General features: G+C 61.7%; 53 protein-coding genes, 2 tRNA genes and 1 pseudogene (2 of these 56 running past the window's edge). 27 read left to right on the top strand and 29 right to left on the bottom strand.

The genetic code is table 11. The features are described 5' to 3' along the window. From thsB to NBT81_RS04750, 3 genes are all read left to right on the top strand, one after another. A protein-coding gene (thsB, locus tag NBT81_RS04740) for a thermosome subunit beta (RefSeq protein ID WP_425498769.1) crosses the window boundary here: on the top strand, positions 1-50 show its 3' end. 1,597 nt of this gene lie to the left of the window's left edge; only the last 50 of its 1,647 coding nucleotides appear in the window; the start codon falls outside the window, past its left edge; its stop codon occupies positions 48-50. Between the two features lie 91 nt (positions 51-141). Continuing rightward, positions 142-1,107, top strand: a complete 966-nt coding sequence (locus NBT81_RS04745) for a hypothetical protein (protein ID WP_338741408.1) — start codon at positions 142-144, stop codon at positions 1,105-1,107. 25 nt (positions 1,108-1,132) lie between these two features. Beyond that, the gene (locus NBT81_RS04750) at positions 1,133-2,119 is read left to right on the top strand and encodes an ornithine cyclodeaminase family protein (RefSeq protein WP_338741409.1); all 987 of its coding nucleotides are present in this window, start codon (positions 1,133-1,135) and stop codon (positions 2,117-2,119) included. Here NBT81_RS04750 and NBT81_RS04755 read toward each other — a convergent pair. The 4 genes from NBT81_RS04755 to NBT81_RS04770 are packed head-to-tail and all read right to left on the bottom strand — an operon-like array spanning position 2,116 to position 7,167. Beyond that, positions 2,116-3,279 (bottom strand): alpha/beta hydrolase family protein, encoded by a 1,164-nt coding sequence (locus NBT81_RS04755; protein WP_338741410.1) that lies wholly within the window; start codon positions 3,277-3,279, stop codon positions 2,116-2,118. The two genes, NBT81_RS04750 and NBT81_RS04755, sit on opposite strands and share 4 nt — an antisense overlap. Then, the gene (locus tag NBT81_RS04760; RefSeq protein ID WP_338741411.1) at positions 3,276-4,493 is read right to left on the bottom strand and encodes a M24 family metallopeptidase; all 1,218 of its coding nucleotides are present in this window, start codon (positions 4,491-4,493) and stop codon (positions 3,276-3,278) included. Before NBT81_RS04760 ends, NBT81_RS04755 begins: the two co-directional genes overlap by 4 nt. A gap of 1 nt (position 4,494) precedes the next feature. Continuing rightward, positions 4,495-6,072 carry an ABC transporter permease gene (locus tag NBT81_RS04765; protein WP_338741413.1) on the bottom strand — a complete coding sequence of 526 codons (1,578 nt, stop codon included), beginning with the start codon at positions 6,070-6,072 and terminating at the stop codon, positions 4,495-4,497. Beyond that, a complete protein-coding gene (locus tag NBT81_RS04770; RefSeq protein ID WP_338741414.1) occupies positions 6,073-7,167 on the bottom strand; it encodes an ABC transporter substrate-binding protein in 1,095 nt (364 codons plus the stop codon). It abuts the gene before it with no gap. Positions 7,168-7,595: 428 nt separating this feature from the next. On the opposite strand from NBT81_RS04770, the gene NBT81_RS04775 reads away from it, so the two are divergent. Then, on the top strand, positions 7,596-9,065 hold the full coding sequence (locus NBT81_RS04775; protein WP_338741415.1) for a PAS domain-containing sensor histidine kinase: 1,470 nt from the start codon (positions 7,596-7,598) through the stop codon (positions 9,063-9,065). A gap of 17 nt (positions 9,066-9,082) precedes the next feature. On the opposite strand, the gene pheA is transcribed toward NBT81_RS04775, so the two are convergent. From pheA to NBT81_RS04795, 4 genes and pseudogenes are all read right to left on the bottom strand, one after another. Then, positions 9,083-9,886, bottom strand: a complete 804-nt coding sequence (gene pheA / locus NBT81_RS04780; protein ID WP_338741416.1) for a prephenate dehydratase — start codon at positions 9,884-9,886, stop codon at positions 9,083-9,085. Positions 9,887-9,926: 40 nt separating this feature from the next. After that, positions 9,927-11,327: a sensor histidine kinase gene (locus tag NBT81_RS04785; RefSeq protein WP_338741418.1), complete on the bottom strand. Its 1,401-nt coding sequence runs from the start codon at positions 11,325-11,327 to the stop codon at positions 9,927-9,929. Between the two features lie 45 nt (positions 11,328-11,372). Further along, positions 11,373-12,056, bottom strand: coding sequence for an imidazole glycerol phosphate synthase subunit HisH (gene hisH / locus NBT81_RS04790; protein ID WP_338741419.1), 684 nt, complete (start codon positions 12,054-12,056; stop codon positions 11,373-11,375). A gap of 345 nt (positions 12,057-12,401) precedes the next feature. Then, positions 12,402-13,882 (bottom strand): annotated as a pseudogene (locus NBT81_RS04795) (methyl-accepting chemotaxis protein). A 1,447-nt stretch (positions 13,883-15,329) separates the two neighbouring features. Here NBT81_RS04795 and NBT81_RS04800 point away from each other — a divergent pair. Beyond that, positions 15,330-18,227 (top strand): DUF6517 family protein, encoded by a 2,898-nt coding sequence (locus NBT81_RS04800; RefSeq protein WP_338741423.1) that lies wholly within the window; start codon positions 15,330-15,332, stop codon positions 18,225-18,227. Positions 18,228-19,267: 1,040 nt separating this feature from the next. Here the strand turns inward: NBT81_RS04800 and NBT81_RS04805 are convergent. Genes NBT81_RS04805 through NBT81_RS04815 form a run of 3 tightly spaced genes read right to left on the bottom strand, consistent with a single transcriptional unit; the run spans position 19,268 to position 20,646 of the window. Next, positions 19,268-19,873, bottom strand: a complete 606-nt coding sequence (locus NBT81_RS04805) for a uracil-DNA glycosylase (protein ID WP_338741424.1) — start codon at positions 19,871-19,873, stop codon at positions 19,268-19,270. Between the two features lie 24 nt (positions 19,874-19,897). Continuing rightward, a complete protein-coding gene (locus NBT81_RS04810) occupies positions 19,898-20,473 on the bottom strand; it encodes a DUF99 family protein (protein ID WP_338741426.1) in 576 nt (191 codons plus the stop codon). Next, on the bottom strand, positions 20,470-20,646 hold the full coding sequence (locus tag NBT81_RS04815; RefSeq protein ID WP_338741428.1) for a DUF5786 family protein: 177 nt from the start codon (positions 20,644-20,646) through the stop codon (positions 20,470-20,472). The genes NBT81_RS04810 and NBT81_RS04815 overlap by 4 nt, the downstream gene beginning before the upstream one ends. 88 nt (positions 20,647-20,734) lie before the next feature. Between NBT81_RS04815 and NBT81_RS04820 the strand changes: the two genes are divergently transcribed. Beyond that, on the top strand, positions 20,735-21,346 hold the full coding sequence (locus NBT81_RS04820) for an MBL fold metallo-hydrolase (RefSeq protein WP_338741430.1): 612 nt from the start codon (positions 20,735-20,737) through the stop codon (positions 21,344-21,346). Here the strand turns inward: NBT81_RS04820 and NBT81_RS04825 are convergent. After that, positions 21,343-21,492, bottom strand: a complete 150-nt coding sequence (locus tag NBT81_RS04825; RefSeq protein ID WP_338741431.1) for a 50S ribosomal protein L40e — start codon at positions 21,490-21,492, stop codon at positions 21,343-21,345. The two genes, NBT81_RS04820 and NBT81_RS04825, sit on opposite strands and share 4 nt — an antisense overlap. 100 nt (positions 21,493-21,592) lie before the next feature. Here NBT81_RS04825 and NBT81_RS04830 point away from each other — a divergent pair, with 100 nt between their 5' ends. Then, entirely contained in the window at positions 21,593-22,048 is a 456-nt protein-coding gene (locus tag NBT81_RS04830) for a TRAM domain-containing protein (protein ID WP_338741432.1), read from the top strand. Positions 22,049-22,124: 76 nt separating this feature from the next. Next, positions 22,125-22,592 (top strand): Tfx family DNA-binding protein, encoded by a 468-nt coding sequence (locus NBT81_RS04835; protein WP_338741433.1) that lies wholly within the window; start codon positions 22,125-22,127, stop codon positions 22,590-22,592. On the opposite strand, the gene NBT81_RS04840 is transcribed toward NBT81_RS04835, so the two are convergent. Together NBT81_RS04840 and NBT81_RS04845 are read right to left on the bottom strand one after the other, a co-directional pair. Further along, the gene (locus NBT81_RS04840) at positions 22,589-23,602 is read right to left on the bottom strand and encodes a mannose-1-phosphate guanylyltransferase (protein ID WP_338741434.1); all 1,014 of its coding nucleotides are present in this window, start codon (positions 23,600-23,602) and stop codon (positions 22,589-22,591) included. The genes NBT81_RS04835 and NBT81_RS04840 overlap by 4 nt on opposite strands. Before the next feature lie 42 nt (positions 23,603-23,644). Further along, entirely contained in the window at positions 23,645-23,917 is a 273-nt protein-coding gene (locus tag NBT81_RS04845; protein ID WP_338741436.1) for a DUF7091 family protein, read from the bottom strand. A 168-nt stretch (positions 23,918-24,085) separates the two neighbouring features. Between NBT81_RS04845 and NBT81_RS04850 the strand changes: the two genes are divergently transcribed. From NBT81_RS04850 to NBT81_RS04860, 3 genes are all read left to right on the top strand, one after another. Further along, positions 24,086-25,015 carry a replication factor A gene (locus tag NBT81_RS04850; protein WP_338741438.1) on the top strand — a complete coding sequence of 310 codons (930 nt, stop codon included), beginning with the start codon at positions 24,086-24,088 and terminating at the stop codon, positions 25,013-25,015. 1 nt (position 25,016) lies between these two features. Beyond that, a complete protein-coding gene (locus NBT81_RS04855) occupies positions 25,017-25,622 on the top strand; it encodes an RPA family protein (protein ID WP_338741440.1) in 606 nt (201 codons plus the stop codon). 102 nt (positions 25,623-25,724) lie between these two features. Then, positions 25,725-26,132, top strand: coding sequence for a ribbon-helix-helix protein, CopG family (locus tag NBT81_RS04860; protein WP_338741442.1), 408 nt, complete (start codon positions 25,725-25,727; stop codon positions 26,130-26,132). Here the strand turns inward: NBT81_RS04860 and NBT81_RS04865 are convergent. Further along, positions 26,124-26,579, bottom strand: coding sequence for a DUF5814 domain-containing protein (locus tag NBT81_RS04865; protein ID WP_338741444.1), 456 nt, complete (start codon positions 26,577-26,579; stop codon positions 26,124-26,126). The two genes, NBT81_RS04860 and NBT81_RS04865, sit on opposite strands and share 9 nt — an antisense overlap. A gap of 116 nt (positions 26,580-26,695) precedes the next feature. Between NBT81_RS04865 and NBT81_RS04870 the strand changes: the two genes are divergently transcribed. The 3 genes from NBT81_RS04870 to NBT81_RS04880 all read left to right on the top strand — a co-directional run bounded on the left by NBT81_RS04870 (position 26,696) and on the right by NBT81_RS04880 (position 29,072). Further along, positions 26,696-26,767 (top strand) — tRNA-His (locus tag NBT81_RS04870). A 163-nt stretch (positions 26,768-26,930) separates the two neighbouring features. Continuing rightward, positions 26,931-28,037 (top strand): site-specific integrase, encoded by a 1,107-nt coding sequence (locus NBT81_RS04875; protein ID WP_338741446.1) that lies wholly within the window; start codon positions 26,931-26,933, stop codon positions 28,035-28,037. 45 nt (positions 28,038-28,082) lie between these two features. Further along, positions 28,083-29,072: a hypothetical protein gene (locus tag NBT81_RS04880; RefSeq protein ID WP_338741448.1), complete on the top strand. Its 990-nt coding sequence runs from the start codon at positions 28,083-28,085 to the stop codon at positions 29,070-29,072. Positions 29,073-29,078: 6 nt separating this feature from the next. Here NBT81_RS04880 and NBT81_RS04885 read toward each other — a convergent pair whose 3' ends face one another. Beyond that, a complete protein-coding gene (locus NBT81_RS04885; protein WP_338741450.1) occupies positions 29,079-29,657 on the bottom strand; it encodes a hypothetical protein in 579 nt (192 codons plus the stop codon). A gap of 238 nt (positions 29,658-29,895) precedes the next feature. Then, positions 29,896-30,105 (bottom strand): DUF2892 domain-containing protein, encoded by a 210-nt coding sequence (locus NBT81_RS04890; RefSeq protein ID WP_338741451.1) that lies wholly within the window; start codon positions 30,103-30,105, stop codon positions 29,896-29,898. A 106-nt stretch (positions 30,106-30,211) separates the two neighbouring features. Here NBT81_RS04890 and NBT81_RS04895 point away from each other — a divergent pair, with 106 nt between their 5' ends. Beyond that, positions 30,212-30,529 (top strand): hypothetical protein, encoded by a 318-nt coding sequence (locus tag NBT81_RS04895; RefSeq protein ID WP_338741452.1) that lies wholly within the window; start codon positions 30,212-30,214, stop codon positions 30,527-30,529. 221 nt (positions 30,530-30,750) lie between these two features. Here NBT81_RS04895 and NBT81_RS04900 read toward each other — a convergent pair whose 3' ends face one another. After that, positions 30,751-31,245: a type IV pilin gene (locus NBT81_RS04900; protein ID WP_425498735.1), complete on the bottom strand. Its 495-nt coding sequence runs from the start codon at positions 31,243-31,245 to the stop codon at positions 30,751-30,753. A 498-nt stretch (positions 31,246-31,743) separates the two neighbouring features. Between NBT81_RS04900 and NBT81_RS04905 the strand changes: the two genes are divergently transcribed. From NBT81_RS04905 to NBT81_RS04915, 3 genes are all read left to right on the top strand, one after another. Beyond that, a complete protein-coding gene (locus tag NBT81_RS04905) occupies positions 31,744-32,220 on the top strand; it encodes an SWIM zinc finger family protein (protein WP_338741454.1) in 477 nt (158 codons plus the stop codon). Positions 32,221-32,672: 452 nt separating this feature from the next. Next, positions 32,673-33,221, top strand: coding sequence for a transcription factor (locus tag NBT81_RS04910; RefSeq protein ID WP_338741456.1), 549 nt, complete (start codon positions 32,673-32,675; stop codon positions 33,219-33,221). Positions 33,222-33,369: 148 nt separating this feature from the next. Next, the gene (locus tag NBT81_RS04915; protein ID WP_338741457.1) at positions 33,370-33,609 is read left to right on the top strand and encodes a hypothetical protein; all 240 of its coding nucleotides are present in this window, start codon (positions 33,370-33,372) and stop codon (positions 33,607-33,609) included. A gap of 35 nt (positions 33,610-33,644) precedes the next feature. Here the strand turns inward: NBT81_RS04915 and NBT81_RS04920 are convergent, their stop codons facing one another. After that, complete coding sequence (locus NBT81_RS04920) at positions 33,645-34,289, bottom strand: TaqI-like C-terminal specificity domain-containing protein (protein ID WP_338741458.1); 645 nt, start codon at positions 34,287-34,289, stop codon at positions 33,645-33,647. 159 nt (positions 34,290-34,448) lie between these two features. Here NBT81_RS04920 and NBT81_RS04925 point away from each other — a divergent pair, with 159 nt between their 5' ends. After that, positions 34,449-35,639 (top strand): ISH3 family transposase, encoded by a 1,191-nt coding sequence (locus NBT81_RS04925; protein WP_425498664.1) that lies wholly within the window; start codon positions 34,449-34,451, stop codon positions 35,637-35,639. Between the two features lie 206 nt (positions 35,640-35,845). Here the strand turns inward: NBT81_RS04925 and NBT81_RS04930 are convergent, their stop codons facing one another. Beyond that, positions 35,846-38,194: an Eco57I restriction-modification methylase domain-containing protein gene (locus tag NBT81_RS04930; protein ID WP_338741460.1), complete on the bottom strand. Its 2,349-nt coding sequence runs from the start codon at positions 38,192-38,194 to the stop codon at positions 35,846-35,848. 424 nt (positions 38,195-38,618) lie between these two features. Between NBT81_RS04930 and NBT81_RS04935 the strand changes: the two genes are divergently transcribed. Together NBT81_RS04935 and NBT81_RS04940 are read left to right on the top strand one after the other, a co-directional pair. Next, positions 38,619-40,211: a bifunctional DNA primase/polymerase gene (locus NBT81_RS04935; protein ID WP_338741461.1), complete on the top strand. Its 1,593-nt coding sequence runs from the start codon at positions 38,619-38,621 to the stop codon at positions 40,209-40,211. Between the two features lie 952 nt (positions 40,212-41,163). Beyond that, positions 41,164-41,433, top strand: coding sequence for a hypothetical protein (locus NBT81_RS04940; RefSeq protein ID WP_338741462.1), 270 nt, complete (start codon positions 41,164-41,166; stop codon positions 41,431-41,433). A 12-nt stretch (positions 41,434-41,445) separates the two neighbouring features. Here the strand turns inward: NBT81_RS04940 and NBT81_RS04945 are convergent, their stop codons facing one another. Continuing rightward, on the bottom strand, positions 41,446-41,808 hold the full coding sequence (locus NBT81_RS04945) for a hypothetical protein (RefSeq protein WP_338741463.1): 363 nt from the start codon (positions 41,806-41,808) through the stop codon (positions 41,446-41,448). A 435-nt stretch (positions 41,809-42,243) separates the two neighbouring features. Between NBT81_RS04945 and NBT81_RS04950 the strand changes: the two genes are divergently transcribed. Further along, positions 42,244-42,468 (top strand): hypothetical protein, encoded by a 225-nt coding sequence (locus NBT81_RS04950; protein WP_338741464.1) that lies wholly within the window; start codon positions 42,244-42,246, stop codon positions 42,466-42,468. A gap of 506 nt (positions 42,469-42,974) precedes the next feature. On the opposite strand, the gene NBT81_RS04955 is transcribed toward NBT81_RS04950, so the two are convergent. Then, positions 42,975-43,127, bottom strand: a complete 153-nt coding sequence (locus NBT81_RS04955; RefSeq protein ID WP_338741467.1) for a hypothetical protein — start codon at positions 43,125-43,127, stop codon at positions 42,975-42,977. A 313-nt stretch (positions 43,128-43,440) separates the two neighbouring features. On the opposite strand from NBT81_RS04955, the gene NBT81_RS04960 reads away from it, so the two are divergent. Continuing rightward, positions 43,441-43,512: transfer RNA gene (locus NBT81_RS04960), tRNA-His, on the top strand. A 20-nt stretch (positions 43,513-43,532) separates the two neighbouring features. Next, complete coding sequence (locus tag NBT81_RS04965) at positions 43,533-43,766, top strand: hypothetical protein (RefSeq protein WP_338741468.1); 234 nt, start codon at positions 43,533-43,535, stop codon at positions 43,764-43,766. Between the two features lie 289 nt (positions 43,767-44,055). On the opposite strand, the gene NBT81_RS04970 is transcribed toward NBT81_RS04965, so the two are convergent. The 3 genes from NBT81_RS04970 to NBT81_RS04980 all read right to left on the bottom strand — a co-directional run bounded on the left by NBT81_RS04970 (position 44,056) and on the right by NBT81_RS04980 (position 47,192). Continuing rightward, entirely contained in the window at positions 44,056-44,919 is an 864-nt protein-coding gene (locus NBT81_RS04970; protein WP_338741469.1) for a carbohydrate ABC transporter permease, read from the bottom strand. Beyond that, entirely contained in the window at positions 44,916-45,788 is an 873-nt protein-coding gene (locus NBT81_RS04975; RefSeq protein WP_338741471.1) for a sugar ABC transporter permease, read from the bottom strand. Before NBT81_RS04975 ends, NBT81_RS04970 begins: the two co-directional genes overlap by 4 nt. Before the next feature lie 285 nt (positions 45,789-46,073). After that, positions 46,074-47,192 carry an ABC transporter ATP-binding protein gene (locus tag NBT81_RS04980; RefSeq protein ID WP_338741472.1) on the bottom strand — a complete coding sequence of 373 codons (1,119 nt, stop codon included), beginning with the start codon at positions 47,190-47,192 and terminating at the stop codon, positions 46,074-46,076. A gap of 149 nt (positions 47,193-47,341) precedes the next feature. On the opposite strand from NBT81_RS04980, the gene NBT81_RS04985 reads away from it, so the two are divergent. Beyond that, positions 47,342-47,623 carry a hypothetical protein gene (locus tag NBT81_RS04985; protein WP_338741473.1) on the top strand — a complete coding sequence of 94 codons (282 nt, stop codon included), beginning with the start codon at positions 47,342-47,344 and terminating at the stop codon, positions 47,621-47,623. A 136-nt stretch (positions 47,624-47,759) separates the two neighbouring features. Continuing rightward, the gene (locus NBT81_RS04990) at positions 47,760-49,298 is read left to right on the top strand and encodes an ABC transporter substrate-binding protein (protein WP_338741475.1); all 1,539 of its coding nucleotides are present in this window, start codon (positions 47,760-47,762) and stop codon (positions 49,296-49,298) included. A gap of 246 nt (positions 49,299-49,544) precedes the next feature. Here the strand turns inward: NBT81_RS04990 and NBT81_RS04995 are convergent, their stop codons facing one another. The 3 genes from NBT81_RS04995 to NBT81_RS05005 all read right to left on the bottom strand — a co-directional run bounded on the left by NBT81_RS04995 (position 49,545) and on the right by NBT81_RS05005 (position 54,410). After that, positions 49,545-50,657, bottom strand: a complete 1,113-nt coding sequence (locus NBT81_RS04995) for a mandelate racemase/muconate lactonizing enzyme family protein (RefSeq protein ID WP_338741477.1) — start codon at positions 50,655-50,657, stop codon at positions 49,545-49,547. 838 nt (positions 50,658-51,495) lie between these two features. Then, the gene (locus NBT81_RS05000; protein ID WP_338741478.1) at positions 51,496-52,248 is read right to left on the bottom strand and encodes a response regulator receiver protein; all 753 of its coding nucleotides are present in this window, start codon (positions 52,246-52,248) and stop codon (positions 51,496-51,498) included. A gap of 56 nt (positions 52,249-52,304) precedes the next feature. Then, entirely contained in the window at positions 52,305-54,410 is a 2,106-nt protein-coding gene (locus tag NBT81_RS05005) for a PAS domain S-box protein (protein ID WP_338741479.1), read from the bottom strand. Between the two features lie 164 nt (positions 54,411-54,574). Here NBT81_RS05005 and NBT81_RS05010 point away from each other — a divergent pair, with 164 nt between their 5' ends. After that, a complete protein-coding gene (locus NBT81_RS05010) occupies positions 54,575-55,651 on the top strand; it encodes an AI-2E family transporter (protein WP_338741481.1) in 1,077 nt (358 codons plus the stop codon). A 92-nt stretch (positions 55,652-55,743) separates the two neighbouring features. Here NBT81_RS05010 and NBT81_RS05015 read toward each other — a convergent pair whose 3' ends face one another. Continuing rightward, positions 55,744-56,552: the 3' portion of a CBS domain-containing protein gene (locus NBT81_RS05015; RefSeq protein ID WP_338741483.1), read on the bottom strand. The gene runs 379 nt beyond the window's last position; only the last 809 of its 1,188 coding nucleotides appear in the window; its start codon lies off the right edge, out of view; the stop codon is at positions 55,744-55,746.

A 56,552-nucleotide genomic window follows, 5' to 3' on the forward strand; every position in this document is an offset into this window, starting at 1 on the left:
CCGGTGCCGGCGGCATGGGCGGCATGGGTGGCATGGGCGGCGCGATGTGACGTAGGCACACGCCAACTCTCCCGACCGACACACGCTTCTTCCCCCGTTTCGACACAAAGCCCTTCACCTGCTCCGCCGGTAGCCCGAGGTATGCCTTCCGGTAGACGCGCGTTCCTGACGAGCATCGGCGCCGCGGCGGCCGGGCTGGCCGGGTGTCTCGACGGCGGGTCGTCCGGATCACCGACGCGAACGCCGACCGTCACCCCGACGGACACGCCCGTTGACGACGCCGTCACGCTCGGTGACCCCGTATCTCTCGACGGCGTGACCGTCACCGTCTCCGACCTCGTGGCCGCCCACTCGGTCCGCTATCTGAGCGCGCCCGACGCCGTGGACGTCCTCCCGACGACCGACGACCAGTTCGTCTTCGTCGACGTATCCGTCGACTCGGGGGCGTCGTCGCCGCCACGCCGGTTCGGGCTCGTCGTCGACGACACCAGCTACGACCCGGGCATCGAGTACCTCGGGCCCGCCCGCGTCGACGCGCCCGTCACCGGACGCCGGTACAGCGAGTCGAACCTCCAGGGCTTCCTCGGCTTCCGCGTGCCCGCGCCGCTGGACGCCGAGTCGGTCGCGGTGATTCTGACCAGCCACGGTCCGGAGCGGACTGACATGCGACCCGAACCCGACGACATCGTCGCCAGGTGGATCGTCCCCTCGTCGTCGGCCGCCCCCCTGCGTTCGCCCCCGCCCGTCTTCTCGGCAACCGTCGACGTGCCCGACGCCGTCCCGGCGGCCGAACCGATCCCAGTCACGCTCGACGTGACGAACACGGGCGACGGCCCCGGCGTCTTCCGCGCGGCGATCAACCATCAGGGCCCGCGCTACGGGGTCACAGGGATCGACCGCTCGCTCGCGGCCGGGGAGTCGACCACCCACGAGACGACGGTCGACTACTACCTCGACGCCGACGCGGCGCCCGGTCACGTCCAGTTCGCCGTGGTTGGCCCCGACATCTCGGAGTTCTTCGAGGCGGCCCTCGAAGGCGGTGGGGCGCCCGCGGGAACCGACACGACGACCGGTGTCGCCCGCCGACGGTCCACGCGAAACTGGTAACTTTCCGGCCGCACTACCCCCGTGCATGACGGTTCTGCTTCTCGACACCGACACGGTGGACGCACACTCACCGATGGCGGCCGTCGTCGACGCCGTCGAGTCCGCGTTCGCTGCCCACGCCCGCGGCGATACGGTGATGCCGTCGAAGTCGTACGTCGACCTCCCCCAGTACGACGGCGACTTCCGGTCGATGCCGGCGTACCTCCGTGCCGAGGACTGGGACGCCGCGGGGCTGAAGTGGGTGAACTCCCACACCGAGAACCGACGCCGCCACGACCTCCCGACGGTCATGGCGACGATGCTCTACTCCGACCCCGAGACGGGGGTTCCGCTCTCGATCATGGACGGCACCACCCTGACGACGAAACGCACGGGGGCGGCCGCCGCCGTCGCGACCGACCACCTCGCAGTGGCGGACGCGTCGACGCTGGGGCTGGTCGGTGCCGGCGCGCAGTCTCACGCCCAACTCACCGCTATCGCGACGGTCCGTCCCGTCGAGACGATCGTCGTCGCCGACGCCGACGCGTCCCGCGCCGAGGCGTTCGTCGAGGCGGTCGGCGACCGGTTCGACGCCCGCGTCGGATCGATCCCGGAGGCCGCCGCCTGTGACGTCGTCTCGACCGTCACGCCGGTTCGGGAGCCCATCGTCGACGCCGACGCGGTCGGCGATCACACCCATATCAACGCCGTCGGTGCCGACGCCCCGGGCAAACACGAACTCGCCGACGACCTGCTGGCGGCCGCGAAACTCGTCGTCGACGACCGCGAGCAGTGTACCCACTCCGGAGAGATCAACGTCCCCTACGCTGGGGGGCGCCTGACCGACGCCGACATCCACGCCGACCTCGGCGAGGTGGTGATCGGGGCGGAGTCGGGCCGGACCGACGCCGACGGCGTCACCGTCTTCGACAGCACCGGCCTCGCGGTGCAGGACGTGGCGACCGCTCGCGTCGTCTACGAGCGGGCGACCGAGGCGGACGCGGGGACCGCCTTCGACCTGTTGGGACGCTAGACGAGGTGGTCCAGCATCCAGTCGGCCGCGTACGGCCGGTACTGGCTCACCCGGTTCTTGCAGACGTGGTCGCCGTCCGGATAGTACAGTAACTCGCCGTTCGGCGCGCGCTTCGCGACCCGTTTCGTCTGCTCGGGCGGGATGACCGTGTCGTTGCCGCCGGCGATGGCGAGCGTCGGCGCGGTCAACGCCTCGATGTCGCCACGGAGCGTCATCCGTTCGGTCACCTCGTCGGCCTCGACGAACGAGTCAACCTGACACGCGTGGAGGAAGCCGTCACGCATCGAGACCGACTGATACAGCGACGCCGGGCCGACGCTGAAGGGGCCGGCCAACCCGACGCAGGCGTCGAACCGGTCGTCGTTCGCGGCGACGTGTGGCGCGTAGAAGCCGCCGATCGAGACGCCGTAGATCCCCAGCCGCGAGGCGTCGATGCCGTCGATTCCCGTCACGTGGTCGACCGCCGCCGAGATGGCTTCGTGGTAGTCCGGCGTCATCGGTCGCGTGTACCACACCTCGCCTTGGCCCGGCCCGTCGAGGGAGAGCGTCGCCACGCCGCGGGCGTGGAAGTCGGACGCTCGCGTGTGCTGTTCCTCCTTCGTCGAGTCGAGACCCGAGAGGAGGATCACGAGCGGTGACTCGTCGAGGCCATCGGGTGTGGTCGGGGGGATCCGCAGGTAGCCGGGGATGTCCGCGCCGCCGGGGTACGGTGCCTCCACGCGCTCGGCCGCCGGGTCGAGATACGGGGCGGCCCGCTCCCACAGTTCGACGGCGCGTCGGTGGGCCGTCTCGCGGCGGTCCTCGTCGACGAACCACGCGAAGGAGCCGAAGTGGCAGTACATCGACGCCCGGAGGAAGTGCTCGCCGGCACTGGTCTCGTTGCCGGCTGCCTCGGCCTCCCGGCCGCGCTCTGCGTGGTCCTCGCCGACGGCAGCGAAGGCCTCACACCACTCGTCCCAGGTCTCGATCTCCGAGCGGAGGGTCCGGAGGTCGTAGCGGTCGAGTCCCTTCGCGAGAAAGCGGGTCCACCAGCGGTCGAAGCGATCCTCGACGAAGTCGCGGCCGCGCTGTTCGCTCTCCGTACCGTCCGAGGAGCGTGGCTCCTCGCTCTGTTCCGAGGAGTGTGGCTCCTCGCTGTCGTGGTGAGTGTCGTCGTTCATGGTTCGATGAACTGCATGGGGTAGTCGTGTAACTGTTCGGTCCCGTCGTCGGTCACGACGACGGTCGTGCCGAGTTGTACTCCGTGTCCCTCGTCGGGAGTCACGACGTTCGGCTGGACGACGAGCACCTCGCCGGCCTCGAACGTCCAGCCCTCCGTCGCCGGGTCGTCGATCCCCGGCCAGTACGTCGCGTCGGGTGTGCCGACGTGGGGCGGGCCGTAGCCGCCGCCGTAACCGTGGACCATCACGTCGTAGCCGTCGAACTCGGACTCCTGGATGGGCGCGAGCGCGTCGGCGACGTCGTCGGTCGTCGCGCCGGGTTCGATCGCGTCCCGGATCGCATCGTACGTCTCCGCCGCCACCGCGTACAGGTCGCGGTACGTGTCGGTGGGCGGGCTTCCGACTGCGTACGGGCGGTGGATCTGGCTCGCGTAGCCGCCGACGGCGGCACTCACCTCGGTCGTGATCACGTCGCCTCGGCTCACCGTCCGCGACGCCGGCTTCCGCTTCCACGGGAGTGGCTCGCCCGACTGCGCTCCCTCCATCGGGGCCGTCGAGAGGAACGTCGTGGTGACGTGTCCCTCGGAGTCGGCCACCCCCGCCCCGAGTGCGTCGCGCAACTCGCGCTCGGACAGTCCCGGTTCGGCCGCCCGTTCGAGCGCGGCCATCGCGTCGTCGAGTGCGTCGGCCGCTTTCCGGATCCGGTCGAGTTCGGCCTCTCCCTTCGTGGCGAGCAGTCGGGCGTACGGCACCGTCGCGTCGACGAGGTCGGCGTCCAGTCGCGTCTCGAGGGTCCGGTAGTGACCGTGTGGGAGCGAGAGGTCGTACCGGGCGTCGTAGCCGGCGATCCCGACCCGGGAGACGCCCGCGGCCCGCAGTCGGTCCGCCACCCGCTCCCCCGGCTCCGGGAGCAACACCCGGCGGTCGTCGACGACCGCCCGCTCGGCGGCGTCCTGCAGGTGGTTGTTCAGGCCGACGAACAGCGTCGCCGGCTCGTCCGGGTCGGTGAAGGCGACGAGGTACGTCGCGAACGACGGCGCGTAGTTCGACAGGTACGCCACGTTGTGGGCGGCGAATCCGCCGTCCGAGTAGACGAGCAGCGCGTCGAGGTCGCGCTCCTCGAGCAGGTCGCGGAGCCGCTCCCAGCGTCGCTCGTACTCGGCGTCGTCGAAGCGTCGGTACGACCGTCGGTTGGAGCGTGCGTTCCTGTTCATGTTACCACGTCAACCGGCGCTGGAGCGCCGAGACGGCCGCGAACGTTCCCGCACCGAGCGCGAACAGCCAGACGATGGCGGCGAAGGCGAGGTCGGGCTGGAAGGTCCGGGTCTGCTGGAGGACGAGGACGCCCAGCCCGGCGTTGGAGACGAACCACTCCGCGACGACGACACCGGAGATACCGGTGATGATCGAGAGCTTGAGCCCGCTGAACAGCGCCGGCGTCGCGTATCGGAGCCGGACCAGAAAGATGCGCCAGGCCGGGGCGTTCACCAACGCGAAGAGGTCGGCGTGGGCGGGTGGTAGCCGGGCGAGTCCGGTCGCGGCCCCCATCGCGACCGGGAAGAACGTCGCGGCGGCGACCAGGACGACGGCCGCCTCGACCGAGACGCCGAGCCAGACCAGCAGGACGGGTGCGAAGGCGATGACCGGCATCACCCGGAACCCGACCAGGTACGTGTACACGACCGCTCGGGCTCGAGGGACGAGTGCGGCGACGGCCCCGAGCGCGAACCCGACGCCCGCGCCCACGGTCCACCCGTTGGCGAACGTGACCACCGACTCGACAGTGGCCGAGACGAAGAGGTGACTCGACGAGACGAGGATCGCTCCGACTGCAGCCGGCGTGGGGAGAAACAGCCGCGCGTGGGGAATGATCCCGGCGGTGACGTGCCAGACGACGATCAGTCCCGGGAGGGTGCCGAGCAACAGGGCCCGCGAGGACAGGTCCCACGACGTGCCGACCCCGCCGCCCCCCCAGAGGCTGTCGCTCACCACGTCGTCGGCGTCGTCCCACTGGAGGCGGCGGTCTGCGAGGAGCACCGCACCGAAGACGACCGCCCCGAGCGCGACGAGGACGACCATGTATCCGAACAGGAGCGGGGTTCGGAGGTTCGAGGCGGCCTGCAGCATCCGGAAACCGATCCCGCGGGAGGCCGCGAGGAACTCCGCGATGATAACGCCCTCGACGGCGAGTGGTGTGGCGATCTTCAGGCCGGCGAAGACACCCGGCAGCGCGTTCGGCAGGTTGACGAAGAGCAGTCGCTTCCAGGCCGGCGTTCCGACCGAGCGCAACAGCGCGACCTGGTTGTCGGGCACCGACAGCAGGCCGTCGAGCGTGGCGATGGTCACTGGAAAGAACACGAGGATCGCCGCGATCAGGACGCGCGTCACCAGCGTCGGCCCGGTGAGGAGGATGAGGATGGGGACGAGCACCACGAGCGGCAGGATCCGGATCGCGATGAGGTACGGGTAAGCCACCAGCCGGAGTCGCGGGGAGACCGCCATCCCGAACGCGAAGAGGCCGCCGGCGGCGACGCCGGTGGTCCACCCCAGCACCACCTCCCCGGCCGTGTAGAGGACGTGCTCCCACATCGATCCCGCGTTGGCGTGGATGGCGGCCGCGACGTCTAGCGGCGTCGGCAGGATGACCGTCGGTAGTCCGGAGACGACGGCCAGGACGTGCCACCCGAGCAGCGACACCGCCACCGAGAGGAGCACCTGTCCGGCGCGGTTCGCGTACGCCCGCGGCACGGGGAGACGTCCAGCGATCTCGCGCTGCCGGTGGCCGACACCCATCTACACGTCGACGTCGTAGTCGGTCGACACCTGGCTGGCGTAGTCCCGGACGACCGACTCCTCCGGGAGCAGTTCGTTCGTCCAGGCGCGGTCGGTCGACAGCCCGGTCGGCAACACTTCGGCGTCGACGAGCGTGTGGTACACCGTCTCCCAGTCGTCTCCCGACTGCCAACCCCAGCCGTTCTCCTCGACGCCCTGTGTGATGATGAGGTTCTTGGCGGTGTATTTGATCTTCGCGATCCCGAGTTCGCGGGACTCCTCGAGTTCCGGCTTGACGTCGATCATCACGTCCTCGGCCCCCTCCGGGTTGTTCGAGGCCCACGCCCACCCGCGGGCGGTGGCCCGGAGGAACGACCGGATCGTCTCGGGGTTGTCCTGTGCGTACGACGGGCGCGTGAACGCCCGCCGACCTACCGTCGGTGTGTGGTCACCGATGAGCATCAGCGACGCCTCGTACCCCCGCATTTCGAGAGCGAGCGCGTTCGAGAAGATGCCGGTCCCGACGTCGACGTTGCCGGCCAGCAGGTTCGACGTCTGCTGTTCGGTGCCGACGCTCACCAGTTCGACCGAGTCGAGGATCCCCTCCTGGCTGAGCATCGACCGGATGTACGTCTTCGTCTTCGAGGAGTCCGAGACGACGGCGATGCGCGTCCCCTCGAGGTCGCTTGGCTCCTCGAACGAGCCGTCGAACTGCTCGGCGACGGTGAACAGCGCCGCGTTCGACGTCTGTTGGGGGCCCGCGACCGATCGCACCGACAGGTCGTTTGCCCGGGCCTGGAGGACGGCGACCCCACCTCCCAACCCGATGTCTTGGTTGCCGAGTCCGACCTGCTTGGCCGCGAACCCGCCACCCTGCCCGGAGACGAGTTCCACGTCGAGGCCCTCCTCCTCGTAGAAACCCCGCTCTCTGGCGACGAAGTAGCCGGCCTGCGTGGGGTTGGGTTTCCAGTTCAGGATCACCGAAACGGACTGTGTGGACGACTCGTCCGCGCTCTCGGCCTCGCTCCCGGTCCCCACACATCCGGCGGTCGCGCCGAGCGAGACGCCCATCGCCGCCAGCGCTCGGCGTCGCGTCAGTGGCTCCGAGTCGAGCATACTATCACGTACGTACCGTACAATCAAAATAAGTATTCCGAAGAAAGCTTTATAAGTGAACGGGTCTCCCGGACGGAGTCCGCTCGAAACCGCCCGTTCGAGGTGACTCGTCGGTCGGAGCGACACTCTACCGGTCGGATGGCGTCCTCGTCGTACACCGCGACGTCGAACTCTGGGGGTCGGCCTCGTAGACGACCGCCCCGTCTCGGTCCGGCGCCCTTCGGGGGCCTGCGGGGAGTGGTTCGTCCGCCGACGACCCCCGACGTATCCGGCTGGGTTACAGCCACTGATACTGCCACAACGAGTCGTATCCGGCTGGGTTACAGCCACTGATACCGCCACAACGAGTCGTATCCGTCGATCAATGTTCCCTATCCCCACCGGTAAGTGGCTATTACCTATGCGTCTCCACGGAGTGGAGACCCTCCGTGAACGGGACGCGTTGTCGGGTCGCCGGTGCCGCCGCAGTCGGGGGGATCGGACTGGCGCTACTCGCGGTTCGACTCCGGTTCGGGAGCCTCCCCCGGGCCACGCCGGTCAGCGACGTCGCTCCCGTCGGCCTCGCTCTCGTCTTGTTCGTCGTCGCCGGCTGGCTTCCCCGGAGCGACCTCGCCGCACTCCCCGTGTTCTACATCCCCGCGGCGACCGTCGGCGGGATGGCCGCCGTCGCCGCCTTCACCACTTTCGTCACGACGGAACTCCTCCCCGCGACGACCACCGTCCCGACGACCATCCTCCTGTTGAACTTCGTCAGCGCCGGCGGTGCCCTCGGTCTCGTCGCCGGACTGCTGGCGGCGACGACGTGGACGCTCCGAACCCGGACGGCGCAACTCCGGCGCTCTCGCGACGAGTATCGGGAACTCTTCGACGGGATCGGCGACGCGGTCGTCGTCCACGACACCCGTGGTCGTATTATCGCGGCCAACGACGCGGCGACCGACAGGCTGGGCGACGACACGGCGCTCACCGACCGTCGGATCACCGATATCGAGGGCGACGAGGTTCGGTCCCGGGTCGTCATCGACGACCGAATCGTCTACGAGACGGCCCACACCACCGCCGACGACGAGACGGTCCCCGTCGAGATGAGTGCCCGATACGTCCGGTACTGCGGGTCGCCGGCCGTACTCTCGGTGGCCCGGAACGTGAGCCGTCGCCGCGCCTCCGAGCGCCAACTGAGCGAAGCCCGGGATCGGCTCCGAGCGCTCAACCGCGTCCTTCGTCACGACATCCGCAACGACATGCAGATCGTCCTCGGGACGGCGGGACTCCTCGACGAGCGACTCGGCGACGACACCGCGCGGGACCACCTCCGAACCATCGTCGATACCGGGGAACACGTCGTCGAACTCACCCGGAGCTCGCGCGACCTCGAACGGACGCTCGGCGGCGAGGAGCCCCCCCCGCTCCACCCGGTATCGCCCGCCGAGACGATCGAATCCGAACTCGACCGCTGCCGGTCCGCCTTCGATCACGCCACCTTCGTCGTCGAGAGCGACCTCCCCGACGTGACCGTCCGCGCGAACGACCTGCTCTCGTCGGTCTTCCGGAACCTCCTGAACAACGCCGTCCAGCACAGCGATCGGGACGACCCCACAGTGACGGTCTCGGGCGAGCGACGCGACGATCGGGTCGTCGTCCGCATCGCCGACGACGGCCCCGGGATTCCGGCGGAGCGACGGCAGTCGGTCTTTCGGAAGGACGAGACGGGCCTCGGCAGTGAGGGGACGGGGCTGGGACTGTACTTGGTCTCGACCCTCGTCGACCAGTACGGCGGTGACGTGTGGATCGAGGACAACGATCCACGGGGCACCGTGGTCGCGGTCGAACTGTGCGTCGAGACGGCGGCCGATGGAGCGGCGTCGAACGGGGCGGTGCGGGACGAGGCCTCCCGGTGAGCGCCCGGATCACCGGATCAGACGACGTGTCGGGTGTCGTAAGAGCCCAGTCGACGGACCCAGCCGTCGTCGGCGATGTCCGAGACGTCCTCGACGGCCGCGCGGGCGTGGTCCTCGTACAGTCCCGCCTCGAAGTCGATGTGGAAGAGGTAGTCACCGAGGCGGTCGCCCGTGGGTCGGGACTCCACGCGCGAGAGGTTGATGTCGCGGTCGGCGAAGGCCTCCAGCAGTTCAAGCAACAGCCCGGGGTAGTTCGCGTTCGGGTTGACGATGATCGTTGACTTGCCGCCGGCGTCGGACCGCTCTCCGGCTGGTGCGATGACGAAAAACCGAGTGGCGTTGGAGCTTCGGTCCTGGATGTCCTCCGCGAGCACCCGCAGGTCGTCGCCGGCGTTGTCGGGGTGGGCGATGGCGGCGACCGCGTCGTCGTCGCGGGAGCGTTCGACGCCGCGTGCAGTGCTCGCGACCGCCTCGAGGTTCACGTCTGGGTACTCCGATTCGAGGAAGCCCCGACACTGGGCGAGCGCCTGCGAGTGGCTGGCGACGACGTCGAACGACTCCCCGGCCGCGATCAGGGCGTGGCGGATGGGGGTGACGACCTCCTCCACGACGCTCACCTCGTGGCTCGAGAGCGCGTCGAGTGTCTCGGTGACGCTCCCCTCGATGCTGTTCTCGATGGGGACGACGCCGCGCCGGTAGTCGCCGGCCGCCACCGCCTCGACGATTGCGGTCACGGATTCGCTGAACGTGACCTCGTCGGCGACAGCCCGCGCGGCCCGGTGGGAGTAGGTCCCTTCCGGTCCGAGCGTGATGGCTTTCATGCCACGAGGGTGGCGGGGAGAGCGGAAAAACGCGTCGGGTCTACGCGCGGTCGAGGCGAACGACGAAGACGCTCCCTTCGGGGTCGTTGTCCTCGACCCACACGTCACCGCCGTACTCCTCGACGAGGGTGTAGACCAGGTACAGCCCCAACCCCGTCCCCTCGCTATCCAGTCCCTTCTCGCCTTTGCCGAACACCGTCTCCTTCCGGTCGTCGTCGATACCCGGCCCATCGTCTGCGATGCGAACGGTCGCCGTTTCGTCGTCCGCTTCGGCGGTGACGGTGACGGTCGGCTCCGCCCGGTCGCTGTGCTGGACGGCGTTGTTCAGCAGGTTCCCGAAGACGGAGCCGAGCATGTCGTTCGCGACCACCTCGACCAGTGGGACGTTTCCACGGATTCGTATCGTCGCGTCCGGATACGCCGAGACCGCCTCCCGAACCTCCCTGTCCAAGACGTACGACAGGTTCGTCGGTTCGAGATCGGGCCCCGTCTCGGAGAGGAGCGTCTCCATCAGGTCACCCATCACGTCCGTCAGTTCGATCACGTGCTGGGATCGGCTCCGGATCGTCTCCAGTTGGGGGCGGGCTGCCTCGTCCACCGCGTCGTCCAGCAAGTCCGTCATCCCTTCGACGAGTTGGATGTCGTTACGGATATCGTGGCGGACGATCCGGTTGAGGAGTTCGAGTCGCTCGTTTTGCTCCTCGAGCACCCGCTGGTGCTCGCGGGTCTGTGTCACGTCCTTGATGGCGCCGTCGACGTAGGCGTCGTCGTCGGCGTTCTCGAAGTAACAGACAGTGACCAGCCCCCAGAACGCCTCGTCGGTGTGGGTCCTGAACTCGAATTTCTCCGTGCGGACGCCGCCGTCGGCGGCCTCGTCGAGGAACTCCACCCAGTCGGTGGGGTCGGCGTACCCCTTCGCCACCTCGGTCGACAGGAGCGTAGCCTTCGAGTGGGCATCGAACAGCTCGACCATCGTCGGGTTGACTTCGAGGAAGGTGCCGTCCGGTTCGGCAGCCGCCCGGAAGATGCCCGTCGGGACGTGTTCGACCAGTTCCTCGAACCGAGCGAGTTCGTTCCGCCGCCGCCGCCGTTCGGTGACGTCCCGGACTGTCGTCAGCACGCACGGCTCCCCGGAGAGGTCGATCCGCGACGCCGACAGCTCCGCCCAGAACGGCTCCTCGTCGCGGCGCTTCATCCGACGCTCTACGGTCCCCTCGTCGACGACCGACGGGGCGGTCTCCGAGGGGTGGCCGTCGGCGACGAGGTCGGTGACCCGCCGACCGACGAGTTCGTCCCGGTCGAACCCGCTCAATTCGACGAACCGGTCGTTGACGTCGTGGACGACGCCGCTGTCCGGTTCGTGAACGAGCAGCCCGTCCGAGACGTGATCGAAGAGCTCACGATACCCTCCCTCGACACCGACCGTGAGCGGTTCCGTCACGCTCGCCGTTTCGATGCGGCCGATATAAAAAATAGCCTCCGATTATCAGCGTTTGGAACAGACGTCGACGAAGTTGCGCAGGATCGTCAACCCCGTCTCGCCGCTCTTCTCGGGGTGGAACTGCGTCCCGAACACGGTACCAGCCTCGTTTCCGATCACTGCGGGGAAGGTGCGGCCGTGATCGGTCGTGGCCACGACCGCCCGGTCGTCGTTCGGGGCGGCGTAGTACGAGTGGACGAAGTAGGCGTACTCGCCGTCGACGGAGCCGCCGCGCCCGCCCTCGACGCCGGTTACGAGCGGATGGTCGCGCTCGACGGAGAGTTCGTTCCAACCCATGTGGGGAACCTTCTGTCCCTCGTCGAACCGGACGTTCCGACCGGGGACGAAGTCGAGGCCGACGACTTCGCCTTCGCCGGCGTGGTCGGCCTCCTCGCTCGACGTCAGGAGCATCTGCATCCCCAGACAGATGCCGAAGACCGGCTGTCCGCGCTCGACGGAGTCGGTCAATGCCTCCCGGTACGGCCCGGCGTTCTCCATTCCCTCGCGGAACGCGCCGACCCCCGGCAGGACGACGCCGTCGGCGGCGGCGAAGTCGTCGGGGTCGTCGGTGATCGTCACGTCCGCGCCGGCGCGTTCGAGGCCGCGCGTGGCCGACCGGAGGTTGCCGAGGCCGTAGTCGACGATGACCACGTCCGCGAGCGCCCCCGCCGGCGGTTCGGACAGGCTCATACCACCCCTTCGTCGGCGGCCGACAAGTGGGTTTCCGTTCGATCGGTCGACGTATCGTCGGCGGTCGTCCAAGGGTAATTCGATGACTTCTTCACCGGGCTCGACAGCTGCCACCATCGCCGCTGGGACGTCGTTTCCACGGTTGTGGAGTGTTGCGAGTACCTAGTCGCCACTCATCCCGGGCCCCCCGTCGGTCAAGTAGCACTACATCGACTTTGTCACTTCTCGTGTCCAGTACCTCTTGACCTGTACTCGCTGTGAAAATCCCGCAGCTATCCTTCAGTGACCCAATACACGTTCCAGACGACTGTGAGTGGCTACTACGGATGGCCAAATATACTCTCGTCAGCCAGTTACGGCGATGTCTGTGTTCTGGTCGTGACGTTCCGTACCGAGTCTTCGAGTTCCTGCAGCATCGTCGTTTGTGCTTCAGTATTTGACACGATTTGGTCGACCGACTGTGAAATCTCATCAGACATCTCGACCGCCTCATCGATCATCGCGGCGATCTCCTCCGCACTCGCAGCCTGATCGTTGGTCGCATCCGAAACCTGCCCGATGCCCTCCGTCGCCTCCGTAATCGCAGCCACGATTTCGTCGAACCGAGTCATCGCATCCTCGACCTGGTCGATTCCCTCCTCGATCTGTTCGGTCGTCGCCACCAGATTCGAGACCGTCTCGTCGGTCTCCGACTGTATCTCGTTCACCATCTCCTCGATATCACTGGCGTGCTCCTGAGACTCCTCGGCAAGATCCTTGACCTCGTCGGCCACCACCGCAAATCCGTCACCGGCTTCCCCAGCCCGTGCCGCCTCGATCGACGCGTTCAACGCCAACATGTTCGTCTGCTCGGCGATATCCGAAATCACCTCCACGATCTCGTCGATGTCGTCGATCCGGCGTTGAAGCCCCTGAACGTCATCCGCAACGTCGTCCGCCGACATCGCAACGTCTTCCATCACATCGACAGCGTCATCCGCAGCACTGTTCCCCGACTCCGCGAGATCCGTCGCGTGTTCGCTCGTCTCGACGACCTCGTCAGCTGTCGATGCAATCTCTTCGACAGTCGCCGAGAGATTCGACACCTCGTCAGCGATGGTATTCATACTCTCAGCCTGGTCGGTAGTCACCGAGTTGATCTCCTCGGAGCGTTCCGCCACAGCTTCCGATGACTGCTTGATTTGAGTGACGTCCTCGTAGACCTCGGTAATATGCTCCTCGAGAGCGGCACCCATCTCATTCAACTCGTCGACAATTCCGAGGAACTCGTCCTCGAGGAGTGTGTCTTCTCGGTTATACTCGACGCGCGCCGAGAACTCTCCCGCTCCGTAGGCATCAATAGTATCGACGAGCTCAGTGAACAGCGTCTCGAGCTCCTGTTGATACCGGGCGGAATCCGAGCGATCCTGAACGATTTCTAGGACACCGATGAACTCCTCGTTCCGGTAGACTGGCGTCGCGAGGAACCAGATCTCGGTCCCGTCGATAACGCTCGTATCTTCGTAGACGTATTCACCGCTCAACAGCGCGTACTCTTGATTTGCAAGCGAGACGCCGTCGTATTCCTCGTGGGTGGCGTCGGGCCGTTCGACGACTTTCTCAGCGAGCGTCAACGATCGCTGGTCTGCGCCGTACAACTCTGCCCCAAGAGCCGTACTACCCAGAACTTGAGACCGGGGCGCGTTCAGCAGTTCGGCAATTTGCTCGTCCCACGCAACGACCTGTCCGTCGTCATCGAGTGCGAACGCTGGCAGATCGAGTGTATCGAGAACGACTTGTAAACTGTACTGCGTTGAGGGACTGGCTTCGAGATCGGCCTGACCCATACACCTCGCTTGGTTGATTGGATATATAAATGGGGCGAGTATTCCTATGGATTGATACTGAGTAATCTGTATTGTGGGTGAAGCGACTGTTAACAAGTGAACACGGCGTTTCGGGGGTACGCTGGGCACGTGACGACACTCCGGCACCAGTGGAGACTGCCTCTCCAGGGCCCAGCGAATCACTCTATAGTAGCCTTTGTAAGTCATCACACACCTGATCGCATGACTGCGTTCGATCAGGTGTGCGGACAGTTACAAACGCTACTATAGTCAGCACCCTGGAAGATTCGCGTCCCGAACAGATCCGGGAATTCACTCAACTCCGCCGTCGGTTCCACGAAAGCAGGCGTAGAAGATAGCATAAGGAGCCATCGCCGCTCAAGGAACTGTCTGACAACGTATATGTAGGGGTATCGAAACCTCGGTAACTGGAATATGGCCGTTTCGCTCACAGATCCAGCATGTGTGGACTTACGAGCCACGATAATAGGCACTCTAAATTACAAACACGCCAGGAATTGTACGAAACTCGAAGAATCTACGGGCGGACCCTGGTGCCACGCACACGTCGACGAAACCCGTCTCGACGTGGGAGTGATCTGTCCAAAACACATGCTCGCAGGATTCTCACTGAAGCACCAGGCCACGGCACTAATACCCTCCCACGGCTAAAACTACGGAAGTCCCGGACACAGGCCGGGCAGTCCACGGCGGGAGGGTCCCCACTCGTACGCGGTGGGATTGTGGGCCGTGCCAGCACGGCTCCCAACCGAGATAGCGGGTTTCATCGACCCCCGCGAAGGGTGTGTCTCCCTCCCTCGGAATCACAACCGACGAACGCGGAAACAATCAACGATTCGCTGGCTGTCGGCTTCACGCTGCGACTGACGTCGTGGACTTCCGCCGCGACACTCGATACCTCGAACTAATACGACCCAGACCCACTCTATTACCGACCGAGTCCGTCCAAACAGCCGCTAGGTGGATTCGTCGTCAAGACGGGTGACACTGTCCTGGATTTCTCGTATGTTGGCGGCTTGTTCTTCGTTTGCGGCTGCGATATCCCCTACCTGGGCGGCGACTCGTTCGGACTGCTTTACTTGCTCGTCGATTATGCTGGCGGATTGGGCGTACCGCCGAATTTTGCCGAATAGAAGTCGCGTCTCGGTTACGGGACTGGCGTCCTTCCTGTGTTACATGCAGAGTGGCCTATCCGCCGATAGGAGCGGCCCGCTGAATAGAAGGCTGGAAGACCGTATTACTCACAGTCGTCTCCATATATTTATTAATAGGGACTGCCATGTAGCCCACCATGTCAATAGTTACAAATACCAGGAAAAGACGATCGAGAGGTGGAGTCCACGACCGGTATGCGTCGGGTCCGCCTCGACCCACGGGGCGGCATGGCTAATCGGAGGAGTGAACTCCCGGAGAGGTGTGACGGACGATGACTGACCGCGAGGAGGACGCGGGTGACAAGACTGACCGAAGGGGGTCTGTGCTGCCGTCGCGGCGGGCACTGCTGTCGTCCGTCGCCGCCATCGGCACAGCAACCGGCCTCGCAGGCTGTTCGAATCCGTTCGGAGGTGTCAGGTCTGTGGCGGCCACGCCGGTTGTCCTCTCCCCACGCGGACAGGGGCTGCTCGGGCTGTCGGCGTTCGAGTTCGAGGCGACGACCCGGACGGTGACCCCGGAGGACGCCCCGGCGGAGGTGGAAGTGACCAGCTACCTCGCGGTCCACGGCGGCCCGGAGGAGCCCGACCGACTCCCGGTACGGTTCGACGTCAGCGAGTCGGCCGCCCACGCGCTGGGCACACTCGCCGTGCCCGCACCCGACCTCCTCGGCCAGAGCCTCAACCCGGTCGCCGAACAGCCGTTCCCCGAACTCCTGACCGGCGAGCGCGGCCGACGGTTGGTCAGCCGCGCGGGCGTCCTCGACAGCCCGGAGTTCGACTGGGTCCGGGGACCGACGCGGGTTGGCACCGACGACGGCGAACTGCTCGGGACGGGGACGACCGCCGAAAGCTATCTCGGCGTCGTCTCCGACGGCGACGCCACCCGGACGCTGCTGAGCCAGCTTACCCGGGTCGACAACGAAGGAGACGTGGTGCTGGTCGGCGAGTTCGTCTGGCGTGCCACCCCTGCGGGCGCCATCGAGACGGACGAGGACTGCGCCGACGACGATTGCCAGCTGCCGATCGAACAGTTGGGGGCGTTCTTGGACCGGCTCACGACCGGTTGGGGGCACGTCGACATCTGCGGTCCGCTGAGCGACGATCCGACCGGCGGTGTGGGCGCCTGCGAGTTCGACACCCCCACGGCGGTCCCACAGCTCTCGGTGACGAACGTCCGGGTCGTCCAGCAGGTCGAGAGTACCCGCGTCGAGGAGACGGGTAGCAACCCGACGATCAGGCACCAAGAGCCGGATCCGGACCTCGTACGGGGAGAGAACTCCGCCGTTGTCTTCGAGTTCGACACGCTCGACAACCTCGACGCGATGGGGTCGGGCACCGAGTTCCATATCGACGTGTTCAGCGGCGACTCCGGCGGAAACGCCCGCTATCAGCGGGCGGGGACGATCAGCCTCTCGAAGAACGACCTCGAGGACATCGCCGGGGGCGAGCACACCATCTCCGTGCTGCACGACCTCTCGAAGTTCGGGAGCGACGGCAATCCGGTGTTCGAACTGGAGACCGGCGAGGTGAAGTTCAGCCCTCGGTCGTCGGGGTACGTCCTCGACTCCGGGGTCAAGACGACCCACGTCGTCCTCCCGAAAAACATCAGGGATGTCGCGCCACTGCGGGTGGGGTTCATCCCCCTCGTGGACGCCCCACGGAGCCTGTTCAAGAGTCCGGGCGACAGGTACGGCGACGCGAGTGGGCTGCCGAGGGTCCCGCTGGACACGTACAAGACCATGACGGAGTACCTCCAGCGGGTGTACCCCGGTGACGTCGTCACCTACCTCCACCAGAATCAGCCGTTCCCCGGCGACGCGACGAAGGCGCTGGGCGGAATGAACAAGGAGATGGCCGAGGTGGACAACGCGCTGCACAACATCGCGACCGGCGGCTGGCTGACCAACGGCAATTTCCCGAACGGCGGGACACTGCGGACGGACGGCCGCAACCGGTCGGCAGTGGTCTCTGACATCCGGCAGAACGGGTTCGACGTTACCGTAGCCATCGTTCCGGGCGTCGCCGTCAACAACTCCGGCGCGTCCGACTACTACGGCTACCACGGCAATCCCGACTGGGCCGGCGTGGCGTTCGGCGCCAACGCCGCCGTCTCGTCCGTCGGCGTGCTCCCGAGCGGCGACGGCCAGGCGGTTAGCCACACGGTCGCCCAGGAAATCGGCCACTTCTTTCAGGACGACTACCTCGGACCGTCGCCGGACCACCCGATGGCACAGCGCCGCGACAGCGATACGAACGCGGCCGCCAACGGCGACCCCCTCGACGCATCCCACGCCCGCCACAAGGGCTCCAGCAACGACGGCATCAGCGGGAAGGACGATCCGGGCGTCGAATCGGTCGGCTACGACCTGGAGGACGGGTTCCGCAACGTCCAGTTGTTCACGAACTACGACGGGAGCTTCGAGAGCCGGGGGCGGACGCCGTACAACAGCATGGATACCGTCCCGAGCTACATGAGCTACACCGGCGTCGACTCGGAGGTGTGGGCCGACGCCCGCATCCACCAGCAGCTCATCGACACCGGAACCGGCGAGCAGTGGAACGCTGGCCTGTTCGGCAACAGCAACGCCAACACGATGCTGACGGCGACGGGCCGGGTCGCGGAGGACGGCACCGTCCGGTACGAGGACGTGTGGACGATGGAGGGGTACGAGCGCTACGTCGACGACGAGGCCAACCCCGTCGAGGTCGCACTCCTCGGTCCCGACAGGGAGGAACTGGTCAGTGCCCGCGTCCCGGTGGCGGTGGGCGCCACCCACGACCACAGCCACGCCGAGACGCCACACCAGCCGATGTTCACTCTCCCATTCGAGTCGGGTGGAGTGCACGTCCGGACCACCTACGACGATCGCACGACAACGATGAACCCAGTGGTGCGCAGCGTCCGCGACGCCGTCCGACGGGTCCCTGATCGGGGGTTCGCCGGGGAGCACGATGCCGCCCGGAAGCGAATCGGGGCGGCGCTGGAAGAGGTCGCCGGTGCGATGGCGAGGGGTGACTACGACGAGGCAGCGGCCGTGATGGACGGCGAAGTCCGCGAGCGCATCGGGGAGTCCCTCGTCGAGTACGAGGCGGCGCTCGACCAGCGAACGCCGGCCGCAATGGCGGACCTACTTGACAAGATGGTCGAACGGCTGGTGGCGGCCCGATAGCGACTGCCGTAGCTCCGAGGACCCTTCCGGACAATCACGCAGTCGGTGATCGAACTAACGTGGCGAGATATATCTCCCGAAGGCCTCGCCGAGGCCCACAAACGGGGATGGGTTCCAGCGGCTGTACCGAATCGAAGCCGCGTATACAGCGGTTCTACCCGAGAGCCACGGTGGGCGATCCGGAAGGCGTTGGGCGGCTCTCTAAGTCTGCAAGTCACTGAGTTGACACGGAAAGAAATAATACGGGCGACTTGTAAACTCTGTCATGACAACAATTAACAAAGGAATCTGGATGTGGCGTCAAGTGAAGCGAATTATCTCCGCCGGGTTGTTCGGTGGAGGCGCCTATCTGCTGTACACCGGGGACGTCCAAGGACCCGTAATGCTGTTTTTCGGGGCATTGCTGGCCGGCGGGGGGTTGTTCGGGGCACTGTTCCCATCAAAGGTAAACTTCTTCGGGGATTCGGGGGATGACGCATATTAGCGTGACGAATGGTCTCCATTCAAGCCAACAGTGTGACCGTAGGACACCCGAGACGAACGGCGTATCACGCCGGACGCTCGCGCTGTATGTCCCAGCGTCCTCCCGATAGCTGCTTGAGTGTTCGGTTCATCCGTGCTGCATAGCGGGCGCGAGTGCAGCGAGGAGCACGGAGAGGCGTCGGTACAAGCCACGACCCACGATCGGGTCTGTGGTCCAGTCACCACCACTTATTTTCAACTTACAATAGAGTAGAATCTACGATGGTTCGACGAAGGTCAACGGAGATCCGACATTCCCCAAGGAGTTGACTGATCTCGGCGAGCAACGGGCCGCCGAATTCTACGATTCAATATGATGCCAGCAGTCTGCCCTCCCCCTCCGTGCGCATTTTCACTCTTGACTACTGTCTGCGGGCGAACTTTGGCCCTCAGCGGTCGTGCTGTATACAGCCTCTGTATCTTGCACCGCCCGCCAGAACAATATCTAATCCAACACTCATTCCCCGGATAGCACCGCAGCAACTCTCCTGTGACTATCCCTCTGACGTGCTAGTTGGCTACGACGATTCCTCTCGGTACTCCCCGAGGCGAGACTGATCGCCCCCCGCGGCACCCACCAGATCGGCCGCCGTCGCGATGGCCGCTTCGAACGCGTCACGCTGGCTCCCGTCGTACAGCGTCGCCGCCGGATGGAGACAGACGAGTACCCGTCGCCGCCGACCGCCGATCCGCGCGTCGACCACCGACCCCGCCTCCCGGGTGACCGCCACCGCGCGGTCGAGTAGGCGCTCGCCCGGCACCTTCCCCAGCGTGACGACGAGGTCCGGATCGACGCCCTCGATCTCGCGTTCCAGAAACCCCGCGCAGTTGTCGAGTTCCTCGACCCGCGGGTCGCGGTTCTCCGGCGGCCGGCACCGAACGCAGTTGGTGATGCGCACGTCGGCCCGGTCGAGTCCGGCGTCCCGGAGAGCGTCGTCGAGGACCGTCCCCGACCGGCCGACGAAGGGTTCGCCCCGTTCGTCCTCGGTCGCACCGGGCCCCTCCCCGACGAACAGGAGGGCGGCGTCGTCCGGTCCGACCCCGTTGACGATCCGACTCCGCGACTCGACGAGCGCCGGGCACCGCTCACAGGCACACACGTCGGCTCCGTCGGTGTCGACCATACCGAAACCCCGGGGGCCGTCGGCTTAAGCCTCCTCGTCCACGCCACCCCGGAACCGCCGGGCGGCCCGCGCCCCGAGTCGCGCCACGCGAAGCGGTTCGGGCCGACCGCCCTCGGGTGTGAACGCGCGGACCAGTTCCGCCGCTCGGTCCCCGTCGACACCGACAGCCCGGACGTACACCGTCTCGCCGTTCACGTCGAGTCGGCGGCGCGGCGGCTGATCGCGGTACGTGGACAGCCGACGGTCCAGCGCGTCATCGGAGAACGCCTCGCGGAGCGCCGGTTCGAGTCCGGGACTCGACTCGAAGGACACCGAGAGCACGGGACGGTCCGTCGCCGCCGAGAGTCCGTGCAGGTCGACGACGTTGAACCACGCGGGAGCGATACCGGAGAGCAGGATCCAGCGGACGTCGTCGCGCCCCACTCGGTCGTGGAGCGACACGAGGGTGTCGGTGGCGTCGGTCCCGCCGACGGAACACGATCCGAACCCGAACCCATCGACGACGCGGTCCGCCCGAACGACGGCCCCGCAGAGCACGCTTCGCTCGTCGTCGCCGGCGAACGACTCGGCGATGCCGAGCGAACGCGCCCCCGCCTTCACTCGTCTTTGATGTCTTCGAGACGGTCCAGCAGTTCGTCGTTCGACGCGCCGATTTCGAACTCGACCGATCCGCTGTGGTCGGCCTCGGACGTTTCGACCCCCTCGTTGTCGTCGAGGTCGGCGTCTAGCTCCTGGTTCTCCTGTTCGGATTCATCGTAACTTCCGAAGCCCATACGTGTGGGACTAATGGACGCACGTTCAAAAAAGTGTACCCGGGGGGCGACCGGCCGGTTTTTGTCGACGCCGCGCCCTCGTGTGGGTATGGCCGTCGTCAACGTCACAGCCGACGCCGAGGAGTTCACCTGCAACGCCTACCTGCTCACGGGCGAGAACCCGGCGCTCGTCGACGCCGGCACGATGCCCGGGGTGGTGGAGGTGGTCGAGGACCACGTCGACGACCTGGAGACGGTGGTGCTCACCCACCAGCACGCCGACCACGTCGGTGAGTTGGACGCCGTCGTCGACGCGTTCGATCCCGAGGTGTACGCGTACGCCGACCATCCGCTGCGGGACCACGGCCTCGCTGACGGCGGGACGGTCACCCTCGACGGCGAGACGTTCGAGGCAGTCTACACGCCCGGTCACGCCGACGACCACGTCTCGCTGGTCGGCGACCGGACGCTGTTCAGCGGCGACGTGGTCGTCTACAACGACGGCGCGTTCGACGACGGGAGTTTCGGCCGGACGGACATGGCCGGGCAGTCGCGCGAACGGTTGATCGGGAGTCTGGAGACGCTACTGGAGCGGCTTCCGGAGACGGTCGAGTCGATGTACGCCGGCCACGGCGACCCGTTCCACGCCGACGAGGAGAGCGTGCGGACGGTGATCGAACGGGCGCTCTCGCGGGCCGAGCGTCGAGAACCGAAGTACTAGGCGCTGCGTCGCTCTTTGGCCTTGGGTCGGAGCTTCTTGTAGCCACACTTCCGGCAGCTCTCGGCCCGGGCCGCGTTGCGTGCGTTACACCGCATGCAGATCTGTTTGTCGAGCATCCGCTTTTCCGCCGCCTCGAACTTAGCCATACGCCACGGTTTCCGGGCGACAGATATAACGCTTGCGAGTGTCCCCGAGCGACGGCGGCCACAACACAAGCGTTTAGACGGCCGGTGGAGTAGTTCATCTATGGCGAACTGTCCACTCGCCGACGACTGCCCCAGTTTCTCCGAGCGCATTCAGGGGATGGGGTGTCAGCACTACGGCGACCGCGGGGGGGCGGAGTGGTGTAACCACTACGATATGCCCATCTCCGACCTGAAACAGCAACCGGTGAAACCGGGTGAGGAACTCGTCGTCGAGGTGACCGACATCCACGAGAGCGGCGCGGGCGTCGGCCGCACCGAGGACGGCTTCATCGTCCTCGTCGACGGGACGCTCCCGCCGGCCCGCGCCCGCGTCCGCGTCGACCGGGTGAAGGCGAACCACGCGACGGCCGCGGAGGTCGAGCGACTTCCGGACGACGAGGACGCCGAGGATGACGTCGAGGCCGAGACCGGCGTGGACGACGACGACGAGGACGCCGCCGACGACTCCGGGCGGCCCGAGCAGTTGGGCAGCCGGGACAACTTCTGGGGCGGTTGAGCGGCGACGCCGGAGGGATGTCGGCGGTGGACAGTCCGAAGTGTACCTTTTAGGGGCCAAGCATCTACGGTGGAGTATGGACGACGACCCGGACGCGGACGCGCTGCTCGAACGCGCCGGCTTCGACCCCGAGGAGAGCGTGCTGACCCGTCGGCAGGCCGAAGTGCTCGCGCTTCGCGAGCGGGACGTTCGACAGTCGACCATCGCCGACCGACTCGGCACCTCGCGCGCCAACGTCTCCAGCATCGAGTCGAGCGCGCGGGACAACGTGGCGAAGGCCCGGGAGACGGTCGCCTTCGCCGAGGCACTGACCGCGCCGGTTCGCGTCGAGGTCGACGAGGAGACCGACCTCTACGACGTGCCCAAACTCGTCTACGACGCCTGTGACGCCGCGGGCGTCAAGGTGAACCACACGGCCCCGGATCTGATGAAACTCGTCAGCGACGAGGCCGGCGACGCGGTCGTGGGCCGCGAGATTCAGGCTCCGTTGCTCGTCGGCGTCACGACGGACGGCACCGTCCGTGTCCGCCAGTCGACCAACTAGAACTCCCCGCGTCGCTCCAGTTTTGCGACCAGGTCGCGGACACGCTGTGCCTCCTCGGTCGGCACTACGAGCACGCGGTCGTCGTACGCCGCCACGGTCAGCCCCTCGACGCCGACCAGCGACACGTGGACGTCGTCGCCGGCGACGAGGTTGTCCGACGCGTCGACGGTCACGGTCTCGGCGTCGCCGGCGACGACCGTGCCGTCCTCGTCGGCCGGGAGGCATCGACGCAGGGCGTCCCACGCCCCGAGGTCGTCCCACTCGACGGCGAGTGGCACGACGACCACGTCTTCGGCTCGTTCGAACACCGCGTGGTCGACGCTCACCGGGTCGACGGCCTCGAACCCCGCCGCGGCGTCACCGCGATCCAGCGCCTCGACGAGGGGGGCGAGCGGCGTCGATCGCGCCGCCGACAGGAACGCCTCGGGCGTCCACGCGAAGACGCCGCCGTTCCAGTAGTAGCCCGCCTCGACGTACCGGCGGGCGGTGTCGGCCTCCGGTTTCTCGTGAAAGGCGGCCACGTCGGCGTGGTCACCGCGGTCGGTTCCCGGTTCGACGTAGCCGTACCCCGTCTCCGGGCGCGTGGGTTCGACACCGAACGTGACGAGCGATCCCCTCTCTGCGGCCACCCGACACCCCCGTCGTGCCGGCGTCTCGAAGTCGCCGTCGACGTGGTGGTCGCTCGGCACCGCGAGCACCACGGGGTCGTCGAACTGCTCCCGGACGTGGTGGGTGGCGTACGCGAGGGCCGGACCGGTGTCGCGCCCGGCGGGTTCGACGACGACGGTGGCTTCCGGGACGGCCTCGCGCACGGCATCGGCGATCTCCGGGCGCGTCGAGACCACCACCTCGTCGGCGAAGTCGACGCGGGCGACGGTGCGTTCGAGCAGTGACACGTCCTCCGTCCCACCCAGCGAGAGTAGTTGCTTGGGGCGGTCGCTCCGACTCGCGGGGTAGAGCCGCGACCCGGTCCCGCCGGCGAGCACCACCGCGATCAGCGGTCGATCCATGCCCGACACTGGGTCGCCGGTCGGAGAAAAGCCACCGGTCGCTCACCACGTCTCGACGACGCCCTCGCGGACGTCCTCGGCACAGCCCTCACAGTCGGGGTGACCGGCCTCGAAGCAGTCGGGTCGTCCCTCGTCGTCGAGGGCGACGGCCCGCCGGTCGGCCTCGCGCCGGCAGACGATGCGGACCTTCCCCGCCTCGTCTTTCGGGAAATCGCTCTCGACGCGTCCCGCCCGGTAGGCCCGGCGGGCCTCGGCGTAGCGGCGGCCGGCCGAGCGGAAGGTCGTCCGCACGAACCGTTCCAGCCGGTCGTCCATACCCCGGCTCGGGCCGCGAGGCTCAAAGATCCGTCGCCGCCGGTACTCGGGACGACGCGGTGGAGTCGCCGGATTACAGTTTCGCTCCGCTCGGCGAACTTTTTATATCACGGGGCACCAACCACCGTGTGCCTCCCGACGAGAACAACACGGAGGCGACTGAAACCAATGACGGATTTACAGACCCACGCGGAGGACATCGTAGCGCAGTTTTCGGACCACCTCGACCTCGCGGTCGACGACGTCGAGGAGCGACTCGACAACCTCGTCAACGAGTACCGGGTTCCGGTAGACGAGGCCCGCCGCAGCGTCGTGAACAGTTATCTCGACGAGGCGGGGCTGGAGCGGGACGCACTCGGCGGCGGCGACAACGCGTCGGTCGGCCTCGCCGAAATCGACCAAGACGAACAGTGGCTGGACGTGACCGCGAAGGTCGTCGAACTCTGGGAGGCACGGAGCGACTCCGTGGCACAGGTCGGCTTGCTGGGCGACGAGTCGGGCACGACCAAGTTCGTCGCCTTCGAGAGCTCCGACCTCCCAAAACTTGAGGAAGAGAGCGTTTACCGGCTGGAGAACCTCGTCACCGACGAGTACCAGGGCAACTTCTCGGTGAAGCTCAACCGGACGACGACGATCACCGAGGTCGACGACGAGATCGAGGTCGGCGACGACGCCGAGACCGTTGAGGGCGCACTGGTCGACATCCAGAGCGGGAGCGGCCTGATCAAGCGCTGTCCCGAGGAGGGCTGTACGCGGGTCCTCCAGAACGGCCGGTGTTCGGAACACGGCGACGTCGAGGGCGAGTTCGACCTCCGGATCAAGGGCGTCCTCGACGACGGCGAGTCCGTCCACGAGGTGATCTTCGACCGTGAGAGCACCGAGGCACTCACCGGGACGACCTTGGAGGAGGCAAAGGACATGGCGATGGACGCACTCGACACGACCGTCGTCGTCGACGAGATGCGCGGGGGCGTCCTCGGCCGGTACTACCGGGTGAGCGGCCCGCAGTTCGGCCGGTACGTCCTAGTCGACGAGTTCGAGCGACTGAGCGATCCGGTCGACGCCGAGGCGGCCCTCATCGAAGCGAGGTCGATCTAACATGAGCCAGGCACCCACCCGCGAAGTCGCGCGACGCGTCTTTGCCCGCGAGTTCAACGACGCGAGTCACACGTTCAAGGAGTCCGACGACGAACGCGCACCCGTCTACCTCCTCCTCCCGACGGGCGAGCGCGCGAACCGCGTGTTCCTCGTCGGCACGCTGACCGAGAAGGAGGACGTCGGCGAGGACGACGAGTACTGGCGGGGCCGCATCGTCGACCCTACGGGGACCTTCTTCGTCTACGCCGGGCAGTACCAACCGGACGCGGCGTCGACGCTCCGGGACCTCGAACCGCCCGCGTACGTCTCCGTCGTCGGCAAGCCCCGAACCTACGAGACGGACGACGGCAGCGTCAACGTCTCCGTGCGGCCGGAGTCGATCACGGCCGTCGACGCCACCACGCGGGACCGCTGGGTCGTCGAGGCGGCGACCCGGACGCTCGAACGCGTCGCCGCGTTCGACGACGAGGGCAACGAGTACGCCCGCATGGCCCGCGAGGAGTACGATCTCTCGGTCGACGACTACCGCGAGACGGCACTCGCCGCGCTCGAAGGCCTCGACGAGACGGACGAACTCGGCGGCGACGCCACGCCGGCCGAGACCTGACACCCCGGCCCGGTTCGACCGGCGTGTTCGTCGTCCCCACTCCCCGTCATTCCAGCGTCTGACAAACCGTTAAGTGAGTCGGGCCACGATGCCGTGGTGACAATGGGCAACAAAAACAAAACCATCTCGTTTCGCGTCAACGAGGACGCGTTCGAGACGCTCCGTGAAATCGCCGAAGAGCGTGATCTCTCCCTCTCGGCGGTGTTTCGCGACTACGTCGACATGCTCGTTGCCCACGACGGACAGGTCCAAGTCGTCCCCGAACACGAACTCGAAGGCGGTTCGGGCGACGGCACCAGTTTCCCGCCGAAGGTGGAGGTGCCAAAGAGCTTCGTCCGGGAGCACGAACGCCTCGAACTTGAAGCCGAGCATCTGCGCGAACAACTCGACGAGCACAAGCGCTACGTCAACCACCTGCGGGAACAGTTGGAGGAGGGCGGCGAGGACGTCATCCAACTCGAGGACCTCGACGGCGGCGAGTCGGACGAACCGTCTTTCAGACTAGGCTGACAGCGTTCGGCGCGCCTCGGCGGCGCGCCGCTCCATCTCGTCGTCCCCTTCGACGGCGGCCAGCGACTCGACCGCTTCAAGCCGTCGCACCGCTCGATCCAGAAAGGAGAGTACGTCGCCCGGGTAGGCGTACAGCATGTACTCGTCGGTCATCACGTCGACGATGGCGTCGGGGCCCATCCCCTGTGCCCGGAGGTCGAGCAGATAGCGGATGAACTGGCGTTCGGGGTAGCCGGTGTAGATGTCGTCGGCATCCGCACAGTCGAGGAAGTCGCCGGCAAAATCCAGCAGTCGGTCCCGGGTGGCGTCGTCGAGTTTGGCGAGGCCGTCGCCGCTGTAGAGTACCTCCATCGTCGCCCCCTTGAACGCGCCCTTGGGGATGGACGTGTCCAACTGGGAGACGATCTGGCGGTGGTTCTTCAGGTAGATCTTGTCGGTGATGGCCACTGGCGGCGGGTAGGCCGCCCCGAGACTAAAACGTCCCGACTCGACCGTGTGCCCCCTCTCCACACCGGTCGCGAGTCGTAACCTACTTCACTCACACCGCAGTACCGTGAGTCGTGTCCGGGTTAGGGTAGTGGTTATCCTTCAGCCTTGTGGAGGCTGAGACGCGGGTTCGATTCTCGCACCCGGACTTGATTTTTCGGTTCTCACCATCCTCTACCATCGGTTTTCGCTGTCGCCAATGGAGTGAACTGAACCAATGCTCAAAGACAGCGGAGAAAGTACGAAGATACGACCCGACGCCGTATTGCGATTAGCAACCTCTCGGGACAAATACAAATCAGGGGTGAACGCATGAGCCTTCCCGACGACGTTCCCCTCGTAATCAATCCTGACCGCGAGTACCTCAATGCTCGCCAACTGGAAGACTACAGACAACACCGTGAAAACGTGCTTGAATGGCTGTATGCCAAAGGAAAGAACCCCGACCGACAGGAAGGCTACAGTCATGCTGTGACGCGTAATATGGCGTACCGCGTTAGCAAAATCTATCGCTGGTTGTGGGAGCGCAAAGGTCGTTACACGACGAACCTTTCCCACGACCACGCCGACGCCTACATTAGAGAACTCGCCGGAAAAGATTGGAAAAACTCGAACAAGGCACAGTACGTCAAAGCACTCAAGCGGCTATTCAAGTGGAAACGTCATGAGCGCAATAGCGACCAATGGGAACCAGAGATTACATTCCATCCGTCGTCAGAAGAATATCAACCACAGGATTTCTTCACTCTTAAAGAGCGAAAGCGACTCCGTGAGGCGTCCTTAGAATACGGGTCTGTCCCCGCCTACGGGAATCTTAGTCCCGAGGAACGGAGTCGATGGAAAGCGTATCTCGCACAACGCTTCGAGAAGCCGAAAGACGAGGTGAAGCCCGATGATTGGGGACGAGCAAATTCGTGGAAGATTCCCTCACTTGTGGCGGTTAGTCTTGACGCTGGGTTTCGTCCTATCGAGGTGGAACGGACGACCGTCTCGTGGGTCGACACGCAAAATGCGGTGTTGCGAATCCCGAAAGACGAATCCTCGAAGAACCGCGAGAACTGGACAGTCAGTATCCGAAACCAGACAGCCCGTGCGCTGGCGAACTGGATACAGGAACGAGAGAACTACGCGAAGTACGATGATACCGACACCCTATGGCTCACTCGGCGTGAAAATCCGTATCAGTCCGAGAGTCTGAACTACATCCTGAAGCGCCTTTGCGAAGAGGCTAACATCGACACGGCCAATCGCTCGCTGTCGTGGTATTCGATTAGACACTCTACCGGAACTTACCTAACCCACTTCGAGGATTTAGGTGCCGCGAAGGCCCAACTACGCCACAAGTCGGAACGGACGACCATCAAGTACGATAACGCGCCGCTTGAAGAACGCCGGGACGCCCTTGATAAGATGGGGTGATACGCTCACCTGAACGTTTTACCCCGCTCGTTCGTACCCCGTCATGTGAGTTTCAATTCCACGTGGCACAATCTACTCGATAACGTCGAAGAACTCCCGTCAGACGCAACTCTCGTCACCCCACTTTCGCGGAAGGTGTTTCGCGTCACCGACGTACAGGAACACCGAGTTCTGATTCAGTATCGGGACGACGATGAAACGATTCCACTTCAGAAAGAGCAATTCGAGACGCTATATCGTCGTATCCAAGACGCACATGGTGAGTTTGACCTTGACCGTCTTCCTATGGACGCCGAACCTTACGCGACTGTGCTATCCTTACATCCGCGTTTCGAGGTGGACGACCGTGAGGGGACGCTGACAGAGAGCGACCAGTCTACCGGCTCGCCGTTGGTGGAAGCCCAAGGAGATACTGACGACGCCGACGAAGAGCGTGAAGAGCCGGACGTGGACGTTTATGCCGACTCTCTTTTGCTTATCGACGCCCTCGAACGCCATGATGTGACCACGCTTGAAGACGTAGAGACGCCGGGGCTGGTTAACCTCTATACATTGCTATCGGATGTTCAGCGGAATGCAAACGACCTACGGAAGGACATTCGGAGTGTCTTGCTTGACCGGCTTCACCACCACCGGCCTATATCCGGCCAGTTCGGTTCTGTCCAACGGACGAGTCGTCGGAATCGGTCGCTGAAAGACGACGAGATAGTGTTGAACACGTTTGAGGCCGCCGGGATTGAACGTGAACGGCTGACAACCGTCGATTCGGGGAAAGTGGATGAAGCGCTTGATGTGACCGAGATTTCCGAGACAGACGTGTACGACGTATCGAAGAGCGAGTACGTTCGGAAGGCCGACGTTGACGAAGAGGAGAAAGAGACGCGCCTTCAGGGACTCAAAGACCAACTCGCGGCCACCGAAGGCGAGGAAGGCGACGAACTCCGCGAAGAGATTGAGGAACTGGAAGACAGAATCAACGAACTGACCGAGTTCCGTTCGGGTCGGTCGTTCCACGAATCCGCTACTGGCGGATAGGTATCCTCACCGGAGATGTTCGAGAATTTGCAAAATCCGAAAGCCGAGTTCCCCGTAGTCCTTCTCCGTTTCCCCCGCTTTCTCTCGTAGCGCTTCTATTCGCCCGGTGTATGCCTTGTTAATCACCAGTTCGAGTTCCGCCCCGGTTTCTCGTTCAAACTGGTCGGCCATATCGTACAGTCCGCTCAATAGATATTTCTCGTCTCGATTTCCCGGTACCACTGGACTCCATAACTCGAAAACGTAGGAGTCAGCGGAATCGAATAAGTCCAGAACATACTCTCTATCCGCGTTGAATTTCCGCCAAAGACGCTCAATTGTATACTGGTAGCCGTCGTTTCCATATTCAGCCCATCGGTCAGTATCGGTTGTTCCAGAGTAGAGCAATCCGTCGATGTGAGTTACAACTTCGCAAGTGTAGACGACTTGTTTTCCCTCGTCTGTGTTGTCCACACCGATTACGTCAATTTCTATTTGATTGCCTTCTTCGTTGGAACGCTGATTGTAGGTAACTAACTCGCACTCTTCTATCAGTCGAAGATACGAGCCGACGAGAAGTTCACCAGATTCCGGCTGTTCCGTCATACTCTCTTGGCGTATGGCTCTCTGAAAAGAATTTCTTCGATGAACTTCGCTGGCCCTTCGTTTGTAGTCGTGAGCGCCGTGAGTAGGCTGTGAACGTGGTTGGTACTGGTACGAGTGGTTCTTAGCGTCGTATCTGATTCGCCCTTACAGCCGTTCAGCGGCTCTGTGTGCTATGATAATTCTATAATTATCCTAAATCGAACGCGCTAACAGGGGTCTAACTGGCTCTGGAAGGCGTCTACTCGTCGGTCGTGTCGATACCGAGTGCCTCGTTAGTCCCACAGAAGCACGTCGTCGCGTTGAACCCGAATCCGAGCGCTCCAACGAGAGCCAACAGTCCGGTCTTGCGTTTGCCCTTCTTCAGTGTACTAATCGCCACGATAGTCAGTACAACGGCGAGCAATGAGCGGACGAGTCGGTCGCGGCCACCGACGTTCTTTTCGGCCATATCCGGATTGTAGGACGTGTCGAACTTGTACCTTTTCTCGCTGAACAGATAGTTCGTCTGACAGAGTGAGAAAAGATTATTACTATTTGATGTTGTATTCTCTTCAATGAGCAACTCACTACCACCCAACTTTTTCGAGAGTCTGACACAAAAGCAAGAGGCACTGCTAACTGTACTGGTTGATAGCAATACGGAGTATACCTCGGGAGAAAAGATACGCGAACAAACGAGAAATGAATACGAGTTTGATGTACCTGACCATCCCGGTGCCACTGCGGGCGTTGTAGCGGGATTTACTAATCGATATTCCAAGCAATTCAGCGTCAACTTGGTTCCGGCTCGGGGCGTTGAAGGGAAGAAAGGACACTACGAGTTCAAACTCGGAGAGACATATACTGACGAAATCCGCGACCGACTCGGATAGGTTTGTACCGTCAAGAGTGTCGTGATAGCATGTGGCCCGTGATTGCTGGCTGACTGTGATGGGGTATTCTCTCTGTGGCAATTCTAAGGCCGGTAAGCGGTTCCAAGAGCGGGGCCGTGGTATCGCCATGTTAACATACTATTCTCTCGGAGCCGTCTCGCGGTCGTGGGCGGTGGCGAGTCAGCATTTGTGAGTGTGGGATAGAACGAGTCTGTAGTCACCTACGTCACGGTCAGCGTTTGCTCAATCACGACCGAGTTCGTCGGCGTGTGGACAACACGGACAGTAATACTCTCGCCACTATTGAGTTCACATTCGGAACTGGCTAATCGGAACGTGGCGGTTTCGCCTGCTGTCCACTCCCCGTCAGCCTCGCCAATTGGCCCACCTACTGAGTTATATGAGTTGTCGAAAATATCGTCGCCACGAACGTACTCGCTCGTCGGTACGGGGTCGCCGCCACTTGCTGGTAAGTTCACTAATCGACCGGATTTCCCACAGGCGTCCTGTGCATTGACGGCAATTTCGAGGTTGGAAGCGGATAGCGTGTCACCTGCGATATGAGTTATATTCACTTTTCCACCATTGTTTCCGTCTTGTGTCACAAGTTCACCGCTTGACTGACCAACGATTGGGCCGGGTTGATTAACGTCGTCGGTAAACCCGAGTGCAAACACCGAGATTACAGAAGCGAGTATCACTACGATAGCGACCATTAGGATGTTCGCTATAACCGGTGAAACGGCTCGTGACGACGAACTCACTATATTTCCTTGTTCAATATCTTGATACTAATTCGTTCGGATTTACTGTGAACTTAACGCGGCGGAACTCGAACCCGACGACGGAGAGTAATACCGGTCGGCTATTCGTTCTCTATTCAGCCATGAGCGGGTGTATTGACGGCTCTAACTTGACTTTCGGAGATAGCCGTACCGCCAGCAAGCCGAGAGAGCGACGTGAGCGCACTGTGAGCGTGGTCGCCACCCGAGCGAGTGTGTTGGGGCGTCAATTATGATGGGCGTTGTGCGGCGCTGTAGGACTGTGTGAGGGCGTTCTAATTCCCTGTGGTAATCAATATTATCTTATAAATGCGCAAGAATAATAAGTTTATAGAACGTAGTATATAGTAGGTACACTGCCTCTTCGGGGCGATTTCGGTAAAAGCCCGCCTGATGGAACAGGCAGGCAGTGGCCTTCGGAGATGAAAGCCAATGAAAACTATCGACGCCGAGAGACTTGAGAGTACCGACCTTGACCAGCGCGACGTTCGCGCCCTAACGGAGTATATGACGACGCTTCCGCTCGGGGGAGAGGTGTACTCCGTGACGACACAGAGCGGGTCAGAGTACCGTGTAGACGCCGTTGAAGACCGGTGTACCTGTCCTGACGCCGAGTACAACCTACCAACCGACGATGGTCGCAAGCGGTGTAAGCACGCCGCGAGGGTCGCCTTCGCCACGGGAGAGCGACCGATTCCGGCATGGGTCGACGCCGACGAGGTAGACGCCCAGCTGGGGGAACACGTCGAAGGTACGCCGAAGGTCGCCATGACCGACGGTGGCGTGACGTTGGCCTCGTTCGCTACCGAGGAAGATGACGAAGATGGGTGCTGGTGCGACGGGCATGATATGCCGTGTTTCGACTGTTACAACGCCGGTCGCCGTGACCTTCCGGGTGAAGACGAATGACGGACACTCCGAGGTGTCCCGGTTGCGATAGGGAACTCGAATACGGAGCGTTGTTGGACTGTGTGACCGGCCAGCGCGGATGGGCCTGTAACGAGTGTAACACGGCCTACTCGTCGCTTGAGGTGGGTCAATGAGCCGGCTGTCTCCGGCGGCGGCTCTGAACGGCGTACAGTGTGGGAACGTGTGTTCCGGCTGTCATCGGGGAATTCGGACGGGTGATAAGGCTATCGCGTATGGAACTTACTACGACGGCGACGGCTGGATTGTCAGACGAGTGTGGTGTTCGGATTGCGGGAAGACGACTATCGGATTACCGACCGACGGTGCTGACGAGGTAGTGGTGGAAGCCGTATATTGGCGGTCAGGGCTGGTCGGTGCCAAGACCGTGGACCGGAGTCGGCCCTGACACAGACCAACCGAGTTTATATTTGACAGTCGTCTTTATCGAAATAGTGGTAGAGCCAACTGTCGCAAACGTTGTCGGGACAATCAATTTCCAGCGGGAGATTGCCTTGGACGCTCTTGCCGATACGTTCTCCCAGCGTGACGAGATTACTGACGTGACCTACGAACCCGGCGAAAACCATTGGCTACAAACTCATTTTGCGCCCGACGATACCTATGTCCCATTTTATCGGAGTGGCAAATGTTCTATTGTTGGTGGTAACTCTGTCGAACATTTCTACGAAGTGGCCGAGCGGGTCAATAACGTTATGCGAGACATTCTTGAGTTAGAGTACGAACCACAGGTAGAAATCAGTAACATCGTTGCTACTTGGGATACTGGTTCCCCGATTTCATTAGAGGCCCTCACAATCGAACTTGGAATGACTCAAACCGAGTACGAACCAGAACAATTCCCCGCACTCATGTATCGGGGAGAAGATTACGTGATACTGGTATTTTCGAGCGGCAAAGTTCTCTGCACCGGCTTAAGTAACCTTGACGACGTAACTGATGCGATTGAGGATATGGTATCCCGGCTTCAAGCGGTCGTGTAATCACAAGTCTTCTTCGCTAAAAATCAACTTCGCGCCGTTCTCTTCAAGTCACTCGGCAATCACATTATCGTCGGAGATAGGTTTTCAGACTACAGTATCATGATACTTGAGAAAACCATTTTAACTCAACACGCCCACTATTCCGATAATGGCACGAACAGTGAATATTGAGGTAATTTGTGATTCAGATAGCGAAGGTGGGATTGAGACGTTCGGTGTTGCTTCCGAACACAGGCCTGACTTACCGGAGCCGTTTAATAACTCACTTCAGGAATGGGTTCGAGAGAATTTCGAGAATGAACTTGATAAAGGTCAAACAATTTCTGAAGCGGGCGAGATGGTGTATGAGCCTAATGGCGGAATCATAGAGTTTCGGACGAAAGATTAGTCAAGTAGACGCGGTATTCCTCTGTATCCAACAAATTAATTATCCCCGCCAGCATCAGGGAACAGTTCGCGCACTATTCGGAGCCGCTGAAGTTTCTTGAGTTCGTTCCAAATCCTTGGTCGCTTTTCTTTGGGAATCCCGTACAGGTCTAACACCGCACGCTCAATTTCCCAATCCAAGTCCTCGTCTATCTGTTCATCGTCATCGGTGGCGCTCTTCACCAAGTCTACAAACTCGTCGTAGGCTTTCTTTTCATCAGGGTCGTCAAAGTCAACAGCGGGGATAGGGAGCGACATGATGAAACTCTGTGGGTGGCGAGGATAAGATTGCCATTCGACAATCCCCTTCGTCTTGGAATAGTAGTAGAGCATGGCCCGTGAGTTCAGGAAGCCGAGGAAATACTCAACGTCATACTGGTCAAATGGTTCGTCCTTCTCTTCCGCCGGTCGAAAGGACATTACAGATTTCAAACATCTGTCGTCAGTATAGTCAACTGTTGCATAGAATCCTACCCCGGCCTCACGAATGAGCAACTTGGGGGGTTCAAACCGCCATGCGTCCTTCAGTCCTATCCCTTCCACATCGGCGTCAATGTAGGCATTATCGGTAGTTCGGTACCGGTTGACGTGTTCTCCAAAGTAAATCGGCGTATCACTCTCTTTTGTAGGCTCTTCTTTCACGATTCGACGAGTAGCAATAGCGTCCTCAAATTCAAACTCTTCTCCACAGTCGCTAGTTGTCCACTCTGGCTCAAGAGACCAGTTTCTGACACGTAGTGATTAGAATGACGCGACTGAATCAGTCGCCTGATTCAGCCGCTGCCCGGATTCCTGTGTGTGATGGAGTTCCCAAGACTCAAACGCATCCTCACAGATCCGGACGAGTACATTTCGAGCAGCCAGTTGAAGTCTCTTAGCATGGAGTTGCTTGAGCTGATACCGATGGAAGGAATCGAGGGCTCCGGCCTCGATTCCGAGGAAATCATGGAAGTCGTCTTACGAGCTGCTGTTGACACAACCTCCGTCAACGGTGTCACGACGAACACTGAGGACACGCCAAACCGCGAGCCAGTGATGGACTGGTTGCACACCTTGGAGAAAGAGCCGATGCTTGATGCTGTCAACGATATCCTCGCACTGGTGGCGATGACGGTTCTCGACCGCGGCGGGTCGAGAACCATCTGTCTGGACTTCATGGACAATCCGTTCCACGGTCATCCAGACGACGAGGACGAGTTCAGGAGAATGGAAGCACGAGATGGAACCACGAAGTGTCACCGGTACTGTACTGCGTTCGTCATCGCGCAGGGAAAGCCACTCACACTGGCGGTTGAACCAGTTGACGGCGAGGACAGCAAGGCCGACGCGGTCGAGCGCGTGCTCGCCCGCGTCGAAACATACCCATTCGAGACCGACCAGATCCTCATGGACAGGGACGCCTTTGTCGGGGAGTTAATCGGTATTCTTCGGGAGACAGCACCGCCAGTCTTTCCGGTCATAACCCGGAAAGACTCGCTCCGGAAGAAACTCTCCAAGGCCGCGTCACACATGACCGAAGAGACGATTTGCGAAGGGAAAGAGCACGAACAGACGTATCCACTGGCGGTGAACGTTACCTATCAGAACGGTGACCGCGGAAAGTCTGGTGTGAAAGCGACAGGATACGCGGCGTACGGTCTGGAAGACCGCACGCCCGCGCAAGTCGCTACGACCTACAACAAGCGTTCACGGATAGAGAAGAGCTACGAGAAGTTCCGAGAAGCGCGTGCCCTGACAACAACGCCATCGACGACAATCCGGCTGTTCTACGTGGGCGTGGGGTTTCTGTTAGAGCAGTTGTGGCTCGTGTTACAGTGGGCCGTGCTCGCCCGACCACGGCGGGGCGGGCGAGCACTTCCGAAAACATTCGCGTTTGGTGACGCGTTTTTGCACGGGATCGAACGGGTGTTAGACGACGAACTCGGCTGGAAAGAGAAGTACCGGACTAACGGAGAAGGACTGCCAGCAGGATACGAACACGGACTCGGTTGAGCCGCCTCGCTTCGGCGAAGCGAGGCTGGCGAACAGCGACAGCTGTCTTCGGAGATCAGTCTGAACGACAACTACAGCCAAAACAATCCAGATTTGTGACTCTTCCTCAACTCTCCGTGGCGTCAGATGTGTACTTCGTCTCGTATCAGCGTCCTTACCGTGTTAGACCGGACTCTTGTTGCCGCCGCCATCAAGAGAGTGGACAACTAGCGACAGTGGTCACACGTCTTTGAGTAATAGCCCCCACCTTTCGATTCGGCTCGTTTTCGCGGAAACGGACTCCATTCCGTACAATATGGACACTGTAGTATCTCCCCCTCACGCCCCGTTTCGTCACCACGACCGTTATCGGCAACCTCTGACCAATCTACCGTGTCCGCTTCCATCGTGTCCAGAATCTCATGGTCGTCCTCACCGGCCCAAATATCAAACACATAGTCCTCGTTTTCAGTAAACCGCCGCTGTTTTGTAACGTGCTTCTTTGTCTGAATGATACTCAATAAGGCTTCTCCACCTGTTCCAAGTATTTGATTGCGGTCTTCTTTTTGAAGTAGACTCACCTCAACATCGTGGTCTGATTGTGCTTCTCGGTTCGTGTATTGTACAATAGCGGTAGCCGCGAAAACACTGTCAAAAATTCCTTCCCCCAATTTGTGAACTCTATCTAACTGATGGTCATCCACCAACCAGCGCCGTAGAGGAACAGAATCCTCGTTGAAGATACTGTCCGGAATAATGAACCCGAGAGTACCGTCTTCTCTCAACAGGTCGTCTCCTAATTCTAAAAAGAGTTCATAAGAATCGTATCGGCCCTCGGCCAGTTCATACCCTTTGTCGCTTTTGAGCCACGCGTCGTATTCTTCTATTTCAGCACCCCACGGTGGATTGCCGACAATCACGTCAAAGCCCCCTCGTTCCTCAAAGATGTGGTCAAACTTCTCTTCCCATTCAAACGCACCCATTTCTTCGGCTTCCTCTACTGTAATATCGAAAATATCAGCCACTTCCTCGGGCGACCCGTTCAACAGGCTGTTCCCGGTGCGAATGTTGTCTTCGAGTATCGCTGGTAGTTTCTCGTTCTTTTCCAGTGCCTTCAATAGAAGATTAACCGTCGCAATTTCGGTCGCCTGATAGTCCAAGTCCACTCCGAAGATGTTGTTCCGAAGGATATGCCGCTTGTAGTCGGACGGCACTGTTTGGGCCGCTGAATACTCTTGTATGCCCATATCCCCGTTCACTGACCGAACCAGTGACCGGAACTCCTCGTAAGCGTCTACCAGCAAGTCAAACGATTTAATCAGGAAACTACCGCTCCCACACGACACGTCCAAGACAGCAATATCCTCAATAGCGTTGAACTCGTCACGGGCGGCTTCAAAATTCGGCTCGTCACCTTCCAACTCCTCTCGCACCCTTGCCATTATATCGTCAATCCGGTCACCCAATACGCTCTCAACGATGTATTCAACCACCGGAACTGGCGTATAGTAGATACCTTCTTCTTGACGTTCATCCGGGTTTTCAACCAGTTCCAAGTCCTCGGATTTGTCCTCAATAGCATGACCAAGGTAGTCCTCGTAGATGTTCCCGAGTACGTCGGCGTCGATATACGAGAAGTTGTAGTCGTACAACGAGTCGATAGTATCTAACAGTACTTTGTTTGAAATTTCGTAGTCTTCGCATTGATGTTCCGCGAACAACTCCGAATTGTAGACTGAATCGAAATCTCGGAACGCGTTTTTTAGGTCACGAACCAGTGTCCGTACGTCGGGATTAATCGTGGTCTGTTTCCAAGACTCGGACATATTCAGCAACGTGTCCGCTGGAATGACCCCACGGTCTTCCGAGACTCTCATAACCACTACCCGGTCTAAAATCCTCTGTACACTGTCTCGAAGGTCTTCCATTGATAGGTCAGAATGGGAGTCATGTATGTCCTGTGTAAGACGCCGACGTGCTTCAGATAGAACATTCAGAATTTCTTCGGTGACTGTCTCACGCTCTCGCGTTCTTTCCAATCGTCCAAGTGACCCGTCCGCGACAGCGGCTTTAGAGAGATTTGCCAGTCGCTCAAATCCATCTTCAGATGTGTATTCATCCGCTGAAAGAGTGAAGACCAGCCCGCTTTCGAGGTCATCTTTGCTGACGTGCGTAAAGTAGAGTCGGAGTTCCTCGAAGTTGGTCAAGACGGCCCAATCACACCCTTGGTGCCATGCGTAGTCTATCGCCTGTTCGACGTAAGACTGGGTTTCGCCACTACTGACCCGACGACTCCCGTCAAGGTCTTCCGAGAACGACTTTGCCTCAATGAAGAACTGTTCGCGTCCATTGAGACTCAATGCGTAGTCGGCTTCCCCGACAAGTGTCCGCTGTTCAGGTTTCACTTGGTCGGTCGTCGTATCCCACCCGAGCGCTCGAAGAAGGGGATTAATGAATTGCTGTCGGACGGCGGCTTCCTTCATTTGCTTCCGCTCGTGGGGAGAATGAGATTGGTAGCCGTCTACCAAATCCTGTATGGCGTCCTTGTCAATGTCTTCAGTTTGTTGAACGCTCATATACGAAGTTATCGTCACTCCGAATCCTCATCTTATCAAACCATCGTAAGCCGACATAGACGAGACGGTCTACACCCATTCGACCTGACTGACACCGACGACCGCGAGGTTGTCAAAGAGTTCTTCGCGTATTCTGACTCGGTTGGCCGGTCGCTCTTTCAGTAGCCCTATTAGCGAACTCTGTCCGTCATTTTCTGTCAGTACCCCTATTAGAAACATTCCAGAATAGGGAATAGACGGGCTGATAGGCTCGTTAACGACAGATACGGCGTGTCACTTTTGACCCTCGAAATCGAAGTGTATTGTAACGACAACTTCAGTCGCGCCACTATGGAAGATTGCTCCAAGGGACGGAATAAGAAGGGGAGATTGAGTATTGGATTGCCCTTCCTGTAGACGACGGTTGTCGTGGACGAGTACGACAATGAACGATAGTAGCCCTGTCCGCAAAAGAGTATCGAACACACAGAAAACGCACGGTTCGCGTCCTGTCCCGTACTATCGAGACGGGGTAGTAGAATTTGCTGTTCCCGATAAGCCAATTGAGACTCGCGCTCGGATACGCGAAGAGCAACGAAACCGGCGTGGTGATTACGCTCCCCGACTCTCGAACCGTCAGTGCGACCACGACGCGCACCAGAATCCGAAGTGCGTCTGTAACTGCACTGATTCCGAACGTGCTGAATTGCTCCGTGATTACCTACAGGTTTTGGCACAGTATGGATGGAACTCACCCCGACTCATGCCGGTCGGTTCGGAAGGCAAAGCGCCCTATATTGCTGAACGCCACATTGGCCTCACACAGCCCAAAATCCGCGACTTGCTCTACACCCCTCAAGAAGCAATAGAAGCCGTTAAAACCGGCGCTATCGGCTTCTGTCTGTATGCTGACCGACCCGAACACAACACCAAGGAACTGGTCTTTTTCGACCGTGACGAACCTGACAGGTGGCCCAACATTGGTGAGACGGTTCGCGTAGTCTCCGGTTCGGGAACTGGCGACCATCTGACTTTCTCCGCTAACGGTGAGATTGAAAATGCGAAGGGCAAAGGCAATTTGTCGGGAATCGGTTCGGTGCGAGGGCCTAACTGGTTCGTAGTTCTTCCCGGCTCGGTACATCCGACCGGTGGTATCTACCACATGGCCGAGAATCCCGGCATGGCCGAACTGTCGCCCGAGCAACTCCCAAGAGAGTTACAGAAGGGTGCGCTCCCTCAATCCGAACTACCGGACGGTGTAGTATCTGGTGCTACGTCGAATTTTAATCCGAACGCCAGCCTTCCGTCGGGGTTCTCCGCGAACGACGTAACGAACGATATTGGAATCCCACTCGAAGACGTGCGACAGGTATCTACGTGGCTGAACTACCTACTGACGTTTATCGAGCCGAACGGCTACGACAGTTTGAGCGAAGCCGACCAAGCGACGGTTCGGTACTTACTGATTTGGCGATTCGAGCCGACCGACATTGCCCGTATCCTTCGGGACTGTCGCGACCGTCGCGGTCGGGTAGACCGAGAAGACCACCCACACAAACTATGGCGCGACGGCTATGTCGAGCGAACAATCACGAACACAGGAATCCCGTATCAGGTTGACTCGGACTTGGGAAAAGCGCTTGTAGAAGACGCAATGGAAACGAAGGGGCGTAGGCCTTCAGCCGGGTCGAAATCACTTCGAGAAGTTCGAGACGCATTTCGGAACCTTGGGAACGAACTGACGACCACCGAGATAGTCGAAAGTTCATACGTGGGTTGGCGTGGCTCGAAGAAGGAATCCGTCAAAAGGCGCGTCGTTCGGTGCTTCGATATTTTCGATACCGCCGGGTATATTGAGTGGGAGAAAGACGGACGACAGAACATCTACATTGAAGAAGGACTCACCAACCTACGGATACCGGGTGACTACGAATGGTGCCAGCGAACGGCGGCACTGATGGGCGAAGAAATCGACTCCGCTGATATGGGTATCGAGAGTGAGCGAGACGAACGTGCAACGAAGCGGAGCAACACGTAACTACACACTATTGTCCTTCCCCCCCTCTCCCCGTCTCTTTTTCCCTATGTGTATCTGTGTCCGATATTAATCTCGTTGACATTACGTAGAAGGCACTAATAGGGATAATGAGAGAGCCGCCGAACCCGACCCGCTAAATATTAGGTTGGAATGTGGGACTCCGACCGTGGCGTTCTGAAATCGACACCCGGGGGGTGTTTCAGAGAACCTACTGGGGGCGTCTATAGACTTATCAGATTATAATACAAAAACGGCAATCTTCTGAAATAGGTGGCGGACTCTGAACGGTGACCCTCACCTGTTTGACCCGGTGCCTGAAAGGGAATTACCTTCGCTCTATGGCTTTCTAAGGCCGTCTAAGATGGACACAGAAAACCATAGCGACCCCCTGTAGCCCATACGGATTGTCTCTCTGGTAGGGTGGGTCTGTCATTAGACGCCTGTCAGCCCTGTCATAGAGCCGAGAGTACCCACCAGTAAGCGTCGTCGGCTCCCTACAGAGACGGGGGTCAGGGGGACACAGGCGTCAGGGGGTCAGGGATACCCGGAGCGACTGGGGGAGTCCCCCGGCCAGTCCCGGTGGGGGTCGGGGGTCGTGGGCGTCGAAAAATATCTGAAGCACTCTCCGACTGTCTCGATATTGTATTTTCGCGGGGTGACGACCGCGTTCGTGGCCCATACAGGCTGTTCAGGCCGGTCGTGAGGGACACCTTCGACGGCGTGTTCCACTCGTCGGCGTCGGGCTTCGACGGCGACAGGGGCGGACTGGTGGGCGAGAATAGGCCCTATGACCGTCGTTGGAAGGGTGCGCTCATAGCGGTCGGCGTAGACACGGCTCTTTAGTAGTTAACAGGCGGTTCTACGATACTGACTCTCTCCGTTCACGAACTACAAAGCCCCGACCTTCGCTGTGCCTGACCTTTTTTGCGGTGGTCTACGTCGCATTTCATGTATGGCAAAGCAACTGTCAGAACTTCCCGATGGAACCGGTGTACGGTTTAATTACCTACAAGAAACCGGATTTCAGTTCGTGACCGAGGTTCAAGATGGACAGGTCATAGACCCGAACGGTGACAAACGCTCACCAAATGGAGCCGCCCGAGAGGTTGATAAAAGAATCCGCGGTGAAGACTCTCGTCCGTCCGATACTGGTTGGGGTACGAGTGAGTATTGGGAGTGTTTCACGAAGAACGGATGGGAAGAGATTCACTCGGACGGATAACTCGGCGCGACATTACGCACTCAAATTGTCCAGCCGGCCGTAGGTCACTTCGTCGGCGTTCTCGTCGGTCAGCCCGTACTTGGCGAGGTACTTTCTTACCGTCACGGTCGAACAGTCGAACTCTTCAAGCGCCGCTATCTCGTCCGCTGACAGTCCTTCATCCTCGAAGAGTCGGCGGAGTGTCGGTTCGTGTCGCCACGGTCGAACTATGCCATGTCGCTCTAAGAACACCGTGACGTGGCTTTTCGAGACACCGAGTGCGTAAGCGATTGCTTTGGGTGATAGTCCGCCCTCTCGGTAAGTCTGTTCGAGAAACTCTCTGTCAGCCCACGGTTCGTCGTCGGGAATCTGGTCTTCAGGAATCCGAATTGGCATATCCGAGCATACGTGTCGCACACAATTAATGCTTCATAGTTATATAAATATAGTTCAATAATGCCCCACAATATTAGAGCAAGAGAAAAATGTCCAAAGTGTTCGCGGGGTCAGACGGTTCGTTCATGTCGGCATGGCAAGCGTGGAAGCGTCGAAATCACGAATACGAATCATTCGTTATGGGCCAAGGAGATACGATAGTGTTCCGGACAACCGACGAAGAGGGGAATGAAGAGTTTATCTGGTATCACGGGATTGCGGAAGACGACCTACCGGATGGGGTGGAAATCAACGGCGTGACTGTTCAAGATAGGCGGGAGTAGAACCAAACCGACCGCCCCCAACAATCAAATCATGGACTGTCCCATTTGCGGCGCAATCGTTGGCGAGTCTGACTATCCGAATCAGGTGTGCGATGAGTGCGACCGTCAAGCGGTGAATGAGAACGGCGACGAACCGTGGCATGGGTGGCCGCCCGGTGAAGAGCCGGAGTCAGAAGACGGGACGATTCGGATGGCTCCCGACCGGGGAGAAAACCCCGTGTTCATTGACGGCGAGAAGTGCTGGCGGCGGTATCGCTTCGGTGGTTGGATTACGATGGCCGACGACCACGATTGCGAGTCGATTGAAGAGTTCTACGAGGCCCACGACATGATGTAATCGCTCGTCGGTGTCGTCCTATTCCGGAGCCACTACGTCTTCACAGGCCGGACATTCAGCCCAAATCCCTGTCTCGCCGTTGGCCTTCGTGTATTCAACCAGAAGCCACGCTTCGGATATTGACTCACCACAATCCGGACAACAGCCGAGTGGTGAGTCGTTGGTCATGCAAAGGGGTGGAAGGCGTGTGACAGTATTCCTTCCAATCGTTACTTTGGCGTGCTTGAACGTAAGTTTTCGGCGGGAGTGTCCTACCCGCACACCGGGTTTCCACTAAAACGAGTTGTCCGCCACGGTTAACTCACCGTCACCTGTAGTCTGAAGGACAATGGGTGTCCGCACGGCCATAACTCGGCTACTTCCCGGCGGTGGGTCGAAAGTGGTAGTTGAGTGTCGCAACTGTGGGACGAGTTTGTCGCCGGGGATTGAGGAATGTCCGGACTGTGGGAAAACCGAGTTCGTCCGGTACGAGATTCCCGAGTAGACCACCGACGGTCGGGGGACAGTCAGTCAATATCGCCAATAAGACGGGCTTGGATTTCCGCTAATGCGTCTCGTTGCTCTTCCGTTACCCCGTCTTCGTCTTCCCCTTCAGACGCGATTTCAGCGGCACCTTCCTCGTCAACGGGGATTTTCACGTCCGGGTTCCCGTCGCTCATGGCTTCACATCCGAGGGCTGTAACAAAGCCAGTTTCGGCTGGTGTCATTCATACGCTTTCTCGTTGGAAGTATCGTCTACTACCTCGGACTCATATTATCCCTATCAGGGCACCCTACCAGTAGAAATCAGTCAATCGAACCCGATTTGCCCTCACGACAAACGAAGTGGGGGTTTTTGAGGGTGGCACTCCTAACTTAGGGTAGACAGCGAAGCCCGTTTGCGAGAGGAAAGAACTGAAAAATCGCAATACGGCCCGAGGTTAGGGCGAAAGTGAGAACGGCCCGAGAGAGCCACACCCTACGAAATCCGTGTCCGGGTTAGGGTAGTGGTTATCCTTCAGCCTTGTGGAGGCTGAGACGCGGGTTCGATTCTCGCACCCGGACCTTTCTGCCGACGAACGCACGTGAGTAAACGAAAGCTCGTACCGCTGGCGCACGACCTCCGGCAGAGCCGTGAACGCGGGTACACGACCGACGACGGCGAACGGATCGAGGGCTCCGGTGTGGGGCTGCGCCGGTCGTCAGGAGCAGCGCAACGGCCGAAATCATGGCTCCAGAAGGAGGTATTCCGGAACGAACTCTCCCGTCGCGGACAGTCGATCGTCAACGTCATCGAGGTGGATACGACTCACCGCTGACTGGACAGTCACGTCACTTCGACGATCGCGTTCGTGAGAAGTCCCGTGCCAACGTCGATGCCGGGCGCTGGGGACCTTTCGACCTACGCGGACACTAACAGGATGCCGAATGCGGATTTCGTCGGTCGATTCGCGCCGTAGACCTGCCCGGGCCGAGGCCCGTCGGGATGTCGTCGTGGAATCCGCCAGCACCGACCGGAACGAACCGGGACCGGGCGGAGCGAGGCGGGCTACACGGGGACCGAGTTCGTTAGCCGAGGATTTCCGGGCAACTGGGCTCAGCTGGCGGTCACACGGAGATGGTTTCCCAGTTCCCGTGAAGTAGGTAGAGGAAGAAGATCACCGGGATCATCCCCAGCGTCACTGCGGCCATGATCTGCGGCCAGAGGATCGTCGAGGACTTGATGAAGCTCTGGATACCGACCGTGATCGGCCACAGTTCCTGGTCGACGAGGATGATTTTGGGGATGGTGTATGCGTTCCACCCGCCTTGGACGGCCAGAGTCGCGACGGCGAGGATCCCGGGCTTGGATATCGGGAGTGCGATCTCGTAGAACGCCCGGAATCGGGAGGCTCCGGACATCTGTGCGGATTCCTCCAACGAGTAGGGGACAGTTTGGAAGAACTGCCACATGATCCAGATACAGAGTGGTAGCCGCGTCGCGCTGATCGCAAGCATCACCCCGAGGTAGGTGTTGTGGAGGCCGAGGTCCTTCCAGATGACGAACATGGGAATCGAGAGCAGGATCGGCGGGAACATGTAGCCGAACAGGATCATCCGGGCGAAGTTCCGTTTCTGTCGGAAGTCGAACCGGGTCAGTCCGTAGCCGGCCAGCGTCGACAGCGACGTCACGATGACCAGAACCCCGATCGAGATGATGATGCTGTTGATGTAGAACCGGGGGTAGCTGGAGGAGAACAGGACGCTCTCGTAGTGAGCGAAGGTGTACTCGAGCGGGAACCACTGCGGCGGGACGCTCCTGAGCAGCGAGAACGGCGACAGCGACGAGTTCAGCATCCAGTACGGGGGCGTCACGATCGCGATCACCGCCACCGCGGTCGCCAGTGAGATCCCCGCCCAGATGATCTTGTTCTTGAGTTTGTAGAACTGTACCTCCGTCATCCCGAGAATGCTCTTGTCTTCGGTACTCATTCTACGCGCACCTCCTGGGACGGTTTGGCCGTCTTGAAGTAGATGATCCCGACGATCGAGAGGATTATGAACAGCGTCGTCGCGATCGTGTTGGATAGACCCAGTCGCTGGAACTGGAACCCGATCTTGTAGGCTAACACCGGTAGCGTGACCAGCGAGTCGATCGGGTTCGCGTTCGTCGCGACCCAGATGAGGTCGAACATGTTGAAGTTCCAGAGCCCACGGAGCAGGACTGTGATGAACAGGACGTTCTTGATGTACGGCAGCGTGATGTCCCTGAACTGCTGGTACTTCGTCGCGCCGGACATGATCGCCGCCTCGTAGAGGTCGTCCGAAATCCCCTGAAGCTTCGCGTACACCAGAATGGCGACGAAGATGGAGAACTTCCAGTTGTGGACGGCGACGAGCGTACCCATCGCCGTCCACGGGTCACCGGTGAAAAACGCGATCACGTTCTCACGCGAGATGATGCCGAACGCGACCAGGAGTTGATTCAGCAGGCCCCACTGCTGGGTGGTCAACCACATCACGATGTATCCGAAGAAGGCCGTCGGGACTAGGTAGGGGAACAGCATCACGGGCGTCAGTACGCGCTTGAACTTGAAGTTCTGGTTGAGCAACAGCGCTACCGCCGTGCCGAGCACCGTGTTGAGTACGGAGGTCGATGTCGCCCATATCAAGTTGTTCCCGAGCGACGACCAGAACTGGCTACTGCTGAGGAGTTCGACGTAGTTCGCTATCCCGACGAACTCCCACGTCGGATTGAGTGCATTGATCGAGTGGAATGAGGCGGCGATCGACCAGACGATCGGCGCTGCGACGATGAGTGCGAACATCGTCGTTGCCGGAACGACTGTGATGATTGCCATGATCTTGCGGTCGGAAAGGTAATTCTCTAGCCGTTCTCTCCGACTATGCCCGACCACCTTCGATACTACAGATGTCACCCCATCCCTGGTGGATGATGCCATGTATCACCGTTATTCCTCAAACATTACACTTAAACTCTTTGACGGCCTCGAATCAGCGCCCTGACTTCCGGTACGAAGGGCGGCACTCACGGGCGCTCGGAGTGCCAGAAAGACTCGGGTGACGTCGGTCGGTGCCGAGGAGGTATTGCGACCGGGAAGCGAGGTCGCCGTCGTCTCCGTCCGTTACGCCGGATGTTTTTGCCTGCGTTCCGTGTGCGTCAGGATATCGCCGGTGTCCCAGTCGAAGACGTGGGCGTTCCAATCGATCTGTGCCCGTACGTTCGCGCCCTCGCTCAGGTTCCTGTGCGAGTCGATGACGGCGAACAGCGGTTCTGAGCGATCGATGTCGACCGTCACGACTGCTTCTTCGCCGAAGGATTCGATGAGTTCGACGACGCCCGGGATCCCTTCGGTCGCGTCCTCCTCGAGACCCGTGTTCTCCGGTCTGAATCCCAGTTTGACCGGTCCGGTCGGGAGATTCTCCGGGTTCTCCAGTCGCAGGTCGGGATGGTACTCGTCGACGGACACCGTCACGTCCGAGTCGGTGCCGACCACCTCGGCGTCGACCACGTTCATGCCGTGCTGGCCGATGAACTGCCCGACGAACATGTTGTTGGGACGATAGAATATGTTGTTCGGAGTGTCGAACTGTTCGATCCTCCCGTCGTTCATGACGGCGATGTAGTCGCTCATCGTCATCGCCTCCTCCTGATCGTGCGTGACGTACACGACCGGCGTGTTCAGCTTCGCGTGGATCCGCTGGATCTCCTTTCGCGTCTCGCCTTTCAGTTTCGCGTCAAGGTCGCTGAGTGGTTCGTCCATCAGGAACACGCCGGGGTCCTGAACGACGGTCCGAGCGAGGGCCGCACGCTGCTGTTGTCCCCCACTCAGGTCGCCAGGCATCTTGTCCAGCATGTCCACGATCTGCATCGTCTCGGCCGCCTCTTCGGCCGGTCCCTTTCGATCCGCTTTGGAGATACCGTCGACCTTCAGCGGATAGGCGATGTTCTCCCGGACGGTCATGTGCGGGTACAACGCGATGGACTGGAACATGAGCGAGATGTCCCGTTTGTTCGGAGGAAGCTCCGTGATATCCCTCCCGTCGAGGATGATCTTCCCGCTCGTCGGGGTTTCGAGCCCCGCGATACACCGAAGGGTTGTCGTCTTCCCACACCCGGACGGGCCGACGAGCGTCACGAACTCGCCGTCTTCAGCCTCGAAGCTGACCCCTTCTACCGCTACTTCTTCGCCGTCCGGTGTGTCGAACACCTTTCGTATATTCTTGACTTCTAAGTGAGCCATGATAAGACACATATTACCAAAGTAAAAAAATACCCGGGGCGAATTCCGACCGGATCGCTCCCTGTGAGAACCCCCGATAGCGGATGTCGGGACGAACGGCCGACTACGGACACCCGCACGTTCTTAACCTTTGCATGATACCGATGGTCATGGCGTTCCTCGACTACGTTCCCGGGATGCGGACGGGGGCGACAGGCCGAAACGTCGTTCTCGGCGTCGTATACGTGCTGCTGTTACCGGTGTTGAGTACCCTCGCGTTCGTCTGGGTCCCGGTGTACGTCGGCATCAACTACAACGGCATCGCAAGGGACCTCTCGAGCGTCCCCGGTATCTCTCCCGACGGTGGATGGAGGACCGCCGTGGTTGCGTTCGTGTACGTGACCGTCATATCTCTCGGACCGAGAATCGTGGGTTTGCTGCTCGGGATGTGAGTGTCGAGGGTCGGGAGGTGGCCGATCTATCCACGCGAAATCCGGGTGTCTGCGCCCAATATCTTTACTCAGGATTGGATGTTGAACGGGGTCCCGCCCCAAATCTTATATATACTTAACATAATGATTGTTTCTCATGGCTCCGGATAACATCCGTTGTCAAGGCGTAAATCGGAGAAAGGCGCTCAAGACACTTGCGGCCACCGGCACCGTCGGTATAGCGGGCTGTTCCGGTGACGACGGCGGCGATGGTGGCGATGGTGGCGATGGTGGCGATGGTGGCGATGGTGGCGGCGGTGGCGGCGGCGGCGGTGGCGGTACCGCCGGGAGTACTGACCAGTCCGACATCGCCGGAGACACAGTCCAGTTCATCAAGGGCGACACCGGCGACGAACTAATCGAAGTTATCGACCGCGCCGCGGCCGCGTTCGAGGAAGAGACCGGGGCCATCGTCGAGCCCCAGTACACCGGAATCGGGGACAGCAAGTACCAGCGGATCGTCTCGCTGATTCAGTCCGGAGACCCCCCGGAAGTGGCGACGATCAACCTGTCGGTCGGGGGCCAGTTCTACAACGAGGGCGCACTCGCGCCCGTTACCGAGAACATGGAGCGCCTGATCGAACGGCACGGGGAGCCGGTCGTCAGGTGGCAACAGGATGGCGAGGACTGGATGATCCCCTTCGCACAGGGGACCACGGATTACTGGTTTCGCGACGACCTCCTGGGGGAAGTCGGCCTCGACGAGGAGTTCGTCCCGGACACGTGGGACAAACTGATGACGTACGCCCAGGCCCACGACGAGAACGCCGATAGCCTCCAGAGCGGCGTGTTCGTCATGTCGGGCCAGGCGAAGGCCACCGGGAACTTCATGATGGGTTCGTTCCACATGTCCAACGGCGGGAAGATGTGCGAGTGGACCGGCAACAAGTTCGAGGTGGCGTGGGCAGACGGGGAGCAGCGCACGAGGATGATCGAGACGCTGACCTACCTCCAGAATCTCCACGAGTACTCCGTGGACGCTGGCGGGGCCGGCGAGAGCGAGAACGAGAACGCCATTCCCACGGGTCTCGCCGCGGCGACCTTCGACGCCGGCGCACGGGTAAAGCTCGGTGCGCCCGGACAGAATCGCCCGTACGAGTCCGCGAAGGCCGTCACCAACGTGGGCCACATCCCGGAGAAGCGGACGCCGCAAAGCCAGGCCCAGGTCGCGCCGCTCTACGCGTTCTCGGGCGCCGAGAACACCGAGGCTGGCAAGCGGTTCATCGAGTTCCTGATGACCAACCCCGAGTTCGCGGGCGACTTCTGCTGGGCCGACGGTCCGGTCCACGCCCAGCCGCCGTTCCCGGGGCTCAAGCAGTCCGATCACTTCCAGGACCTCCTCATGAACGACCTGGGCGACCACTGGGAGACGCGGCCCTACGGCGGCTACGACAACTCGAACGGGATCGGCTCGTCCGCGCAACGACACCTCCAGGAAGCGACGGCGAACGCCGACGCACAGGTCTTCGAGACCGGGCGACCGAACCCGCACCTGGGCTCCATCTGGTCCACCGGGATCCTGTCGGAGATGGTTCAGGTGGTCAACATCGACGGACGTGACCCCGAGGCCGCCGTCGACGAGTACGCGCCGCAGGTCCAGGACATCCTCGACCGGAGCCAGGGCGGCGGGCTCTAAAATCCGACCCGTCAGGATAGGACGGCAGTCTCGCCGAACTCCGGCTCTCACCAACCGATTTCGTTTTCCTCGACAGTCGACCGTGTAGCCAGACACGTCGCGTCCGCAGGGACGACTCGATCCGTCATAGCCCCCGACCGACGAAGGGGTCGACGGCCGTGGGGCCGCGACAGGAAGATAGTCCCGTGCTCCCCCCGTCTGCTCGCCGAACGCCGCTCACGAATCTCCGGTAGACCGTCGCGGCGACTACCAGTCGACCTCGGCCGTGGACGTGACCTCGTACTCGTCGAGGGCGTCCATATCGGGTTCGAACCCGAGTCCGGGCTCCTCGGGGAGTTCGACCTGGTTTCCGTCGATGTGGGGCGGGTCGTCGAACAGCTTCTCCCCGACCCTGTACATGATGTAGTGGTACTCGACGCGCCACCCGTTCTCCATGCCGGCGTGGAGGTGTGCGTTGTGGTGTGGCCATCCTCCGCCGTTGGCGATGTCGAGGTTGAACCCCTGCGCGAGGTGCGCTATCTTCCGACCCTCGGTGTACCCACCGTTGTAGACGACGTTCGGCTGAACGATGTCGACCGCGCCCCGCGTCATCAGTTGGCGGTGGCGGTAGCGACCCCCGTCGTTCTGTCCGGCGGAGATCGGGATCGTCGTCCGTTCCCGGAGCTTCGAAAGAAGCTCGGGGTCGTTGGCGTAGACCGGCTCCTCGAACCACGTGATGTCGTACTCTTCGAGCCGTTCGCAGAGCTTGATCGCCTGGTTGACGGAGAACTCGTGGTTGGCGTCGATCATCAGTTCCACGTCGTCGCCGACGGCCTCGCGGACCGCGGCGACCCGGGCTTCGTCCTCCGGAAGATCGTCCGCGCCGTTGATCCCGACTTTCATCTTCAGTCGCGTCTCGCCCTGCGAGGCGAAGTCGGCCGCCACTTCCGCCAACTGCTCACGGTTGAAGTTCTTCAGCCCGAAGGTGACGTAGGCGTCGACCGGGTTCTGTGCGCCCCCGAGGAGCCGCCAGACCGGTTCGCCGTGGTACTTTCCGGCGATGTCCCACAGGGCGATGTCGACGGCGCTCATCGCGGAGTGCCAGACGCCGGTCTGGTACCGTGGGTTGATCTCCAACTGTGACTGCTTGTAGATACGCTCGGTTTCGAGCGGGTTCATCCCCTCGACTAGCGGGCCGACCTCTTCGTTGATCAGCGAACGCACCCCGAACCACTGTGGTTTCGCCGCCACCCCGTGTCCGGTAATGCCCTCGTCCGTCTCGACCGCTGCGACGACCACCCGACGACGTTTCACTTCGTCCCGAAGTGGAACGTCGACAGGTACGAGATGCGTCGACGCTGTAACATTGGTAACTTCCATGGTTTACCTCGGCTCCACGGTCACCCACCATTCATGTAAAACTTCGGCCATAATTGGTGATACTGTTCAGATTAGCGAGCTTCCGCTGAAGACACCTCGAAAGCCCCGACTCGCTGGAGTCGGGGGCCTCGCTGCGCGCGCTCGCTTCGCTCGCGTGCTTACGTCGGCCGTCTTCCTCCAGCAGCGAGGGAGCGAAGCTCCCTCGGGCAATCGGGCGGCGAACCCGGAGGCTTCTGGTGACGTTCGTCAGACCTCCGGTCTGACGAGCCAGACAGATCGCAGAGCGACCTGTCGACGACGCAAGCACCGCAACGTAGTGAGGAGCGTGGTTCAAAAGAGCGCTCCGCGCTCTTTCGACCGACAGCGAGTCCCGAGAGCCGAGACGCCAGGGGCTTTCGAGGTGGTTCCAACTTCGACAGCTTATCTGAACACTACCGGGTTAACGTGGCGGGTTTTTATTAGCATAGTCATCATCACTGAGTCCACGACGGCCTGAAAACCGCAAAATCGGAGGCAAACCGGGGCGTGAGACCGACCCTATCACATGTAAAGCATCCGACTTGTAGAGGCTGAGACACGGGTTCGATTCTCGCACCCGGACTTTCTGTCTGCGAACGCACGTGAGCAGACGAACGTCTTCCGAGTATCGAATTAGGGAACGGAGTGACCGTGGTTCGATTTTCGCACCCGGACTTTCTGCCGACGAACGGACGTGAGGAGGCAAAAGTCAGAACGGAGAGACCGAATCACGCCGGACGAGCGGAGTGAGTCTCACAACCCGTGTCGACTCCCGCACTCGGATTTAGGGCCCCGTTGCGACCGGACGGCCAAGACGGCGTCACGGGCCGACGTGTCGGTGACTCGGGTCCATGTACAGGTGGACGTGCCCGCAGTCGGTACACCGCCAGACGTACGCTCCCAGTTTGATAAACGGTTGTTTGCCGTCGGCTAGTTCCGTCCAGTCGGCGTCGCAACGTACACAGCTGTCGGGACGGTACTTGCCCGACAGCGACTCCGTCCCGTCCAGTCCGGGGATGTCGCCGACGGAGGTGTCACGGACGACGCTCCGAACATCGTCGCTGGTCATGTCCTTGCGGAGTTCGTTCAGGAATCCCTGAAACCGGGCCGCTCGTTTTTCGAGCCGGTCGATTCGCTCGTCGGCCGGCGCCGAATCGTCCGCCCCCAACTCGTAGGCTGACAGTGCGACCGTCGTCCGATAGTACTGCTCGAGCGCGATCCGGTAGTTAGCGCAGTGGAGCAACGTTTCGACGCACTCGGCGAGGTCCTCCTCGAACACCGGTCGCGTGAGGTCGTAGTCGAAGGCGGTGTGTGCGAGCGATGTCCCCCGCTCGCGCGTCGCCACGATACGACAGTACGGGGCGCTGGCCTCAATCGTTTCGAGCGCCGACCCCAGGCGGTCGCCGAACGACTGGTTCACGACCGCGACGGCGACCGATCCGATCACCGAGTCCGTTAGTTGTCGTTCGGTCAGCGCCGTTCGGACGTCGTAGTCGTCGAGCCAGAGGGCGTAGAGATCCGCTCTCGTTTGGTTCTGTTCGCAGACGAGGACGGTGTCGGTCGGGAGTTCCATCCGCGGCTCAGGCCCCACTGGACGGTGCCGCGAGGATCGGCGTCCGGGCGTGATAGCTACTCATCGTCGCCGTCGGACACCTCCGATGCTTGCGCTATCGATTCCGACACGGTTCGGGACTTGACCGAGAACGAGTGGACCTCCGTGAGGTCCTCGACGAGTGACTCGGCACGCTCGATCGACCGCGTCGCTCCCTCGATGTCGACGCCTTCGTCGCCGTTGGCGGCCGCCCGAAGCTGGTCCTGTGCGTTCCGAAGCGGGACGCCGAGATCCTCCGCTAGAACGCTCCCGAACTCCGTCAGATGGCGCTCGATCTCCTGTTGGTGTTCTTTCGTTTCGGTGATGTCCTGGAGGAAGCTGACCGCGTGGGTCGGCGAACTCTCGTTCCCCGAGACGGGGGCGACGTCGACGCGTCCCCAGAACGGCGTTCCGTCGGCCCGGTAGAGTACTATCTCCGACGAGGCGCCGTCGTCGTGGTCGAGCGCAGACGTGATGGTCTCGAGCCGTTCCGGATCGGTTCCGGACCCAGCGAGAACGGAGAACTGCTCGCCGTCGAGGCCCGCTTCGTCGTACCCCGTCAGCGACAGGAACTCATCGTTGGCGTACACGATCGGATCCGTCGCCGACATCGTGTCGTGAATGGCGATTCCGATCGGAGCGGTTTCGATCGCCCGGTCCTTCAGTTCGAGTTCCTGCTCCCGTTCCTTCCGCTCGGTGATGTCGCTGGCGACTCCGACGATGCGTTCGAGTTCGCCGTCCTCGTACACGCCCGACGCCCGATCGTGTACCCAGCGAACCGCTCCGTCGGGTCGGACGACGCGGTAGGTCTCTTCGTACGCATCGGGCGTGTCGCGTTGCTCCGCGAGAGCCGCCTCCACCCTGGACCGGTCGTCGGGGTGGATCGCGTCGACGAACGATGTGGGGTCCCCGCGGAGTCGCGCCGGAGATCGTCCCCAGACATCCGCGTACGCCTCGGTGATGAAGTCCATCGACTCCTTACCTGGCGTCGACATCCAGATGACTTCGCCGGCGTTTTCCTGTATCTGATCGAGTAGTTTCGCCCGCTCCTCACGCTCCGTTACGTCGAGGGCGAGTCCGACGACGCGGTCGACGGCCCCGCTCTCGTCGAGCAACGGTTGGAGCCACAGTTCGACTATCGCGCCGTCGAGGTCGATCAGCCGGTTGACCGCCTCCCCGTCGAGCCCCCGTCGCAGGGCGTCGCGAATCGACGGTTGGTCGCCGAACAGGTCGTCGATGTCGTCACCGCTCGCCGACGAGAACTGGACCCGGTCGCTTAGCGTCTTCCCCCGCATGCTCAGCACCGTCCCCTCGGACCCAACCTCGAACAGTGCAAGCGGAACGTTGTCGGTGATCGTCTCGGTCGCCTGCCGGAGGCGGAGCAGGCGAGCGCTCCGCTCCCGTCGCTCGGTCACGTCCCGACCGATCCCGACGATACGTCGTGGCGTTCCGTCGGCGTCCACCACGAGCCGGCCGGTGTATTCGATCGGCGTTCGAGTCCCGTCTTTGGCGACGAGTTCCGCTTCGACGACCGTCGACCCGGAGTCGATGACATCGCCGATGGCCGCCTCGATCCGCGCTCTGTCATCGCCGGTGAAAAACTCGCGTGCGTGCATCTCCTTCAGTTCCGCGTCGGTGTAGCCGGTGACTTCGCGGAACCGCCTGTTCCACCCACGGAGAATCCCGTCCGTATCGAGGACATAAAACGAATCATCGATCGCGTCGATGAGCGCGTCGATCGATCCGGGTCCCGACGCCACGTCCTCGCAGTCGTCGACGAGAGCGTCGATCCGGCGGCCGAGCAGCGTTTCCTCGTCTATGTCTTCCCTGCGGACGAACACGTCCGCCGCGCCGGCGTCGAGTGCTGCGTCGACGTGCGACGTGTCCGAGACGACGGCCAGACACGGACGATCGGGCGACGCCCTCCCGATCCGATCGAGGCGGTCGACGCCTGACTCGACTTCACAAACGATCACCGAGATGGGGTGGGAATCGAGGTCCGTAACCGCCGACGCGTCATCGCCGACCGACACGACCGACCCCGCGCCTCGCGCCATCGAGCTTCGGTCGACTGCGTTCCGGACGAGAGTTGCGTCGGCGCCGACGTGTACGATAGACGGGACACGTTTCACCTCGGAATCCATACCTCAGCCACGTTGCTCGGGAATTAAAACCTCCGCTCCGAATTATCACTCTCGAAAAACGAGCGTAATGAGGGGAGGTCCGACCGTCCCGAGACCACTCCACCCGATGGATCGTGTCCCTACGGCAAACTCTTTCACTTCCCCCCGTGCAAACCCGAGTGCCTATGGACGAACGACGCGCAGTGGTCGCCCTGTTCGGCTTCGCCGTGGCCCTCGCCATCGGATACATCGCGTATCGCTTCGTCGCCGCCCTCACCGTCGCCGTCTTCCTCTACTACTCGACGCGCCGTTTCTACAAGGCGCTCGGACGGCTTCACCTCCCGGCGCGCGTGCGGGCAGTGACCGTGATCGCCTTCCTCGCCGTGCCGTTACTCCTCCTCCTCAGTTACACGCTCGTGTTGCTGGTGACCGAGACCCGACGCTTCGTCGAGACGTACCCTGTCATCGAACTCGCCGCGACGAACGTAGCGTGGTTGGGCGGCGTGGAAGACATTCCGGAACTCACCGTCGCCAGCTTGGTGGAGGCGTACCACGCCGGCCGGTTCGACCGGATCATCGACTTCCTCGTCGCGAACGCCGCCGTCCTGACCACCGCGATCACTGGCTTTTTCCTCAACATGTTGATCGTGGTCATCGTCACGTACTACCTCCTGATCGACGGGTCGAAGGCCCACGACTGGCTCCGCCAGTTCGACGACGGCGCCATCGTCCGCGAGTACCTCGAAGCCGCCGACGAGGAACTCGAAGCCATCCTCTTCGGGAACCTCTTGAACGTCATCGCCATCGCACTCATCGCCGTCGGCGCGTTCAGGGGATACAACGCCCTCGTCCCCGCCGCCGTCCAGGTGCCGTACCCCACCCTGGCGGGTGTCCTGACGGGTGTCGCCAGTCTGATCCCGGTCGTCGGGATGAAAATCGTCTACCTCCCCATCGCCGCCGCGATGTCGATCCCGATAGCCATCGACGGGAGTTACCCGCTGCTCGGCTACGTCGTCGCCTTCCTCGCCGTGGCGGTCGTCGTCGTCGACACGATTCCGGATCTACTCCTCCGTCCGTATCTGAGCGGCGAACGGACCCACGTCGGCCTGTTGATGCTCGCGTACATCTTCGGCCCGGTCGTCTTCGGCTTCTACGGTCTCTTCTTCGCGCCGATTCTCCTCGCCCTCGGCGTCACGTTCGCCCACACGGCGCTCCCGCGACTCCTCGGCGCGGAGGATGGTGCCGCCGACGCCGCTTCCTGACTCCACGACTGGCGGACTCCGAAGGCATCGCAGTCGGGGCGTCGACCTCCATATCGGGTGTTGCTGCGCTCGGCCCTCGGCCGACCGAGCGCCTACCGCTGGACGAAGTCCGGATCGCTCGACAGGCGATCGAGCGTCGACCGCTCGCCGCCGGTCGGGCCGCCCGTGCGGATGATGTTGAACGCCGTCACCAGATCCGACCGGGAGATCAGCCCGACGAGTTCCCCCCGTTCGTCGACCACGGGGAGACGACCGACCCCCTCGCGTTGCATCGTTGAGATGGCGTCCATCGCGTCGGCGCCGGGGTGGATCGTCACCAGATCGGTCTCCATCACGTCCTCGACGCGGTAGGCGTCGCGTTCGACCTCGCGGACCTCGCGGGTGTCGTCCAGCGTCACCATGCCGACGAGTTGCCCGGCACTGAGGACGGGATAGCCCGTGTGACGCTCCCGGAACATCCGGTCGGTGAGCGTCGACAGATCGGTGTCGGCGGTGACGGTGTGGAGGTCCGCGGCGGGCGTCATGATGTCGCGGACGGTGACGTCTTGGAACGCCGCCTTCATCGCCGTCTGCTGGGCCTCGCTCGACGCGCCGATGTAGATGAAGAAGGCGAGTGCGATCAGGAACAGGTTGGCGAAGAGGCCGACGACGGCCAAGACGATTGCGAACAGTTTGCCGACCTCGGCGGCGAGTTGTGTTGCGCGGGCGTGGGTCCGGTTCCGGGCGAGGAGCGCCCGCAGGACGCGGCCGCCGTCCATCGGGAACCCCGGGAGCATGTTGAAGACGGCGAGGGCGACGTTCGTCAGGGCGAGGTACGCGAGGACGAACTGGACCGCCGGGAGGCCGTCGGGGACGACGAGCAAGCCGAGGAAGGCCAGGACACCCAGACCCACGCTCACCA

This window comes from Haloplanus sp. CK5-1, assembly GCF_037201915.1.
GTDB lineage: Archaea > Halobacteriota > Halobacteria > Halobacteriales > Haloferacaceae > Haloplanus > Haloplanus salilacus.

Excerpts from the sequence above, each read along its gene's own strand:
- NBT81_RS04745 (WP_338741408.1), top strand. The coding sequence starts at position 142 with ATGCCTTCCGGTAGACGCGCGTTCCTGACGAGCATCGGCGCCGCGGCG.
- NBT81_RS04750 (WP_338741409.1), top strand. The coding sequence starts at position 1,133 with ATGACGGTTCTGCTTCTCGACACCGACACGGTGGACGCACACTCACCG.
- NBT81_RS04755 (WP_338741410.1), bottom strand. The coding sequence starts at position 3,279 with ATGAACGACGACACTCACCACGACAGCGAGGAGCCACACTCCTCGGAA.
- NBT81_RS04760 (WP_338741411.1), bottom strand. The coding sequence starts at position 4,493 with ATGAACAGGAACGCACGCTCCAACCGACGGTCGTACCGACGCTTCGAC.
- NBT81_RS04765 (WP_338741413.1), bottom strand. The coding sequence starts at position 6,072 with ATGGGTGTCGGCCACCGGCAGCGCGAGATCGCTGGACGTCTCCCCGTG.
- NBT81_RS04770 (WP_338741414.1), bottom strand. The coding sequence starts at position 7,167 with ATGCTCGACTCGGAGCCACTGACGCGACGCCGAGCGCTGGCGGCGATG.
- pheA (WP_338741416.1), bottom strand. The coding sequence starts at position 9,886 with ATGAAAGCCATCACGCTCGGACCGGAAGGGACCTACTCCCACCGGGCC.
- hisH (WP_338741419.1), bottom strand. The coding sequence starts at position 12,056 with ATGAGCCTGTCCGAACCGCCGGCGGGGGCGCTCGCGGACGTGGTCATC.
- NBT81_RS04800 (WP_338741423.1), top strand. The coding sequence starts at position 15,330 with ATGACTGACCGCGAGGAGGACGCGGGTGACAAGACTGACCGAAGGGGG.
- NBT81_RS04805 (WP_338741424.1), bottom strand. The coding sequence starts at position 19,873 with ATGGTCGACACCGACGGAGCCGACGTGTGTGCCTGTGAGCGGTGCCCG.
- NBT81_RS04815 (WP_338741428.1), bottom strand. The coding sequence starts at position 20,646 with ATGGGCTTCGGAAGTTACGATGAATCCGAACAGGAGAACCAGGAGCTA.
- NBT81_RS04820 (WP_338741430.1), top strand. The coding sequence starts at position 20,735 with ATGGCCGTCGTCAACGTCACAGCCGACGCCGAGGAGTTCACCTGCAAC.
- NBT81_RS04825 (WP_338741431.1), bottom strand. The coding sequence starts at position 21,492 with ATGGCTAAGTTCGAGGCGGCGGAAAAGCGGATGCTCGACAAACAGATC.
- NBT81_RS04830 (WP_338741432.1), top strand. The coding sequence starts at position 21,593 with ATGGCGAACTGTCCACTCGCCGACGACTGCCCCAGTTTCTCCGAGCGC.
- NBT81_RS04835 (WP_338741433.1), top strand. The coding sequence starts at position 22,125 with ATGGACGACGACCCGGACGCGGACGCGCTGCTCGAACGCGCCGGCTTC.
- NBT81_RS04840 (WP_338741434.1), bottom strand. The coding sequence starts at position 23,602 with ATGGATCGACCGCTGATCGCGGTGGTGCTCGCCGGCGGGACCGGGTCG.
- NBT81_RS04845 (WP_338741436.1), bottom strand. The coding sequence starts at position 23,917 with ATGGACGACCGGCTGGAACGGTTCGTGCGGACGACCTTCCGCTCGGCC.
- NBT81_RS04850 (WP_338741438.1), top strand. The coding sequence starts at position 24,086 with ATGACGGATTTACAGACCCACGCGGAGGACATCGTAGCGCAGTTTTCG.
- NBT81_RS04855 (WP_338741440.1), top strand. The coding sequence starts at position 25,017 with ATGAGCCAGGCACCCACCCGCGAAGTCGCGCGACGCGTCTTTGCCCGC.
- NBT81_RS04860 (WP_338741442.1), top strand. The coding sequence starts at position 25,725 with ATGGGCAACAAAAACAAAACCATCTCGTTTCGCGTCAACGAGGACGCG.
- NBT81_RS04875 (WP_338741446.1), top strand. The coding sequence starts at position 26,931 with ATGAGCCTTCCCGACGACGTTCCCCTCGTAATCAATCCTGACCGCGAG.
- NBT81_RS04885 (WP_338741450.1), bottom strand. The coding sequence starts at position 29,657 with ATGACGGAACAGCCGGAATCTGGTGAACTTCTCGTCGGCTCGTATCTT.
- NBT81_RS04890 (WP_338741451.1), bottom strand. The coding sequence starts at position 30,105 with ATGGCCGAAAAGAACGTCGGTGGCCGCGACCGACTCGTCCGCTCATTG.
- NBT81_RS04895 (WP_338741452.1), top strand. The coding sequence starts at position 30,212 with ATGAGCAACTCACTACCACCCAACTTTTTCGAGAGTCTGACACAAAAG.
- NBT81_RS04900 (WP_425498735.1), bottom strand. The coding sequence starts at position 31,245 with ATGGTCGCTATCGTAGTGATACTCGCTTCTGTAATCTCGGTGTTTGCA.
- NBT81_RS04905 (WP_338741454.1), top strand. The coding sequence starts at position 31,744 with ATGAAAACTATCGACGCCGAGAGACTTGAGAGTACCGACCTTGACCAG.
- NBT81_RS04915 (WP_338741457.1), top strand. The coding sequence starts at position 33,370 with ATGGCACGAACAGTGAATATTGAGGTAATTTGTGATTCAGATAGCGAA.
- NBT81_RS04925 (WP_425498664.1), top strand. The coding sequence starts at position 34,449 with ATGGAGTTCCCAAGACTCAAACGCATCCTCACAGATCCGGACGAGTAC.
- NBT81_RS04930 (WP_338741460.1), bottom strand. The coding sequence starts at position 38,194 with ATGAGCGTTCAACAAACTGAAGACATTGACAAGGACGCCATACAGGAT.
- NBT81_RS04935 (WP_338741461.1), top strand. The coding sequence starts at position 38,619 with ATGAACGATAGTAGCCCTGTCCGCAAAAGAGTATCGAACACACAGAAA.
- NBT81_RS04940 (WP_338741462.1), top strand. The coding sequence starts at position 41,164 with ATGGCAAAGCAACTGTCAGAACTTCCCGATGGAACCGGTGTACGGTTT.
- NBT81_RS04945 (WP_338741463.1), bottom strand. The coding sequence starts at position 41,808 with ATGCCAATTCGGATTCCTGAAGACCAGATTCCCGACGACGAACCGTGG.
- NBT81_RS04955 (WP_338741467.1), bottom strand. The coding sequence starts at position 43,127 with ATGAGCGACGGGAACCCGGACGTGAAAATCCCCGTTGACGAGGAAGGT.
- NBT81_RS04970 (WP_338741469.1), bottom strand. The coding sequence starts at position 44,919 with ATGAGTACCGAAGACAAGAGCATTCTCGGGATGACGGAGGTACAGTTC.
- NBT81_RS04975 (WP_338741471.1), bottom strand. The coding sequence starts at position 45,788 with ATGGCAATCATCACAGTCGTTCCGGCAACGACGATGTTCGCACTCATC.
- NBT81_RS04980 (WP_338741472.1), bottom strand. The coding sequence starts at position 47,192 with ATGGCTCACTTAGAAGTCAAGAATATACGAAAGGTGTTCGACACACCG.
- NBT81_RS04985 (WP_338741473.1), top strand. The coding sequence starts at position 47,342 with ATGGCGTTCCTCGACTACGTTCCCGGGATGCGGACGGGGGCGACAGGC.
- NBT81_RS04990 (WP_338741475.1), top strand. The coding sequence starts at position 47,760 with ATGGCTCCGGATAACATCCGTTGTCAAGGCGTAAATCGGAGAAAGGCG.
- NBT81_RS04995 (WP_338741477.1), bottom strand. The coding sequence starts at position 50,657 with ATGGAAGTTACCAATGTTACAGCGTCGACGCATCTCGTACCTGTCGAC.
- NBT81_RS05000 (WP_338741478.1), bottom strand. The coding sequence starts at position 52,248 with ATGGAACTCCCGACCGACACCGTCCTCGTCTGCGAACAGAACCAAACG.
- NBT81_RS05005 (WP_338741479.1), bottom strand. The coding sequence starts at position 54,410 with ATGGATTCCGAGGTGAAACGTGTCCCGTCTATCGTACACGTCGGCGCC.
- NBT81_RS05010 (WP_338741481.1), top strand. The coding sequence starts at position 54,575 with ATGGACGAACGACGCGCAGTGGTCGCCCTGTTCGGCTTCGCCGTGGCC.